The 57,671-nt window shown below is 34.7% G+C and carries 37 protein-coding genes and 1 other RNA gene; 31 read left to right on the forward strand and 7 right to left on the reverse strand.

What is annotated here, in order from left to right:
- Positions 1-331 (forward strand): T9SS type B sorting domain-containing protein (locus tag ACK4R1_RS12115; protein ID WP_409687309.1); only part of this gene is annotated, 331 nt, incomplete at its 5' end.
- A 195-nt stretch (positions 332-526) separates the two neighbouring features.
- Positions 527-733: a hypothetical protein gene (locus tag ACK4R1_RS12120; protein ID WP_409687312.1), complete on the forward strand. Its 207-nt coding sequence runs from the start codon at positions 527-529 to the stop codon at positions 731-733.
- Here ACK4R1_RS12120 and ACK4R1_RS12125 read toward each other — a convergent pair.
- Complete coding sequence (locus tag ACK4R1_RS12125; protein ID WP_409687315.1) at positions 730-1,458, reverse strand: hypothetical protein; 729 nt, start codon at positions 1,456-1,458, stop codon at positions 730-732. The two genes, ACK4R1_RS12120 and ACK4R1_RS12125, sit on opposite strands and share 4 nt — an antisense overlap.
- 311 nt (positions 1,459-1,769) lie before the next feature.
- Here ACK4R1_RS12125 and ACK4R1_RS12130 point away from each other — a divergent pair, with 311 nt between their 5' ends.
- The gene (locus ACK4R1_RS12130) at positions 1,770-3,977 is read left to right on the forward strand and encodes a T9SS type A sorting domain-containing protein (protein WP_409687317.1); all 2,208 of its coding nucleotides are present in this window, start codon (positions 1,770-1,772) and stop codon (positions 3,975-3,977) included.
- A gap of 406 nt (positions 3,978-4,383) precedes the next feature.
- On the opposite strand, the gene ssrA is transcribed toward ACK4R1_RS12130, so the two are convergent.
- Together ssrA and ACK4R1_RS12140 are read right to left on the reverse strand one after the other, a co-directional pair.
- Positions 4,384-4,781: a transfer-messenger RNA gene (gene ssrA / locus ACK4R1_RS12135) on the reverse strand.
- Between the two features lie 74 nt (positions 4,782-4,855).
- The gene (locus tag ACK4R1_RS12140; RefSeq protein WP_409687319.1) at positions 4,856-6,058 is read right to left on the reverse strand and encodes a serine hydrolase domain-containing protein; all 1,203 of its coding nucleotides are present in this window, start codon (positions 6,056-6,058) and stop codon (positions 4,856-4,858) included.
- A gap of 157 nt (positions 6,059-6,215) precedes the next feature.
- Here ACK4R1_RS12140 and ACK4R1_RS12145 point away from each other — a divergent pair, with 157 nt between their 5' ends.
- From ACK4R1_RS12145 to ACK4R1_RS12195, 11 genes are all read left to right on the forward strand, one after another.
- A complete protein-coding gene (locus tag ACK4R1_RS12145; RefSeq protein ID WP_409687321.1) occupies positions 6,216-7,418 on the forward strand; it encodes an NAD(P)-dependent oxidoreductase in 1,203 nt (400 codons plus the stop codon).
- A gap of 59 nt (positions 7,419-7,477) precedes the next feature.
- Positions 7,478-10,225 (forward strand): histidine kinase, encoded by a 2,748-nt coding sequence (locus ACK4R1_RS12150; protein WP_409687324.1) that lies wholly within the window; start codon positions 7,478-7,480, stop codon positions 10,223-10,225.
- A 249-nt stretch (positions 10,226-10,474) separates the two neighbouring features.
- Entirely contained in the window at positions 10,475-13,456 is a 2,982-nt protein-coding gene (locus ACK4R1_RS12155) for a SusC/RagA family TonB-linked outer membrane protein (protein ID WP_409687327.1), read from the forward strand.
- A 12-nt stretch (positions 13,457-13,468) separates the two neighbouring features.
- Positions 13,469-14,926 carry a RagB/SusD family nutrient uptake outer membrane protein gene (locus ACK4R1_RS12160; protein WP_409687330.1) on the forward strand — a complete coding sequence of 486 codons (1,458 nt, stop codon included), beginning with the start codon at positions 13,469-13,471 and terminating at the stop codon, positions 14,924-14,926.
- 28 nt (positions 14,927-14,954) lie between these two features.
- Positions 14,955-15,872: a LamG-like jellyroll fold domain-containing protein gene (locus tag ACK4R1_RS12165; RefSeq protein WP_409687333.1), complete on the forward strand. Its 918-nt coding sequence runs from the start codon at positions 14,955-14,957 to the stop codon at positions 15,870-15,872.
- A 77-nt stretch (positions 15,873-15,949) separates the two neighbouring features.
- Positions 15,950-17,314, forward strand: coding sequence for a glucoamylase family protein (locus ACK4R1_RS12170; RefSeq protein ID WP_409687336.1), 1,365 nt, complete (start codon positions 15,950-15,952; stop codon positions 17,312-17,314).
- A 1-nt stretch (position 17,315) separates the two neighbouring features.
- Positions 17,316-18,026, forward strand: coding sequence for a prolyl oligopeptidase family serine peptidase (locus ACK4R1_RS12175; protein ID WP_409687339.1), 711 nt, complete (start codon positions 17,316-17,318; stop codon positions 18,024-18,026).
- Positions 18,027-18,034: 8 nt separating this feature from the next.
- Entirely contained in the window at positions 18,035-20,338 is a 2,304-nt protein-coding gene (gene bglX / locus ACK4R1_RS12180; protein WP_409687342.1) for a beta-glucosidase BglX, read from the forward strand.
- A gap of 95 nt (positions 20,339-20,433) precedes the next feature.
- Positions 20,434-22,533, forward strand: coding sequence for a glycoside hydrolase family 97 protein (locus ACK4R1_RS12185; protein WP_409687345.1), 2,100 nt, complete (start codon positions 20,434-20,436; stop codon positions 22,531-22,533).
- 11 nt (positions 22,534-22,544) lie between these two features.
- Positions 22,545-24,302, forward strand: a complete 1,758-nt coding sequence (locus ACK4R1_RS12190) for a family 43 glycosylhydrolase (protein ID WP_409687348.1) — start codon at positions 22,545-22,547, stop codon at positions 24,300-24,302.
- A gap of 127 nt (positions 24,303-24,429) precedes the next feature.
- Positions 24,430-26,094 (forward strand): MFS transporter, encoded by a 1,665-nt coding sequence (locus ACK4R1_RS12195; protein WP_409687351.1) that lies wholly within the window; start codon positions 24,430-24,432, stop codon positions 26,092-26,094.
- A gap of 91 nt (positions 26,095-26,185) precedes the next feature.
- Here ACK4R1_RS12195 and ACK4R1_RS12200 read toward each other — a convergent pair whose 3' ends face one another.
- Complete coding sequence (locus ACK4R1_RS12200) at positions 26,186-26,797, reverse strand: hypothetical protein (protein WP_409687354.1); 612 nt, start codon at positions 26,795-26,797, stop codon at positions 26,186-26,188.
- 274 nt (positions 26,798-27,071) lie between these two features.
- Between ACK4R1_RS12200 and ACK4R1_RS12205 the strand changes: the two genes are divergently transcribed.
- Together ACK4R1_RS12205 and ACK4R1_RS12210 are read left to right on the forward strand one after the other, a co-directional pair.
- On the forward strand, positions 27,072-28,250 hold the full coding sequence (locus ACK4R1_RS12205) for a M28 family peptidase (protein WP_409687357.1): 1,179 nt from the start codon (positions 27,072-27,074) through the stop codon (positions 28,248-28,250).
- A gap of 24 nt (positions 28,251-28,274) precedes the next feature.
- Positions 28,275-29,456, forward strand: a complete 1,182-nt coding sequence (locus ACK4R1_RS12210; RefSeq protein ID WP_409687360.1) for a M28 family peptidase — start codon at positions 28,275-28,277, stop codon at positions 29,454-29,456.
- Positions 29,457-29,484: 28 nt separating this feature from the next.
- Here ACK4R1_RS12210 and uvrA read toward each other — a convergent pair whose 3' ends face one another.
- Positions 29,485-32,274 carry an excinuclease ABC subunit UvrA gene (uvrA, locus tag ACK4R1_RS12215; RefSeq protein WP_409687363.1) on the reverse strand — a complete coding sequence of 930 codons (2,790 nt, stop codon included), beginning with the start codon at positions 32,272-32,274 and terminating at the stop codon, positions 29,485-29,487.
- Between the two features lie 401 nt (positions 32,275-32,675).
- Between uvrA and ACK4R1_RS12220 the strand changes: the two genes are divergently transcribed.
- The 14 genes from ACK4R1_RS12220 (at position 32,676) to ACK4R1_RS12285 (ending at position 56,022) form a co-directional block, all read left to right on the forward strand.
- Positions 32,676-34,022, forward strand: coding sequence for a T9SS type A sorting domain-containing protein (locus ACK4R1_RS12220; protein ID WP_409687365.1), 1,347 nt, complete (start codon positions 32,676-32,678; stop codon positions 34,020-34,022).
- 126 nt (positions 34,023-34,148) lie between these two features.
- Positions 34,149-36,980 carry a triple tyrosine motif-containing protein gene (locus ACK4R1_RS12225; protein ID WP_409687368.1) on the forward strand — a complete coding sequence of 944 codons (2,832 nt, stop codon included), beginning with the start codon at positions 34,149-34,151 and terminating at the stop codon, positions 36,978-36,980.
- 344 nt (positions 36,981-37,324) lie between these two features.
- The gene (locus ACK4R1_RS12230; RefSeq protein WP_409687371.1) at positions 37,325-40,450 is read left to right on the forward strand and encodes a glycosidase; all 3,126 of its coding nucleotides are present in this window, start codon (positions 37,325-37,327) and stop codon (positions 40,448-40,450) included.
- Between the two features lie 15 nt (positions 40,451-40,465).
- A complete protein-coding gene (locus tag ACK4R1_RS12235; protein ID WP_409687374.1) occupies positions 40,466-41,950 on the forward strand; it encodes a glycosyl hydrolase family 16 in 1,485 nt (494 codons plus the stop codon).
- A 24-nt stretch (positions 41,951-41,974) separates the two neighbouring features.
- Positions 41,975-42,808: a family 16 glycosylhydrolase gene (locus ACK4R1_RS12240; RefSeq protein ID WP_409687377.1), complete on the forward strand. Its 834-nt coding sequence runs from the start codon at positions 41,975-41,977 to the stop codon at positions 42,806-42,808.
- A 17-nt stretch (positions 42,809-42,825) separates the two neighbouring features.
- Positions 42,826-43,593 (forward strand): PKD domain-containing protein, encoded by a 768-nt coding sequence (locus ACK4R1_RS12245; RefSeq protein ID WP_409687380.1) that lies wholly within the window; start codon positions 42,826-42,828, stop codon positions 43,591-43,593.
- A gap of 177 nt (positions 43,594-43,770) precedes the next feature.
- Entirely contained in the window at positions 43,771-47,124 is a 3,354-nt protein-coding gene (locus tag ACK4R1_RS12250) for a hypothetical protein (RefSeq protein WP_409687383.1), read from the forward strand.
- On the forward strand, positions 47,124-48,374 hold the full coding sequence (locus ACK4R1_RS12255) for a glycosyl hydrolase family 17 (RefSeq protein ID WP_409687386.1): 1,251 nt from the start codon (positions 47,124-47,126) through the stop codon (positions 48,372-48,374). The genes ACK4R1_RS12250 and ACK4R1_RS12255 overlap by 1 nt, the downstream gene beginning before the upstream one ends.
- A gap of 62 nt (positions 48,375-48,436) precedes the next feature.
- Positions 48,437-49,888, forward strand: a complete 1,452-nt coding sequence (locus tag ACK4R1_RS12260; RefSeq protein WP_409687609.1) for a glycoside hydrolase family 30 protein — start codon at positions 48,437-48,439, stop codon at positions 49,886-49,888.
- A 20-nt stretch (positions 49,889-49,908) separates the two neighbouring features.
- The gene (locus ACK4R1_RS12265) at positions 49,909-52,272 is read left to right on the forward strand and encodes an MFS transporter (protein WP_409687389.1); all 2,364 of its coding nucleotides are present in this window, start codon (positions 49,909-49,911) and stop codon (positions 52,270-52,272) included.
- A gap of 2 nt (positions 52,273-52,274) precedes the next feature.
- The gene (locus ACK4R1_RS12270; RefSeq protein WP_409687392.1) at positions 52,275-53,186 is read left to right on the forward strand and encodes a glycosyl hydrolase family 17 protein; all 912 of its coding nucleotides are present in this window, start codon (positions 52,275-52,277) and stop codon (positions 53,184-53,186) included.
- 79 nt (positions 53,187-53,265) lie between these two features.
- On the forward strand, positions 53,266-54,966 hold the full coding sequence (locus tag ACK4R1_RS12275) for a family 16 glycosylhydrolase (protein ID WP_409687394.1): 1,701 nt from the start codon (positions 53,266-53,268) through the stop codon (positions 54,964-54,966).
- 264 nt (positions 54,967-55,230) lie between these two features.
- Complete coding sequence (locus ACK4R1_RS12280; protein ID WP_409687397.1) at positions 55,231-55,818, forward strand: RNA polymerase sigma factor; 588 nt, start codon at positions 55,231-55,233, stop codon at positions 55,816-55,818.
- Between the two features lie 60 nt (positions 55,819-55,878).
- Positions 55,879-56,022 (forward strand): hypothetical protein, encoded by a 144-nt coding sequence (locus tag ACK4R1_RS12285; protein WP_187660297.1) that lies wholly within the window; start codon positions 55,879-55,881, stop codon positions 56,020-56,022.
- Between the two features lie 17 nt (positions 56,023-56,039).
- Here ACK4R1_RS12285 and nth read toward each other — a convergent pair whose 3' ends face one another.
- Complete coding sequence (gene nth, locus ACK4R1_RS12290) at positions 56,040-56,699, reverse strand: endonuclease III domain-containing protein (RefSeq protein WP_409687400.1); 660 nt, start codon at positions 56,697-56,699, stop codon at positions 56,040-56,042.
- 80 nt (positions 56,700-56,779) lie between these two features.
- Here nth and bcp point away from each other — a divergent pair, with 80 nt between their 5' ends.
- Positions 56,780-57,232 (forward strand): thioredoxin-dependent thiol peroxidase, encoded by a 453-nt coding sequence (gene bcp / locus ACK4R1_RS12295; protein ID WP_409687403.1) that lies wholly within the window; start codon positions 56,780-56,782, stop codon positions 57,230-57,232.
- A 4-nt stretch (positions 57,233-57,236) separates the two neighbouring features.
- Here the strand turns inward: bcp and ACK4R1_RS12300 are convergent, their stop codons facing one another.
- Complete coding sequence (locus ACK4R1_RS12300) at positions 57,237-57,623, reverse strand: hypothetical protein (protein WP_409687406.1); 387 nt, start codon at positions 57,621-57,623, stop codon at positions 57,237-57,239.
- Positions 57,624-57,671: the final 48 nt, after the last annotated feature.

Genomic DNA, 57,671 nt, shown 5'->3' on the forward strand with positions numbered 1-57,671 from the left:
GGATACTGAGGGCGGATTGGCCTTTAGCTGTGAGGAGTTTATCATTAATAATGTACAAGTAATAGATTACCCACATTACTTTACTCCGAATGGTGATGGTATTCATGATACATGGAATGTGAGAGGATTGGAGAGCTTCTCCGGGATGACTAAGATTTACATCTTTGACCGTTACGGAAAATTACTGAAACAAATTAGTTCAGCAGGCGATGGATGGGATGGAACCTACAACGGACAACTGTTACCTTCAACCGATTACTGGTTTACGGTGGATTATCCGGAGCAAGGCGGCATGAAGCAATTTAAAGCGCACTTTACGTTGAAGCGATAAGTCGAATAAAAGAATAGAAATTAAAAACACCCGTGCTATAATTGTGCGGGTGTTTTTTTATGTAGTATGGTGGTGGGTTTCTCTAGTTGATTGTATCGAGGTAGTGATGATGAGGATTGTTGAAAAGTGGTTTAGGGTGGGAGAAGTATCGAAGCGGATGGGAGAAGTATCAGAGTGGATGGCAAAAGTATCAAAGTGGACGCGAGAAGTATCAAAGCGGATGGGAGAAGTATCAGAGTGGATGGGAGAAGTATTAAAGTGGACGGGAGAAGTATCGAAGCGAATGGGAGAAGTATCAAAGCGGACGGGAGAAGTATTAAAGCGGAGGGGAGAAGTATTAAAGAGGAAGCCAAAACTATCGTTTTGGCTTCTCGTAAAGGTATTATGTTAACGGATTATTAGAGTGCTTTGAATTCGATACTATTTATTTGTTTATAACTAGGACTGGCGGCTCCGAAAATACTTTTGGCGTATTTTTTTATGTCTTTTGAGAGTTGTACTAGCCCTGATGTAGGGTTATAGAATTCGTCGTTACGGGCATTTAAGGATTGGTTGTAATCAAAAGTGGCTACATCAACTCTTTGGTTTTTTAGTATCATCTCTGCCAATTTTGATTGCAACGTTGCTACTGAGAGTGTGGTTTCGTTTGGACTATAGATTGGTTTTGTTTCTACGAATTGGATAAAGTTGGTAAAGAAATTGATTTTGCTGTCATAAGACTGTTGCGAATTTGACACTTGTAATGGTGTGGGATTTTCGGGTGTTGGTGTTGCTTTTTTTTGTTTAGCCCCTTGGATTTTTTTGTTGATGGTTTGCAAGTCGCTTACATCAAGATCGGTAGCTCCCGAGACTGCGAAGGCATTTGTTACTTGTGTGCATAATACTTCAAGACCTTTGAAAGCTTCTATGCGTTCATTTATTGCCGTGTTTAGAATTGATTTTTGTAATGCGGTGGTGTTGAGTTTTTGTTGGGCCAAGAGTAGTTTGGCTTGGAGTTGTGGTACTTGGATGGCGGTGTTTACAGGGTTGTAGATTGCACCGTGACCAAGGCATGCAGTGATTAATGTTTCGAAATTGGCGACATTGATAGCATGTCCGGTTTCTGAGGTACTTTGTGTAGTTTCCATAATTTCCTATTTTTAAATTGGTTGTGAATTATTTCACACAAAAGCACTTACAAACCCCTTGCCATTATATGCATGCATAGTATTAAATGTTTGTTAAAGGATTTTTGAGATATGTGCTGAGAGGTTGTGAGGCGTTGATTTTGTTGAGCAACGTGTTGAAGTCTGTTGTTGCCAATATATCATCCCTACAGGATTTTGAGTAAGGGTATAGCCCATTTTTGTTAAAGTTTTGAGTTTTTGAAAATCGTTAATTTAAATATGGTATAGTCTTACAAATGATTTTTTATATATTTGAGGCTCAAACTATTTTTATGAAAAAACTTTACACTCTATTGGTTTTATTGTTTGCTATTTCTACCGCAAATTCGCAAATTGTAAATATTCCTGATGCTAATTTTAAGGCGAAGTTATTGCAGTCAAGTGCAATAGCGGATATTGCATATAATTCAATAGGAACCAAAATAAAAATAGATCAGAATGATAATGGAGATATTGAAATAAGTGAAGCTTTAGAGGTATACCGATTGAATTTAAATTTTGGTACAATATCAAATTTGGAAGGTATAGCAAGTTTTGCAAATTTGAGGTATCTATATTGTAATAATAATCAAATCTTGGAATTGAATTTAAGTAGTTTGATTAATCTCAGGGAATTGGAATGTTATTCAAATCAACTTGTTTCGATTAATGTTAGTGGACTGACAAACCTTCAAATAATAAATTGTCTTAACAATTCTATTACTTCCCTAGATCTCAGTGGATTGACAAGCCTTTATTCAGTTAGATGTAGTCAAAACCAACTTACTTCTCTAAACCTTTCCGGATTGATTAATCTACAGCAATTGTTTTGTGAACAAAACCTACTTACGTCACTTGACGTTAATGATTCTATTTATTTAACCATACTTTATTGTATGGATAACCAACTTACTACCATAGATGTTAGTGAGTTGCGAATTTTGTATACTCTATATTGTCAAGGAAATCAACTAACATCCTTATTTATAAAGAATGGTGCTATCGAATCGTCTTTAGTTTTTGGTTTAAACCCTAATATTCAGTACATCTGTGCAGATGAAGATCAGGTAACTGCTATCCAAAATTTAATTGGATTGTATGGGTATAGTAATTGTCATGTAACTACTTATTGTAGCTTTACACCAGGTGGTATATTTTACAATGTAAATGGGAGTCATAAGTTTGACATTGACAATAATGGCTGTGATAATAATGATATTATTATCCCCAACCAGAGATTTTCAGTTACTAATGGTACAACTTCGGGGACAGTAATTAGTAATCTGTCCGGAGACTTCACTATACCTGTTTCTTCTGGTACATTTACGATTACCCCAATTCTTGAAAATTCGGATTATTTTACTATTTCTCCGAGTTCAATTACAGTAACATTTCCGGATACTGCAAGTCCTTTTACTCAAAATTTTTGCTTAAGTTCAAGTAGCAATCTTAACGATTTGGAAGTTGTTTTGTTTCCGATATCACCTGCAAGACCCGGATTTGACGCTGTTTATAAAGTAGTTTGTAAAAACAAAGGCAATCAGGTACAATCTGGTTCAGTTACTTTAGAATTTGAAGATGATTATATTGATTTGGTTTCTGCTAACCCAATTTATACGAATCAAAATACAGGCATTTTATCTTGGGATATAATAAATCTGCAACCTTTTGAAACCAGACAAATTACGGTTACATTTAATATTAATTCGCCAACTGAAACGCCTTCGGTAAATAATGGAGATCAACTCGATTTTTCTTCCACAATTAATCCCATTATTGGAGATGAGAATCCTCAAGACAATGTAAGTGCTTTGAAGCAAATAGTGGTTGGTTCATACGATCCTAATGACAAAACTTGTTTGGAAGGAACAACAATAACGCCAGGCATGGTTGGGCAATATGTTCATTATATCATTCGTTTTGAGAACACCGGAACTTTTGCAGCAGAGAACATTGTGGTAGCTGATGTTATTGATGTTACTAAGTTTGACCTCCCAACCTTAATCCCGCAAAGTAGCAGTCACAATTTTGTGACGAGAATTAATAATACCACAAATAAAGTAGAATTTATCTTTGAAAACATAAATCTTCCTTTCGATGATGCCAATAATGATGGTTATGTAGCGTTTAAAATTAAAACGAAGCCTACGTTGGTGGTTGGTAATACATTTAGTAATAGTGCCAGCATTTATTTTGATTATAACTTCCCGATTATTACAGATACTTATACTACTACTGTTCAGGCATTGGGTAATCAGGATTTTGAGTTTAACAGTGTATTTAGTTTGTCGCCTGTGCCTACAAAAGATATATTAACCATTACTGCGAAAGAAAGTTTGGTAATGAGTTCGGTAAGTATTTATAACACACTTGGGCAATTGGTTCAAGTGGCTACTAGTCCTGATGAAACGATTGATGTTTCGGGGTTGCCAAGTGGCAGTTATTTTATTAAGATTGTTAGTGATAGAGGTAGTGCTACCGGGAAATTTATAAAAGAATAAAGTTTTTTGAAATTTATATATAAAACACCTGTACTGAAATCGTACAGGTTTTTTTTGATAGAAAATCGGTTCGTGTTTATAGCCCCGATAATAGTGGAAATCCTTTTTATTGCTTTGAAGGAAAGCCCTTCGACTGCACTCAGGGTGACAAAGCAATAAAAAGATTGTAGCGGAAAGCGGGAGCAGTAGTGAAAGAAAACAAAATGGTCTGCTTCTAAAAAAAAAACGCCGCAATTTCTTGAAGCTTTTTTGTGGAGTCGCCGAGTGTGGCTTCGCCCAACTCTGTTATTCCAAAATTGCAAATGCAATTTTCAGCCTTTACAAGGCTGACGGCTTAAAATAAAAAAATCCAATCAAGTGAACTTGTTGGATTTTTTTATTTTAAGCCGCAATAAAACTGCGCTTGGTGTGGAGTCGGGGAGAGTCGAACTCCCGTCCAAACAAGCAACTAAAGAGCTTTCTACACGTTTAGTCTTTGATTGGGTTTTCGACAGTAGGCTATGCCAAAGACAGCGGCCTAATGCTTAGCTCTATCAGTGTCAGAAAGGATTCAGAACATTACCTTTCCTAGGTTTACTTTTACGGTTCCCCTGAGCCAGACGCCATAAACCAGGGCTTCTGAGGAGAATCCAGCTTCCCGATCTTATCGGGACTTGGCAAATCTTACTTTAATTCAGATTATGCAGCTAAAGCGTAGTTATTTTCGCCGTTTATAAGTTCGTACCCTTGGATTTACGAGCAAAAGGTACCATGCTCGACGTGCTTACTGTTCAATTCGACTTGCTGTCAAAACCAGTCGACCCCATTTTGAATTATGAATTATCAAAGTGCAAAGATAGGCTATTTTGTTGCTTTAGCAAAAGGTGTTTTAGTGAAAATTATTCGTCATTATCATCATTCAATTTGAATGGATAATCGCCAAAAAGAGCGGCTAATCTTTTAGATTGATACGTTTTCTTGGTAAATTTATTAGAAAGCGCAATAATGGTTACTTTTTCTTTTCTCAGATTGATGAAAGTAGATGTGTTACCATGCCACCAGCCATTATGGAAGTAGAAAGGCTCGCCTTTTTCATACTCGACCATTCGGATGCCTAGACCATAGTTTTTTAGTCCTTTGCTCTCGTAGCTGTAACCTTGGTAGGTTTTTTTTATCAATTCTTTGTTGAGGAAGAAAGGCGCGTAGCGTGCGGTGTCAAACTTTAACAAATCTCTTGGCGTGGAATAAATGTTTTTGTCGCCGTAAATTCCGTCTAAATAATCGGTTCCTATTTCTACATTGTTGCCTTTATAGGAGGGAACTATGTTTTCTCTGTCTTTTTCGAAATCGCACACATAAGTATTGGTCATGCCTAGCGGTGTAAAAATCATTTCTTTCATGGCTTCGGGATATTTTAATCCGGTCGCTTTTTCGATGATGAGTGCCAACATGGCATAATTGGTATTGCAATAGCTAAAACGGGTATCAGTTTTGGTTTCCAAAGGGATCTTTTTTTCGATCATAACCTTAACAATATCCTCGTTGGTTAAGATTTTTTTCTTGTCCCAGTTGCTTTTTTCATAAGTGAAATAAGCATAATTTTTCATGCCGCTTCGATGGTTTAAAAGTGTTTGAACCGTTACTTCAGGATAAGGAAAGCTGTCTATTAGTGTAGCTACTTTTTGGTCGAGCTTTATTTTTTCAGCATCAACTAACATCAAAATAGCGGTAGCAGTCAAAACCTTACTTACCGAAGCTATATGTAATGGTGTTTCTTTGGTTATCTTTTCATCGGTTCGTTTATTAGCGTAACCCATATAGTTTTCATAGATGATTTGGCCGTTCTTGGCTACTAAAAAACTTACGTTGTCATTCTTTTCAGACCAAGTTTTTTCAAAAAAAAGAGCAGTGCCATATTTTTTGTCATCCATAAATGACTTGGAAAGTTTTGGTAATGCTTCTTGAAGTGGTTGCATTATTGGAATGCCATTCTCATTAATTTTAACAATACCTTCTTCAGTTTTCTCTTGTTTAGAACAGGAAGCTGTAATTAAAAGTAACGAATAACAGAGTAGTATATAATGGGATTTTTTGAATTTCATTTTTGAGACTTATAGAAACACAAATATAATTATTCAAGTTAGGTGTATGGTTAATATTTTGCAAAGCTTTCAACAGGTTTTTCACAATTTATATTTTTCAGAAAAAGTTTTGAAAACGTTTTCGTTACAACTACTTTTGGGCACAAAATAAAAGAGAATGAAATTCGGAATTATCAAAGAAAGAAAAAGTCCACCTGACAGAAGAGTTGTTTTTACACCGGAAGAATTGGTAAGATTGCAACAAGAACATCCTGATGCTATAGTGAAAGTAGAAAGCTCTGATATCAGGGTTTTTACCGATGAGGAATATAAAAAAAGGGGTATTGAAGTAACAGCTGATATTTCTGATTGTGATGTTTTCTTTGGGGTTAAAGAAATTCCGGTTGATTATTTGATTCCGAATAAGAAGTATTTTTTCTTTTCTCATACTATAAAAAAGCAAGTGCACAATCGTAAGTTGTTGCAAGCTATATTAGAAAAAAATATTGAGTTGTACGATCATGAAACAATCGTTGATGCCAACAATAGACGACTAATAGGTTTCGGACGTTATGCCGGAATTGTTGGTGCATACAATGGTTTTAGAGCTTTTGGAATTAAATATGAATTGTTTACTTTGCCCAAGGCTGAAACCTTAAATGGTAAAGAAGATTTAATCGTTCGTTTGAAAAGACAAACCTTGCCTAATATCAAAATTGTTTTAACCGGTCACGGGAAAGTCGGTATGGGTGCGAAAGAGATTCTCGACGGCATGAAAATCAAACAAGTTTCTGTTGATGATTTTTTGAATAAAGTCTATTCACAACCGGTTTACACTCAAATTGATGTTTTAGATTATAACAAACGCATTGACGGACAAGTGTTAGATAACAATGATTTTTATAAGAATCCACAAGAATACACTTCCAATTTTGAACGTTTTACCAAAGTAGCGGATATTTTTATGGCCGGTCATTTTCATGGGAATAACGCACCGGATATTTTAACACAAGACATGTTGAAAGCTGCGGATTGTAAAATCAAAGTCGTTGCAGATATATCTTGCGATGTTGACGGACCGATTGCTTGTACCATTAAAGCCTCGACTATTGCCGAGCCATTTTTTGGTTATTTACCCTTTGAAAATAAAGAAGTTTCGTTTACGCATCCTGGTTCGATTATGGTAATGTCTGTAGACAATTTACCTTGTGAATTGCCTAAAGATGCCAGCGAAGGTTTTGGTGAAATGTTTATGGAACATGTCATCCCGGCGTTTTTTAACGGTGATAAAGACGGTATTTTACAACGCGCTAAAATCACTGAAAATGGCAAACTAACATCACGATTTGCTTATTTGCAAGACTACGTAGATGGAAATTAATTTAGGATTAGTATCAAAAGGCGTAAGTTTTTTTATTTTTGGGTATTAATCTGCCCAAAGTGAAAAATAAAATTGCCTTTTTCTTTTTACTGCTCTGTTCATTTGTCAATGCTCAGGAGTTGCTTCCGTTTGTGGAAAACTTTACCAAAAGTAATTATAACGGAGATAATCAAGTTTGGAGCGTAACCCAAGGCAATGATAATGCTTTTTATTTTGCGAATAATCACTATTTACTTCGTTTCAACGGCGTTCGATGGGAAAAATACAGTTTACCCAACAAAACCATTATTAGGTCTGTCTTTTCTGATGGAGATAAAATTTATTCAGGTTCTTATAACGAGTTTGGCTTTTGGAAAAGACATAATGGTATTCTAAAATACACGTCACTCTCTAAAGGCAAAAATTACTTTACTGGCTCGTCAATTAATGAGGAAATTTGGAAAATTTTTAAGCATAACAACAAAATATACTTCCAGTCATTTAATGAGCTTTATGTTTTAGAAAACGGAAAGACAAAAAAAATCAGGATTCCTTTTCAGATTTCGTATTGTTTTTTAGTGGAGAATAAAATCTACGCAGCTTCGGTAAAAGACGGTGTATTTCTTTTTGAAAACAATGATTTCAAGAAGATTGAAAAGTGGAATTTACTGGAAGAAAACATCATCCATGCTATTGATAAGGCCAAAGGTAAAATGTTTTTTTTTACACAAAAGAACGGTGTTTATGTTGAAGAAAATAACACTTTAAAGCCATGGATGCATCCGTTAAACGAATTGCTGAAAAGGGAAATTATCATTACAGCCAAAGCCATTTCTAATGATAGATTGGTCATTGGGACTGCTTTTCAAGGGGTTTACGTAATTGATCTAAACAATAATAGCTACAATAATATTTGTCGAAAAAATGCTTTGAAGAACAACTCGATTTTAAGCATTGGCTTAGACAAAGAAAACGATTTGTGGCTCGGACTCGACAATGGAATTTCCCATATCGAAATCAATTCGCCGTATAAGATATTTTCAGACAATACCGGAATATTGGGCTCGGTTTATACTTTGGCACCATTAAATGACGGATTGCTTTTGGGTTCTAATCACGGAGTTTTTAAGTACCAAAATAAGACTTTAACTTTATTATCCAATTCGCAAGGACAAGTTTGGGATATTTTGAAAGTAGGCGATAAATATCTTATTGGTCATAACGATGGAACATATATCTATCAAAATGATGTATTGTTTAAGGCCAATGAAATTAGTGGCGGATGGAAGTTTTTGAAGAGTAATTTCCACGATAATTTTTTTCTGGCTAATTATTCAGGCATCGTGATTTATGAAAATCCGGTTGATTTTAAAACTTATAAATACTTTTCAAACCTTACTAAACCAATCAAAAACATAGTTCAGAATAAGCCAAATGAACTCTGGGCAGTGGATAATTACAGAAGTTTATACCGAATACTTTTTGACGATGATTTTGTGGTCAAAAAAATTGAAAATATTACTCAGAAAAATAAAATTCTCAATGATTATGGGGTTAAAATGGTCAATTTTAATAACGAAGTATTGTTTTATATTAATGCCAAATGGTATGCATATAACGCTATTTCGGATAAATTGGAACTTAATGCGTATTTCAATAAATCGTTTTCTAATATTTCCGAATTAATTCCAATCGATAATGAGAATTTTGTTATTCTGAAGGACAAATCGCTTTATGTGATCAATAGGGTTAATGATAAATTTGTTTGGCGACTGATTCCGGAGAAATATTATGAAGGAAAAATTATCAATCAAGACACTAAAGTCTTTAAAACCAACGGCCAGTATTTATTGAACCTCGATGATGGTTTTTTTGCGTTTAAACTCCAAAAGACGAAGCCCAAACCAAACAACAAAAGTGTAAAATTAGAGGCTTTTGTAGATGGCATTTTTACTGAAAAAGCGGCCACTATAGGTTATAATAAGTCGATTAACTTAGATGTCATTTCAGAATATTATGGGTATAACAAGCAGGAACTTTTTTATTCCCTTGACGATGCAAAAAATCACAGTTCTTTAAAGAATTCCAATATTGAACTAAGTAATTTATCCAGCGGAAGTCATGAATTAATTGTCTATTATAATGACGGTGAGCATTATATTCAATTGGCTTCATTTAATTTTAATGTTGAAAGACCTTGGTATATTTCTCTTTGGATGATATTAATTTATTTGTCTATTATAAGCGGTGCTTTTTATCTTTATTATAAATGGAATAAAATCCGCTACATCGAGAAATTGAAGTTGAAGGAAGAAGAATTAAAACATCAAAAAGAAATTCTTCACTTAGAGATGGAAGCACAGAATAAGTTAAAATTACAGGAGTATGAAAAACACATATTAGAGGTTCAAATTCAAGCCAAAGCGTCAGAAGTTGCCGGAAAATCATTGTCAATTGCTAAGCAATCAGAAATGATTGAGAGTATTCAAAAGGCATTAGAATCTGAAAATGACATCAGTAATTTAAAAAACAGCATTAAAAAATCAATTAAGATTAATGCCATTAATAAAAATGAATGGGAAAGCTTTGAAAAAAACTTACTCCAAAGCAACGAAGAATTTGTGCAAAGATTGTCTAAAAAGTATCCAATCCTGACTCCTAAAGACATTAAGCTTTGCATTTACCTTAAAATGAATCTTTCTTCTAAAGAAATTGCTCCGTTAATGAATATTTCTTTCAGAGGTGTTGAGCTTCATCGTTACCGATTGAGAAAAAAATTAAGACTTTCTTCGGATGACAGTTTATCTAAGTTTATGATAAATACATAATTTTATCAATTTTATTGCCAATAATTTAATTTTATTTCAAGTATATTATCAATTATTAACTCATCAATGCTACATCATTACTGATTAGTATCGATGAGTTTTTTATTGCTAAAACTTATTTTAAATCATTGAAAATAAGTTATTTATATTTTTTATTTTTTATAAAGATGTAGCAATGTAGTAAATTTACGCCACAACTATAACGATTTAGTTCACTATATTTACTAAAACAAAATCAAATATCACAAAATGAAAATTTTCTTAGCTTATTTTCTGGTGTTAACTTTTGCCAGTGTGTCACATGCTCAAGAAGTAAAAGGTAAAGTAATAGATGAAAATGGTTTACCGCTTCCCGGAGTTAATGTTACTGTAAAGGGCAAAAGTGCTAGTACTTCAACCGATTTTGATGGTTATTTTTCTTTAAAAACCGAATTAAATGATTTACTAGAATTTTCAATGATAGGTTTTGAAACTATCACCATTAAAGCCCAATCAAACATGACGGTTACTCTTAAAGAAAGTAATCAGTTACTAAAAGAGGTTGTAGTAGTAGGTTACGGAACCAAAAAAGCGGGTTCTATTACAGGATCTGTGTCACAAATAAAGGCAACTGATATTGTAAAAACACCTTCGCAATCTGCTATTCAAGCCATTCAAGGTAGAGCAGCAGGTGTAAATATTGTTACCAATGATGAGCCGGGAGCCAATCCTTCGATAAGAATCAGAGGTTTAGGAACCGTTTTAGGAGGAAGAGATCCTTTATATTTAATTGATGGTGTGGAAGCTACCGGATTAAACGGATTGAACCCAAATGAGATAGCCACTATTGATATTTTAAAAGATGCTTCTTCTTTAGCTATATACGGTCAAAAAGCGGCCAATGGAGCCGTTATTGTTACTACTAAAAAAGGAAAACAAGGGAAAATAAAGGTTCAATTTGATTCTTATTACGGTCAAAAGTTTATCCAAAAGAAAGTTGAAATGGCCGACTCATATCGTTTTGCTTATTACAATAATGTCGCTGCAGGCTCTTCCACTTATTATAGTTTTGAGCAACCCTATAACACCGATTGGTTAAATGAAGTTACAAATACCGGTGAAGTGATGAGTAATTATGTTTCTTTTTCAGGAGGTAACGAAAACGCTAGTTATTATTTTGGAGCTACAAATTATAAAGAAAAAGGGATTTTAATTGGGACAGAATACGAACGTAACAATGTCAACTCAAGAAACGAATTCAAAATATTTGATGATAGAGTAAAAATTTCTCAAAATTTTAATTTAGCTATTGCAAACAATACACCAAAACCTGTAAGTGCTTTTACAAATGCATACAAACAATCTCCAATTGTTCCAGTTTTTTTTCCAAATGGACGATGGGGTGTGCCATTGCGAAACCCTACAACCGGTTTAATAGACATTAATGGTAGCGACCGCTTTAACAATGTAGCTAACCCGGTTGCACAGCTTCATTATTTCAATGAAAGAAGTAAAAATATTGTAATGTCAGGTTCGGTAGCTGCCGAAATTGCTTTGTTGAAAGAATTAAAATACACTTCCAATTTTGGTGCGACATACGCTTTAAATAAAGGCTATAATTTTTCTTCAAACGCTGATATCTATTTATCCCAAAATGCTACTCAAACCCTCCAAGATTATGAGAATAGTTTTGGTAATAACCCAATAAAATACAATACACTTCAACAGTATAAAAGCGATGATTATATGTGGAATTGGGATAATTATTTAACATATAAAAAAGCTTTTAACAAACATGATATTAGTATTGTTGTCGGTATGTCAAGGACTACAAGAAATAATGTCGAGTTTTTATCAGGTACTCGTTTTAATGTTCCTGAAAGTTCCAATTATTGGTATTTAGACCTGTCTTCTTTTAATGCTGAAACATCACCAGGTTCTGTAGTTTCTAATAACCATTCAACTCCAATTGTTTCCATAGCCTATTTTGGAAGAGCAGAATATGAATATGATAATAAATATTTATTATCTGCTTCTATCAGAAGAGAAGGTATCAGTTCATTTCAAGATGTGAAAAAATGGGGTTACTTTCCGGCGGTTTCTGCCGGTTGGGTGATTTCTAATGAGTCTTTTTTAGAAAAAGTGAAGTTTGTTAATTATCTTAAATTAAGAGCCGGTTATGGTGAGGTTGGTAATGCTAACTCTTTAAATGCCTTGAATATTCCTGTTTTTGCCGCTGGTTATAATTATGCTTTTGGAGATAACCAAACTATTTTCCCCGGAAGTAATCAGCCTTATCAAGTTGATCCAAATCTCACATGGGAAACTATGAGAGAATTTGATTTCGGACTTGATTTTAAGGTGTTGAACAACAAACTTTCTGGTTCTATTGATGTTTACGACAGAACATCTTCAGATGTGATTCTTCCGGTATCATTGCCTTCGGTTTTATCTCCTGGGGAAGTGACTGTAAACACCGGAGAAGTTAACAATAAAGGAATTGAGATTTCTTTGAGGTGGGATAGTGAAATTAACGATAATCTGAAATATTGGGTTTCAGGAAATTTTTCGCATAACAAAAACGAGTTGACAAAAGTCAATAACGCCTACTTTTCAAGATTAATTGGAGGTGGTTTAGGTAATGGAGAATATACTAAACAAGTATTAGTTGGACAACCTTTAGGTAGTTTCTATGTGTATGATGTGCTCGGTATTAATGGTGACGGAGCTTTTATATATAGTGATGAAAGGGTTGTTGCCGGTTCTTATTTACCAACTTACACCTACGGATTAAGTTTAGGTGGAAGTTATAGAAATTTTGATTTCTCTGTTGATACTTATGGTGTTGGGGGCAATAAAGTTTATAACGGGAAAAAAGCACAACGTTTTGGAGGAGAGAATATCGAATACAGTTACTTAGACAGTTTTTGGACGCCATCAACGCCCAATGCAACTAATCCAAAACCTTATAATGAAATACCAAGACCTTCTACATATTTTCTTGAAGACGGTTCTTTTTTGAGAATAAATAATATTACCATTGGTTATACAATACCAAAATTTTATAGCAAAATTGAAAAAGTGAGAGTCTATATCACTGCAGTTAATCCTTTTGTTTTTACCAAGTATACCGGTTACTCACCTGAAGTTGTTGGCGGTGATAATGCTAATCCTCTTGGTGGAGCTGGAATTGAATTGGATGCATATCCAACTAATAAAACATTTTTGTTTGGTCTTAATGTAAGTCTTTAAAATACTATGAAAATGATTTGTAACATAAAATTTAAAACAGCCATATTGCTATTGTTCACTTTGATTTTCTTTTCGTGTGAAGACGATTTGAATGTTGAACCCAGTAATGCTTTGACAGAGATTGATTTTCTTAATGATCCTAACAATGCCGTTCAACTAGTTAACGGGGTTTACAATAAGCAATTAGATTACAACATGTATGCATTTTCATGGATTGGAATTACCAGTATTGTTTCTGATGATGCTGATAAAGGTTCAACCCTTACTGATACAGGAGTTGATAAAGGAAGACTTGATAATTTGACTTTTGGTCCGACAGACATTTCATTTAATGATGTTTGGATAGGTCGCTATGACGGAATATATCGTGCCAATAATGCTTTGTTTTATTTAGAACAATTGTCTATTGAAGAAAGCCTCAAAAACAGATTAATAGGTGAAGTAAAATTCCTCAGAGCACTATGTTATTTTGATCTGGTTCGTTGTTTTGGTGGCGTACCTTTGGTAATTACAAAAATCGATATTAATGATACTGCGCAAATCAATGAAGTGGTCTTTGTCAGAAAATCAAAAACAGAAACCTATGCACAAATCGAAACAGATTTGTTAGATGCTATTGACAAGTTACCTTTAAAAGGAGCTTATGCACCCAATGATAAAGGAAGAGCATCAAAAGGAGCGGCACAAGCTTTATTGGCAAAAGCCTACTTATACCAAGAAAAGTGGCAACAATCATTTGACATGAGCGGTAACGTAATGAGTTCAGCCCAATACAGTTTGATGACCAATTACGCAGATGTTTGGAAGGAAATTGGCGAAAATGGGTCCGAATCAATCTATGAAGTGCAAGCTACACTAACAAAAGGTTTACAAGATTATACCAATGTTCAAGGACCGAGAGGAACTCCTGATTTAGGTTGGGGTTTTAATACGCCTTCATTATCGTTAGCCAACTCTTTTGAACCCGGAGATGTTAGAAGAAGTAGTTCAATCATCTTTGTTCCTTCAGTACTTTGGGATGGATTTGTTGCACCAACAACTTGGACCAATCCAAGATACAATTACAAATCCTATCAAAGCAGTATTGCAGAATCTTGGAATGGCGACCGTACACAAACTGCTAAAAACCTCAGGATTTTAAAATATAGTGACATTTTGTTAATTCGAGCAGAAGCAGCCTATCATCTTGGGTTGAATTCAGAAGCTACAGATAGGATTAATGATTTAAGAACCAGAGCCGGTTTAGCTATAGTAAATTCAGTTACGCTTTCTGATATTTTAAAAGAAAGAAGAGCCGAAATGGCAATGGAACACGATCGTTGGTTCGATTTAATCAGAACCGGTCAAGCACCAACCGCTATGGCTGCCGATGGAAAAACATTTATTGTTGGAACGCATGAATTATTTCCAATTCCACAAAATCAAATAATTACAAGCGGAGGCTTACTAACTCAAAATCCAGGATATTAAAATTAATTTAACTTAAACCATTTTTTTTATGAAAACGAACAAAATTTTTATTTCAGCATTTGCTCTAACCATTGCATTTGGATCATTAACAAGTTGTAGTAGTGATAGTGATAGTTCACTACCACCTATTGGAGGTTATGACAATGCAGGGGAAGTCGGAGCAACAGATTTGATTGCCTATTGGCCTTTGAATGGCAATGGCAAAGAAAGTATTTCAAATACTTCTCCTTCAACTACAGTAGGAGCATCTTATGAAGATGGAATTAAAGGACAGGGCGCAAAACTGACAAATGGTTATATGAAATATCCTTCTATAACAGCTTTGACAGGAACACTGAATGCATATACCATTAGTGCATGGGCAAAACTTAAAAACAATCAGACGCCTACAACAGGTTCTGTCTCAGTGATTTTATCATTAAGTCGTCCTAACGAATGGGAAGGGAATTTAAACATGTATGCTGAAACTGGACAAAGACCAGCTGTAGAAGAAAATGGAGCGGTGAACGATTCTATCGTTTTTAAAAGCGGTTTTAGAACAACAGCTTCTGATGGTCAAGCCTATGAAAATCTATTGCACTTAGAGCCTTGGATGATAGCTGACAATTTAGTAACACCTGGTAAGCATGTTGCTCGTCCTATTGCTGTTGGCGGTACATGGGCTCATGTTGTTGCTACATGGGATGGAGCAACTAATAAATTTATTATTTATATTAATGGAGTTAAATCTTCAAATCCAGCGTTTGAAATTAGAGGCTCAAATACTTCAATTATTTTTGATTCTCCTACTTCACCAATAATTGGTGCATTTGGAAACGTTGATACTACAGCAGATACTTGGAATAAACCAATGACAGGTAGCTTAGACGAAATCAGAGTGTGGAAAAAAGCTTTATCAGCTTCAGATGTCAACTCATTGTATGAGTTAGAATTGGCTGGTAGATAATTTATGTAAATTTTAAAAAGTCTGGCGGTTCACTGCCAGACTTTTTAATTCAAAATTTAATCCTCTCATCATCAATCATGAAATACATTTCCAAAATGCTTATCCTTTTACCTCTTTTGCTACTTTTTGGCTCTTGCTCTAAAGATTCCTCTACGCAAACAGAAGAACCTATTGTATTGTCCGATGAAGAGATTCTTAACTTAGCCCAAAAAGATGCTTTTAAATACTTCTGGGATTATGCTGAAACCAATTCAAAATTAGCCCGAGAAAGATACCATACTGATGAACCGTTCGTTGATGAACATCTTGTGACCACAGGTGGTTCAGGATTTGGATTAATGACAATTCTGGTAGGTATTGAACGCGGTTTTGTCACAAGAAGTGAAGCAGTATCCCGATTAAATACCGCACTTGCATTTCTTGAAAGTGCCGATAGATTTCACGGGGCTTGGCCACATTGGATAAATGGAAATAACGGAGACGTTGTCCCTTTTGGTACAGTGGATAATGGCGGTGATATAGTTGAAACTTCTTTTCTTTGCCAAGGATTAATTTGTATCAGAGAGTATTTCAAAAATGGTAATGCAGAGGAACAAGCCTTAGCCTTAAAAGCGGATAATTTATGGAAAGGTGTTGATTGGAATTGGTACACAAAAGGAGAAAATGTCATGTATTGGCATTGGTCACCTAACTACGAATGGCAATTGAATTTTAAATTGGAAGGCTATAATGAGTGTTTAATCACTTATATCATGGGTGCAGCATCTCCAACACATCCGATTCCATCCGCCGCTTATCATGAGGGTTGGGCCAGAAGTGGAAATATTGTCAGCCCGGGAACTAGTTTCAATATCCCGAAAGTATTCAATTATAATGGAACTTCTACCGTTGGACCTATGTTTTGGTCGCATTATTCCTATTTGGGTCTAGATCCAAGAGGTTTGACCGATCAGTATGCTAATTATTGGACACTGACTCAAAATCATACCAAAATTATGAACGCATATTGTATAGCAAATCCGTTATCATGGAATGGTTACAGTGAAGATTGTTGGGGCTTAACAGCCAGCTATTCTCGTAATGCTAATGGTACAACAGGCTATTCAGCACACCAACCTAACAATGACAGAGGTGTGATTTCGCCAACAGCAGCCTTATCATCTTTTCCTTATACACCTGAAGAATCAATGAAAGCATTGCGTTTTTTTTATGAAAACGAAGATTGGAAAGATAGATTAATAGGAGTTGCAGGACCTTATGATGCTTTTTCGCCTCATCACGATTGGGTAACCAAACGATACTTAGCCATTGACCAAGGAACTATTGCGCCAATGATTGAAAATTACAGAACCGGATTCCTTTGGAACTTATTCATGCAAGCACCGGAAATTCAGACCGGATTACAGAATTTAGGATTTGCATCAGCACAACACGGATTTTAAGATGAAAAAAAAATCGAAAATAATAGTACTACTCTTTTTTTTAGGGTTGAGTTTAATTGGCTTTGCACAAGAAACATCAGGAAGTTACTTCTCCACTCAAATATGTGAAAACTACTCTTACGGTTATTTATTACACAAACCCAAAGTAGTCAAAACTAAAAAACCACTAATTGTTTTCCTTCACGGTTCGGGTGAAAAAGGTACCGATTTAGAAAAGTTAAAAATACACGGCCCTTTAAAATACATTAAAAACAACAAATTAGACGCTTTTATTTTGGCACCACAATGTGCTTTAAACGCTAATTGGGAAGCGGAATCGCTCTATCAGTTGATACAAAAAATTTGTAAAGAAAACAATATCGATACTAGGCGAATTTATTTAACCGGATTGAGTTTAGGCGGTTGGGGAACCTGGGATTTGGCACTGGCACATCCTGAACTTTTTGCAGCTTTAGTCCCAATAGCTGGCTTTGTAAATGTAGTTCAAGAGGATAGTTTATGCAAACTTAAAGACATTCCAACTAAAATTTTTCATGGATTGTTGGATGACTCTGTTGACTTTAATTACGCAGCCACAGCCTATGAAAAATTAAAAGCTTGCAATACCAATGTCAAATTAACTATTTTTGATGATGCCAACCATGATAGTTGGAGTAGAGTATATGATACTAAAGAAATCTACGATTGGATGTTGCAACAAGTTAAAAAATAATGCCACGAATGAAATTTAAAACCACCATTATTCTATTGCTATTGACTGGCTTTGCCTTTGCCCAAAAAGCAAAAAAAAATAAAACGACAGTTACTATTGCGCCCAAAGAAGTATTCGTTTCCGACTTATTGTCAAGAATGACTTTGGAAGAAAAATTAGGACAGCTCAACCTACCTACCTCAGGTGATATTACTACCGGTCAAGCCAATAGCTCAAATATTGCCAAAAAAATTGAAGAAGGTAAAGTCGGAGGTTTGTTTAACATCAAATCAGTTAAAAAAATCAAAGAAGTTCAAAAAATTGCCGTAGAAAAAACCCGTTTAAAAATCCCATTGCTTTTTGGGATGGATGTTATCCACGGATACGAAACCACGTTCCCAATTCCGTTAGGGTTGTCCTGTACTTGGGATATGAATTTAATCAAAAGAAGTGCTCAAATTGCTGCCCAAGAAGCCAGCGCCGATGGTATCAATTGGACGTTTTCGCCTATGGTAGATATTTCTCGTGATCCACGTTGGGGTAGAGTCTCTGAAGGTTCAGGTGAAGATCCTTATCTGGGAAGCCAAATTGCCAAAGCCATGGTTCAAGGCTATCAAGGTGACGATTTGACTAAAAACAACACTATTTTATCGTGTGTAAAACACTTTGCGCTTTACGGAGCGCCAGAAGGCGGCAGAGATTACAACACGGTAGACATGAGTAAACTCAGAATGTTTAACGAATATTTACCGCCTTACAAAGCTGCTATTGATGCCGGAACAGCTTCAGTTATGGCTTCGTTTAATGAAATTGATGGTATTCCGGCCACCGGAAACAAATGGTTGCTAACCGACTTGCTAAGAAAACAATGGGGTTTTAAAGGCTTTGTTGTAACCGATTATACCGGAATTATGGAAATGACTGAACACGGAATGGGTGATTCACAAACAGTTTCTGCTTTGGCTCTAAATGCCGGAGTTGAAATGGATATGGTTAGCGAAGGGTTTTTGCTCACCCTAACAAAGTCAGTGGAGGAAGGCAAAGTGTCTATGTCTCAAATTGACAATGCTGTTAGATTAATTCTAAACGCCAAATACGATCTGGGACTATTTCATGATCCATACAAATACTGTGATACCAATCGTGCTGAATCAGAAATTTTCACTTCTGCTAACAGAAACGAAGCCAAAAAGATTGCTGTCGAATCATTGGTTTTATTAAAAAATGAAAATCAGACCTTACCTCTAAAAAAAACCGGAACCATTGCAGTGATCGGTCCGTTAGCAGATGCCAAAGAAAATATGGCGGGAACTTGGAGTGTGGCGACCAAGCAAGAAAATTCCATTGCTTTGTTGGCCGGAATTAAATCGGTAGTCGGATCTTCAGCCAAAGTATTATATGCCAAAGGCAGTAATCTCGATTATGATGCTGCTTTGGAAGAAAGAGCCACCATGTTTGGCAAAACCTTACATAGAGATAATAGAACAAAAGAAGAATTGCTTTCAGAAGCTTTGCAAATAGCCAATCAATCGGATGTAATTATAGCGGCTTTAGGTGAGTCAGCAGAAATGAGCGGAGAATCAAGTAGTCGAACTAATCTTGAAATTCCTCAAGCACAAAAAGATTTACTTCAAGTTTTATTAAAAACGGGTAAGCCTGTGGTTTTAGTTTTATTTGATGGTCGTCCACTAGTTATAACAGAAGAAAATAAATCTGTTCCGGCTATTTTAAATGTATGGTTCGCCGGAAGTGAAGCCGGTTATGCCATAGCCGATGTACTATTCGGAAACGAAAATCCATCCGGAAAATTAACTACTACATTCCCTAGAAGTGTTGGTCAAATCCCCATTTATTACGCGGCTAAAAATACCGGAAGGCCTTTGGGTAACAAAGAAGGAATATTTGAAAAGTTTAAAACAAATTATATAGATGAAAGAAATGAACCTTTATTTCCATTCGGATTCGGATTGAGTTACACGACTTTCGAATATAATAATTTGAGATTGTCATCTTCTACAATGAAGCCTAATGAAACCATTAAAGCTTCTGTAGATATAACTAATACCGGAAATTTTGAGGGAAAGGAAGTAGTTCAGTTGTACATCAGAGATTTGGTAGGTACCATCACAAGACCAATTAAGGAATTAAAAGGGTTTCAGAAAATAAACCTAAAAAAAGGGGAAAGACAAACGGTAACCTTTGAAATTTCTGTGGAAGATTTAAAATTCTATAACTCAGATTTACAGTTTACAGCCGAACCGGGAAAGTTTCAAGTTTTCATCGGAACCAATTCTGATACTACTAACAAAATAGAATTTGATTTAGTTAATTAATTTTATGTTTAATGTGAAGAAAACCCTTTGGCTAAATACTGAAGGGTTTTTTTAAAAGTAAGTAGTAATTTCTATCTTTAGCAAAAATATATTTTATGAAAAATACGATTACTACAGTCTTTTTGTTGTTTGCATTTTGTCTTAAAGCACAAACGATACAATCGCCGTCAAAAGAAATTACGCTAGATTTTAAATTGACAGAAAACGGAAGACCATCTTATACTTTAACTTATAAAACCAAATCTGTTATTTCGAAAAGTCATTTGGGGATTTATCTCAAAGACAATGCTGATTTGGCAACCAATTTTAAAATTGACAGTATTGCAAACTTTACTTTCAATGAAAAATGGAAACCTGTTCTGGGTGAGCAATCTAGCATAGAAAATCATTACAATCAAATGACAATCGCTTTGTCTCAAACTACTACCAAGAGAAGGATAAACATCGTCTTCAAGGTTTATGATGAAGGAATGGCATTTAGATATGAATTCCCAAAACAACCTAATTTAAATTATTTTATTATTTCCGATGAAAAGTCGGAGTTCAACTTAACCGGTAACCACAAAGCTTTCTGGATTCCCGGAGATTTTGACAGTCAGGAATATGCTTATAATGAGACTTTATTGTCAGAAGTTGATACTGAAAAGTTAGATCTTAACAATGGTATTGGCTTAAAAAGAATTTTTGGTAAATACGGAGTCCAATCGCCATTGATGATGAAAACTTCTGAGGGTTTGTATGTAAATATTTTTGAAGCTGCAGTGGTAAATTATCCGGTTATGCATCTAGATTTAGATACCAAAACATTTGCTTTGACTTCGCATTTGGTGCCCAATGCTATTGGCGATAAAGCCTACTTACAAGCGCCATCTGTTACACCATGGAGAACGATTATGGTAAGCGATGATGCCCGCGAAATTGTAAGTTCCAAAATGATTTTAAACCTAAACGAACCTTCAAAAATTACCGACACTTCATGGATCAAACCTATGAAATATGTTGGTGTTTGGTGGGAAATGCACGTGGGTAAATCAACTTGGGATTATGCCGGCAGTCAAAATGCACAAAATACCGAGTCCAAGGAATTAATCGCCAGCGGCAAACACGGAGCGACAACTGAAAATACAAAACGTTACATTGATTTTGCAGCCAAACACGGTTTTGATGGTGTTTTAGTAGAAGGTTGGAACGTAGGCTGGGAAGATTGGTTCGGCAATTGGAAAGAAGACGTGTTCGATTTTACCACACCTTATCCTGATTATAATTTAGCCGAAATTAACGCTTACGCCAAATCCAAAGGCGTTAAGATGATTATGCATCACGAAACTTCGGGTTCAGTGGCGAATTATGAAAGACATTTGGATAGGGCTTTGAACTTAATGAAAGAGTATGGTTATCCTGCAGCCAAATCAGGTTATGTGGGCCGAATTATTCCGCGTGGTGAATTCCATGACGGTCAAACCATGGTTAACCATTTCAACTTTGTAGCCCGAAGATTTGCCGATTATAAAATGATGGTCAACTCACACGAAAGTTCTCGTCCGACAGGTTACCACAGAACTTATCCAAATTATATCGCAGCCGAAGCAGCACGCGGAAATGAATTTAACGCTTGGAGTAACGGAAATCCGCCAATGCATGAAACCATTTTACCATTCACAAGATTGTTAGGCGGACCAATGGATTATACACCGGGCATTTTTGAAATTAAAATGAGCCATTATGACAAAACCAAAAAAGAGCAGGTTCATACTACTTTGGCTAAACAATTGGCTTTGTATGTAACGATGTATTCTCCGTTGCAAATGGCCGCCGATTTACCGGAAAACTACGAAAAATATCTCGATGCTTTTCAATTTATCAAAGACGTGGCAGCCGATTGGCAAGAATCAAAATACCTTGAAGCTGAACCGGGAGATTATCTAACAGTAGCCCGTAAAGACAAGAAATCTGAAAACTGGTTTTTAGGCGCTGTTACTGATGAAAATGCAAGAAATACCGAAATCAAATTGGATTTCCTTTCTCCAAACAAAAAATATAAAGCCATCATTTACCAAGACAGTAAAACGGCTCATTGGGAGAAAAACCCAATCAGTTACGAAATCAAAACCATGACCGTAACTTCTAAAACCAAGCTGAAATTAGCTTTAGCTGCCGGTGGCGGAACGGCTGTTAGTTTTGTACCTATCAATTAAAACCATTTTATATGAAACATCGGATTGCCTTACTGCTATTGTTATTTATTTCAAATTATGGAATTGCCCAACAAAAAACGTATTGCAATCCGATTAATATTGATTATGGGTATTGCCCGATTCCCAATTTTGTAACCCAAGGAAAACACCGTGCAACAGCCGATCCTGTAATTACTTTTTTCAAAGGAGAATACTATCTTTTTTCTACTAACCAATGGGGTTACTGGCATAGCAAAGACATGTCGGATTGGAAGTTTATTTCGCGTAAATTCCTTCGTCCTGAGCACAAGGTTTATGACGAATTGTGCGCGCCGTCGTTATCTTTTGTCAATGATACTTTGTTGGTGGTAGGTTCAACACACGGTAAAGATTTTCCACTTTGGATGAGTACCAATCCTGCGAAAGGCGTGTGGAAGGAACTCATTCATAAATCGGAGGCTGCGGCTTGGGATCCGCAAATTTTTTGGGACAAAGAAAAAGATGAAGTCTATGAATATTACGGTTCGAGTAATTTGTATCCTTTATATGGTATGAAACTCAACCGCAAGACGTTCCAACCTGAAGGGGAAAGAATTCCGGTCTTGGCTTTAAACGATGACGAACACGGTTGGGAAAGATTTGGCGAATACAACGACAATACTTTTTTGCAACCTTTTACCGAAGGTGTATTTATGACCAAACACAACGGTAAATATTATCTCCAATACGGTGCGCCGGGTACCGAATTCAGCGGTTATGCCGATGGTGTTTATGTTGGAAACCATCCGCTTGGTCCTTTTGAATACCAATCGCATAATCCGTTTTCTTATAAACCGGGTGGTTTTGCTCGTGGTGCCGGGCATGGAGCGACTTTCACCGATGCCAACAATCAATATTGGCATATTTCTACTATTGGAGTTTGTGTAAAAAACAATTTCGAACGCCGTTTAGGAATTTGGCCTGCGGGTTTTGACAAAGATGATATTTTGTATTCGAATACGGCTTATGGTGACTATCCAACGTTTTTACCATCGGAAAACAAAGGACATTTAAGCGAAAGTTTTGCCGGTTGGATGTTGTTAAATTATAATAAACCGGTTCAAGTATCTTCAACGCTTGGCGGATTTCAGGCTAATCTTTCGGTAGATGAAGATATCAAAACCTATTGGTCAGCCAAAACGGGTCAAAAAGGCGAATATTTGATTTCTGATTTGGGCGAAAAAAGTACCATACATGCCATCCAAATCAATTATGCCGATCAAGATGCTGATATTATGGGCAAACCCGAAACGACTTTGGGACACAAATACATCATTTACATTTCCAATGACGGTAAGAATTGGAAAGTCTTAATCGATAAAAGTAAAAACACTAAAGACGTACCGCACGAGTATATCGAACTGTCAACACCAATTTCGGCACGCTATTTAAAACTGGAAAATATCGGAATGCCTACGGGTAAATTTGCCATCAGCGGATTCAGGATTTTTGGAAAAGGAAGTGGTGAAAAACCTAATGAAGTTAAAGGATTTTTGCCTTTGCGCTCAGGGCCAAAAGTGAAAGGAGAAAGAAGAAACGTATGGTTCAAATGGCAACAAGAGCAAAATGCCGATGGTTATGTAATTTACTTTGGCAAATCGCCTGATAAATTATACGGTTCGATTATGGTTTATGGCAAAACCGAATATTACTTCAACGGTTTGGATAAATCCGATGCTTATTATTTTCAAATAGAAGCTTTTAACAACAACGGAATCGGATCAAAGAGTGAAATCAAACGAGCGGATTGAGTTTATGAAGATGACATCGTTAATAACTAATTTTAAAGCCAATCTTTTTTTTTATTTATAAATGTATATTTAACCAATCGAATTTATTCAAGCATTAACTATTAACAACCAAACCAAAACTATAAATATGAATTCAGAACAAACCAAAGCCAATAATTCGGCACTTTATACTTTAATTACGGTATTTTTCTTTTGGGGATTTATCGGCGCTTCCAATGGTGTTTTTATTCCTTTTTGTAAAATCAAATTCGGTTTAGATCAATTTCAAAGTCAGTTAATCGATTTTGCTTTTTATGGAGCCTATTATATTGGGGCATTATTGCTTTTTATTTTTAGTAGTATGGCGAACAAAGACATTCTCAACGCTTGGGGTTTCAAAAAAGGAATCATTAATGGGTTATTGATTAGTACGTTTGGCGCGGCATTCATGATTTTTGCAGTGACACAAGGAAGTTATGCCTTAATTTTAGGTGCTTTATTTGTTGTTGCCTTAGGTTTTTCTTTGCAACAGACTTCTGCCCAGCCTTTTGCTACTTCGTTAGGAGATATCAAAACGGCTTCTAATCGTTTGAATTTGGCCGGAGGAATTAATTCTTTTGGAACAACCATTGGACCAATAGTAGTTTCTATAGCTCTATTTGGTGTTATTGCCGGAGCTAATTTAGAAGAGTTCGCCCAAAAAGCAGATTCTTTGGATAAAATGGAAATCCTTTACGTATTTGTTGGTGGTTTGTTTTTATTGGCTGCAGCCTTATTCTTTTTTTCTAAAAAATTACCTTCAGGGAAAAGTGATTCCACTTTTGAACCGGCAAATAAAGCTATGAAAACTCTAATTGCTATTACAGTGATATTGGTTGCGATTTTCGGATACATTTTTTCCAGATATGAAGATGCAGACTTTATCAATCGATTTATTGAGAACAAAGAGAAAGACTACTTAGGACTTTATTTAACCATTGCTACATTATTAGTTACTGTTTTTGGTTTGTTATTTGCCAATGTGAAAGCTCAAAAAAATCCAGAAGGTTGGGGCGCGATGAAATATCCACAATTGGTTTTAGGGATGTTAGGAATATTTACTTATGTTGGAGTAGAAGTAACCATTCAAAGTAATTTAGGAGAACTTTTAGACACAGCAGCATTTGGAAACATTACCGGTTCAGCAATGGCGCCTTACATTTCAATGTATTGGGGAAGTTTGATGATTGGTCGTTGGGCTGGAGCGATTTCGGTGTTTAATCCAACCAATTCTATGCGTAAAATTCTTTTGATAGTTATTCCTTATATAGCTTTTGGAGTGGTTTTGTATGTAAATCATTTGTCTGGGCAAGACGTTTCTCCTTTATATGCCTATGCTGCGGTAGTTGCTTTCCAAATTGCCGGTTTCTTTTTAGGACAAGATAAACCATCAAAAACGTTAATGATATTTGGTTTAATGGGAATGATAGCTATGATAATTGGCTTATTCACTTCGGGAACTGTAGCGATTTATGCTTTTATGAGCGGTGGTTTATTTTGTAGTATTATGTGGCCTGCTATTTTTTCATTGGCTATTACTGGTTTGGGGAAATACACTTCACAAGGTTCTGCTTTTTTAGTAATGATGATCTTAGGTGGCGGAATTATTCCTCCGTTACAAGGTAAAATTTCAGATATCATTGGTATTCACCAATCTTATTTTATTCCTGTAATTTGTTTTGCTTATTTAGCCTATTATGGTTTTGTAGTAAAAGGTATTTTGAAAAAACAGAATATTGATGTTGATGACATTCAAGCTGAAGGCGGACATTAATCAAACGGCATAGTTATAAAATCAAAAATCCCGCATCGTGTAAACTTTGCGGGATTTTCTTCATCAAAACCTAACCAAAACAACTAACTATTTATTTTTTATCTTCAATCTTTGCTTTAGTACCATCTGCTTTGTAGTAGTAATAATCGTCATCATTTCTTGGATTGTTTGTAGCGTAATCATTACCGTAATCATAGTTGCTGTGGTAAACAAAACCTTGATTTCTTCCGCCTTTAATGTTTCCAAACATTTTTACAATATCACCTCTACGATTATAGACAATTTGCATTCCTCCAATTTGAATTAGTGCATTTCTATTGTATTTCATGTAAACTGTTCCAATTCGGTTTACTCTGTCTCGACTGTCGTAATTGATAAAAGTATTACCAACTCGTCTTACTCTACCAAAACTATCATGTTCAATTAAAGTACCATAATTGATAGGTCTTCTTGCTGATACAGCAGCTCCTCTTTTTCCGGCAGTTCGGTAAAAATAATCCCCTTGACTGTCTTGTGGACGGGTGTTGAAATCAAAGTCTCCATTCGGAAAAACAAAAAACTCAATGCCTCTTTCCATAAATGAGATTGGCTCATCAAAGCTATATCTCGTTCTTTCTTCAGCAGAAATTCTATTCACTTCTGTTGCATTCACTACGTTTCCAACCAGTAAAACAGTAGCTACTAAAAGGGTAATTTTTTTCATAATCAATACATTTTGAGTTTTGCTTACTCTTGCGATTTTCAGCTTCTTCGAACAGTTGTTTTTGCTGTTGTTTTGTCTATTTCAATCCATGTGCCAAAGTTCGTAACTAAATTCTTAAGGTTTGATTAAGATGGCTTAATATTAAGATTTACAGGTGTTTAGAGTTGCTCTTATTCGACACTTATTTATTTCGCTATCATTGAATATTTCTAAAGTTTTAGTACATTTGCTAACGAATTTGCAAACTAAACAACTTTATTTTATTAAAACTTCAATGAAAAACCTACTATTTTCATTTTCCTTTTTGTTATTCTTGTCTAAAGGCTTTAGCCAAACTTATGTACCTTACTATGGAACTATTGTTGATCAAGTATCTGAATCCAACATCTTAACTAATTTAACTGAGTTTGAAAACCTGGGTGTAAAAAGAAGAGGAACTGCAGCTTTGCAAAACACACTCGATTGGTTAAAAGCTGAATATTTAAGCTATGGTTATACAGCTTCACAATTGCAGGAATATAGTTTTACCAATGGTTCTACTACTTGTAAAAATTTGGTTGTAACCAAAGTTGGAACCCTTTATCCAAATACTTTTGTGATTATCTGCGGTCATTATGATACCATTACCGGAAAAGGAACTAATGACAATGGAAGTGGTGTTGTTACCATTTTTGAGGTGGCTCGTTTACTGCAAAATATTCCAACAGAATATTCCATAAAATTCATTAATTTCAGTGGTGAAGAAGATGGTTTGGTTGGAAGTCAACATTTCGTTTCTACGGTAGTTAATGCTACTAATCCCAAAATGGACATCAAATTGGTTTTCAATATTGATGAAGTAGGAGGAAGAGCTGACATGACCAATGATACGATTACTTGTGAAAGAGATACCGGAAGTCCAACTACAAATAATGCTGCTTCAAATGTTATTACAAATGAATTAATAACTTGTACCCAACTTTATTCTCCTTTGAATACTCATTTGTCATATGCTTACGCTTCGGATTATATGCCATTTGAAGATAATAATGAGGTAATCACCGGTTTTTTTGAAAAGAATCAAACACCACATCGCCATACGGCTAGTGACTTACTGATCAATATGGATCCTCAATATGTTTATAATATAGCCAAAGCGGCAACCGGAGCCATGTTGCATTTTGCAGTTGCATCAACTTCATCACTTAATTCGAGTGATTTTGTAGATGACTTTCAAGTGAGTTTTTATCCAAGTCCGGTGAGGGAAGTTTTAAATATTAATTTGGGAACTTTAACCGATAATTATTACTCGTTTTCGATGGTTGATTTACAAGGAAAAGTTGTGTTGAATCAGCAAGTGGAGAATGCCAATTTAATTGAGCCAATATCAGTTATAGGCTTGCCAAGAGGAATGTATTTGGCTGTATTAAAAACTACAAACAAAACAATTACAAAGAAAATTGTGGTCGAGTAAGACTCAAATTAAAAATAAAATGCAATGAAATACAGATTGAGCATCATAATATTGACCTTATTAACTTCCACAATAATTTATTCACAGGAATATATTCCTGGTTATGACGCAGTTGTTAATCAAACCACTCAAGTTAATATAACAGCAAGATTAACCGAGTTTCAAAATTTAGGTATAAAGCGAAGAGGAACAGCAGCATTGCAAAATACTTTAGATTGGTTAAAGAGCCAGTATTTAAGCTATGGTTATACTGCTGCGCAATTGGTAGAAGACACCTATTCTTATTCGGGATTTACTTGTAAAAATCTTGTCGTTACCAAAGTTGGAACATTATATCCAAACACCTACGTGATAGTTTGTGGACATTATGATACAATTTCAGGCACCGGAACAAACGATAATGGAAGCGGAACTGCAATTATATTAGAAATAGCCCGTTTGTTGCAGAATATTCCAACCGAATACTCAATAAAATTCATCAATTTTAGTGGAGAAGAAGACGGCTTAAGAGGAAGCCAACACTATGTAAGCAATGTTGTTAATGCCACATCTCCTAAAATGGATATCCGTGTTGTGTTTAACATAGACGAAGTTGGTGGTGTAGCAGGAGAAATAAACGATACCATAACTTGCGACGTTGATGAGTCGTTGCCAATGGCAAATAATGCTGCATCAGCAATAATTACAGAGGAATTGGCTACTTGTGTTGCTTTGTATTCACCATTAAATACTTGGATTAATTTTGCAGAGGCCACTGATTATATTCCGTTTGAAAATAACGGTGAAATCATTACCGGCTTTTACGAAACTAATATTTCTTCTCATCCGCATACACCATCAGATAATTTGGCCAATATGGATACGGTTTATTGTTTTAATGTTGCCAAAGCCGCTATTGGAGCAACCATGCATTTTGCTACCGCTAACACTCAGGTTCTTGATAATCAATTTTTTAATGAAGATGCTCAGGTAAGTTTTTTTCCAAATCCTTCCAAAAGCATACTCAATATTAATAAAGGCAATTTAAATGATGCTAATTATACTTTTTTGATGATAGACATTCATGGCAAAATAGTTTTGAACCAAACTTTTATAAATACTGGTTTAATAGAAACTATTAATGTAAGTGATTTGGCCAATGGTATTTATCTTGGCGTTATAGAAACGGGAACCAATCGTATTACTAAGAAAGTGATTATCCAATAAAAAAAGCCTTCCAAACGGAAGGCTTTTTTTATAGTTTATCTTTTAAATATTGCGCTGTAATTGATTTTTTATTTTTTATAATCTCTTCCGGGGTTCCAGCTGCTAATAACTGTCCACCGTTTTCTCCACCTTCCGGACCTAAATCAATAATCCAATCGGCACACTTGATTAAATCTAAATTGTGCTCAATGACTATGATAGAATGTCCTTTTTCAATCAAAGCATCAAACGAAGCCAATAGTTTTTTAATATCGTGGAAATGTAAACCGGTTGTTGGTTCGTCAAAAACGAATAGTGCTTTTTCTTTGGTTACCCCTTTTACTAAAAATGAAGCTAATTTGATACGTTGGGCTTCACCGCCTGAAAGAGTAGAAGAGGATTGTCCTAATTGAACATAGCCTAGGCCAACATCTTGTAAAGGTTGTAACTTTTGAGTGATTTTTGTCTGTTTGTTTTCGGCAAAAAATGCAATCGCATCATCAATAGTCATTGTCAATATATCATCAATGTTTTTGCCTTCAAAAGCTACTTCTAAAACTTCCTTCTTGAAACGCTTTCCACCACAAGTATCGCAAGGCAAAGAAACATCGGCCATGAAAACCATTTCAACATTTATTGAGCCTTCGCCTTTGCAGGTTTCGCATCTTCCACCGTCAACGTTGAAAGAAAAGTGTTTGGCTTGATAACCGCGAACTTTTGACAATTTCTCTTTGGCATATAAATCCCGAATATCATCATAGGCTTTGATATAAGTCACCGGATTCGAACGCGAACTTCTTCCAATTGGATTTTGGTCAACGTATTCAATGTGCTTTATATGCGAAAAACTTCCGGTTAATTCACTGAATTGTCCGGCTTTGTCGCCAATGCCTTCGAGTTTCTTTTGCATGGCAGGAAACAGAATCTTTTTGACCAACGTACTTTTTCCACTTCCCGAAACGCCGGTGATTACAGTGAGACTTTCTAATGGGAAAGTGACATCTATGTTTTGCAAGTTGTTTTCTCGAGCACCTTTGATTTCGATGAAGTTATTGGATTTTCTGCGTTTTTTTGGCACCGAAATTTCTAATTGTCCATTTAAATATTTAGCTGTCAATGACTCTGCTTGCAGTATTTCTTCGAAAGTTCCTTCGGCAACCAATTCACCACCAAAAGTTCCGGCTTCCGGACCAATATCGATAATTCTGTCGGCTGCTTTCATGATATCTTCATCGTGTTCCACTACAATTACAGTATTGCCTAAATCGCGTAGGTTTTTCAAAACTTTGATTAATCTTTCGGTGTCTTTCGGATGTAAACCAATACTTGGTTCATCTAAAATGTACATCGAACCTACTAAACTACTTCCTAATGAAGTTGCTAAGTTGATACGTTGCGATTCACCACCGGAAAGCGAAGCTGAATTTCTGTTTAAAGTCAGATAATCTAAGCCTACATCACTTAAGAAAGCTAATCGGTTATTGATTTCTATTAAAAGACGTTTGGCTACTTTGGCATCATATTCGGAAAGATTCAATTCGTTAAAAAAAGGAATCAAACGTTTAATCGACATATCTACTAATTCTGAAATAGTTTTGCCGCTAACAGTGATGTAATTAGCCTCTTTGCGCAAGCGTTTTCCTTTGCAGGTATTGCACTTGGTTTTACCACGATAACGTGACAACATCACGCGGTTTTGAATTTTATAATTTTTCTCCTCGAGTTCTTTGAAGAAATCATCTAAACCGGTAAATAGTTTGTTGCCTTTCCAGATCAGGTCTTTTTGTTCGTCAGTTAGTTCGAAATAAGGTTTGTGTATCGGGAAATCAAATTTATAAGCATTGTTGACCAATTGGTCGCGATACCAACTCATACTTTCGCCGCGCCAAGGAAATATGGCGTTTTCATAAACCGAAAGGGAAGTATTTGGGATTACTAATTCTTCATCAATGCCAATGATATTTCCATAACCTTCACAAGTTGGACAAGCGCCATAAGGATTATTAAAGCTGAATAAATGAATATTAGGTTCTAAAAAAGTAATTCCGTCTAGTTCAAAATTGGCACTGAATTCCAAACGTTTTTTAGTATCTAATTCTTGCAAGTAGCAAATGCCTTTGCCTTCGAAAAAAGCCGTTTGCACAGCATCTGCCAGGCGATTGTAAAAATCTTCTTCGTCTTTAACGATGATTCTGTCGATGATCAGCAGAATGTCTTTATTGTCAAGCGAATGTTGATCGATTTCATCCAAACGTATCATTTCGTTATCAACTAAAATACGGGCGAAACCTTGTTGGAGTAACACTTTTAATTTGTCCTCTAATTGTCTTCCCTGTTCCAAATGAATGGGAGAAAGCAATAACCATTTGCTGTCTAAGTCAAATTTTTTAACAGCAATTACTACATCAGCAACAGTGTCTTTTTTAACTTCATTACCTGATATAGGCGAAAATGTTTTCCCAATTCGGGCAAAAAGTAATTTTAAATAGTCATAAATTTCGGTTGAAGTGCCAACAGTAGAACGAGCATTGGTAGTATTTACCTTTTGCTCAATAGCAATAGCAGGTGCAATACCTTTGATGTATTCAACTTTGGGTTTATCTAAACGACCCAAAAACTGGCGTGCATAGGAAGATAAACTTTCAACGTAACGACGTTGTCCTTCAGCATACAATGTATCAAAGGCCAAACTTGATTTTCCGGAACCTGAAAGTCCGGTAATAACGACCAATTCATTCCGCGGAATAACCACATCCAAATTCTTAAGGTTATGGATTTGCGCGCCTTTGATTAAAATGTTTTTCTTAGGTTCTAGTGTAGCAATTTCAGTACTCTTCATAGCAAAAAGGAATGTCGGCAAAGTTAATCAATTCCGGTAGGATTTAATGAGAAAGTTGATTGTCAAATTGGATTTATCTGTAAAATTTTCTCTTTGAATTTGATAAAAATAGGCGGCTATTTTTATGACTTGTTTTTTTTTAGCGTTAATTTTTTAATAAATAAGCATTTTGTTGTTGTGTGAAATCTTATAAAATCATATTTTACCACAACATTACCACAACATTTTATTTTTTTAACAGTCGTTCACTCTAATTATAAAATTGCTATAATTAACTTTGAGTGCAGGTATTTGAAGCGATTGATAAAGTTTTTAAGTTGTATAGTTTTTATATAGTTCAGTATAAAATATCGTCGCTCAGATTAAGCTAAATTTACACTCAAACTTTTAATCAACACATTATGAAAAAAATTACCTTATTATTAGTCTTAATGATTTCTTCATTGGGAATTGCGCAACAAGTAGTTGTTCAGAACTTTGAAACTCCTTCCTCTTACACTTTTGCCGGTTTTGAAGGTTTAGCCAGTGCAACTATTGTAGCAGATCCTCAAGTTGGAGGTACTAGAATTAACACACTACAATTAGTTAGCCAATCAACGGGTAATCCATGGCAAGGAGCTGAAGTTGTTCAGCAAACAACAAATCTGAAATTGACAACAGACAAAACCGTTTCCATTGATGTTTATGCAACCCAAGCTTTTACTTTACTGGCAAAAGTTGAAATGGGAACAGGTCCTAATTCTGCAGCATCACAATCTTATACTACGCCAAATACATGGCAAACGCTAACTTTCACATTTACACAAGCATTAGACAATACCGCTATTGCTAATGGTAATTATCAGAAAATTGTATTTTTTCCAAACTGGAAAGCCACAAATGACGGATTCAATCCACCAGGGAATTTTACTGTTTATGTAGATAATATTACAAGTGAGGCAGCTTCTATTGCTCCGCTACCGCAGCCAACAACTGCTGCGCCAACTCCTCCGGCTCGTCCAGCTGCTGATGTAGTTTCTATATATAGTGATGCTTATGCAAATATAACTATGAATAATTTTGATGCTGGTTGGTGCGGCGGAGCTGCTACAACTCAAGTTCAAATTGCCGGGAATAACACTTTAAAGAAAAACACTGGTGTAGCCTGTCATGGAATAGATTTTCAAACAAACAGACAAAACTTAACAAATTTCACGCATGTTCATTTTGATTTTTATATTACAGATACAGATTTGACGGGTGACGTTTTTAACTTTAAACTTGTAGAATTTGGTGGCGGTGCCGGAGAGGTTTCAGCATTAGAGGTGAATATTAACGGAGGAACTACTCCGCAATTAGTTGCAAATCAATGGGTATCTGTTGATGTTCCGATCACTGCATTGGGTGGTGTAGTTGCCGGAAACTTGACTAGAAGTGATATTGCGCAAATAGGAATAACAACTGCAATGGTTGATAATGTTTGGTATGACAATATTTATCTACACAAAAATACCGTTTTGAGTACTTCTGATTTTACAGCTTCTAGTGTGAAATTTTACCCAAACCCTGCTACAAATGTTTTGAATATTGAATCTGCTTTAAGTATAGAAAAAGTTTCTGTATACAATGTTTTAGGGCAAGAAATCATTACCAAAATGCCTAACAGTGAAAACGTAACAATTGATGTTGCTCACATTCAATCAGGTGTTTATGTATTTAAAACAACAATAGAAGGTAAAGTTTCTTCAAAAAGATTTATAAAAGAATAAATTTTAAACAGTAAATAATTAAAGCACGGAATTTATTTTCGTGCTTTTCTGTTTTATAAAACTATTGTTTAAATTGAAATTTGTAAATTGTAATTCTGAGATTAGAATTCGTAATATTGTGTAAATATGACTGCCAAAACATCATTTCATTGTAAATATATAAACATAGCGATTTTATTGTTGTTTACTAACTTTATTTTTGCTCAAGATTTACCGCCAATTGTTAAATACAACTCTTCTATATACAATGCCGGTAATCAAAATTGGATGATTTCTCAAGACAAAAGTCACTTTGTTTATTTTGCAAACAATGAAGGCTTACTCGAATTTAATGGCTCTAACTGGATTCTTTATCAATCTCCTAACGAAACTATTATTCGTTCTGTGAAAGTTATTGGAGATAAAATTTATACTGGTTGCTACATGGAATTTGGCTATTGGATAAGGGAAAACAATGGAAGACTTAAGTACACTTCTTTAAGTCATAAAATCAAATCTAAAATTAACGTTGACGAACAATTTTGGAATATTTTCAATTATGATCAATGGGTAATTTTCCAATCTTTGGATAAAATTTACATTTATGATACTAAAACCAATGGTTTCAAAATAGTTATACCTAAAAATAGTATTCTAAAATCATTTAAAACTTCAAGTTCAATTTACTACCAAACGGTTAATTTTGATTTGTTTGAAATTGAAAACGGCACTAGCAAGTTGGTTTCCAACAATGCTATTTTAAAAAACAATAAAATTGTAAACATTTTTGCTATTGATGAAGGGTTGTTAATTCATACCCAATTTGACGGATTTTACAAATTGACTAATGGTAATTTGGTCAAATTCAACACCGAAGCAGATTCTGAAATTGCAGCCAGTAGTATTTATAGTAGCCAAATGCTTTCTGACGGGAGTTTTGCTGTCGGAACAATTTCAAACGGTGTTTTTATTTTAACTAAGGAAGGAAAGGTTAAATACCATATTACCCAAAGTAAAGGATTGAGTAACAATACTGTATTGTCTATTTTTGAGGATATTGACAATAATTTATGGTTAGGATTAGACAATGGTATTAATTGTATCAATTTAAAATCTCCTATAAAAAGCTTTTCTGATGATTCCGGAAATCTAGGAACCGTTTATGCGTCTATTATTCACAACGGTCTTTTATACATAGGAACAAATCAAGGATTGTTTTATAAAGATTATCGAAATGACAATCAATTCAAGTTCGTTAAAGGAACAAAAGGTCAGGTTTGGTCTTTGTTTGCTCATGATGAAGTTTTGTTTTGCGGTCATGACTCGGGAACTTATATAGTTGAAAATGACAATTCAAAGCTAATATTTTCGCAATCAGGAACCTGGAAATTGCAAGTTGTTCCCAATAAAACAAATTTATTACTTCAAGGTAATTATTACGGCATGTCTGTTCTGGAAAAAGTCAATAATCAATGGGTTTTCAGAAACAAAATATCCGGTTTTAACTACTCTTCCAAATATTTTGAAACGACTAAATCTAATGAAGTTTATGTAAGTCATGAATACAAAGGTATTTTTCGTTTTCAATTGGACAATCAATTCACCAAAGGCCATAATATATATACTTACAAATACCCATACAAAGGGAAAAATGCTGGTTTATGTAAGTTTAACAATTCTATTTATTATGCATATAAAGACGGAATTTTTAAACTAAACCAAAAAACAAAACAGTTTGAAAAAGACAAACTACTGAGTACAGTTTTTGAAAATAATGAATATACTTCTGGAAAATTAATCATTGATAACACCAACAAATTGTGGCTTTTTTCGAAAAACTACATTAATTATTTCACCGTTAACAAACTCAATTCTGAGTTAAAAAAGAATGTGATTTCAATTCCCTCATCTATTACAAATACGATGTTAGGCTATGAAAACATTTCTCAATTATCAAATTCCTATTATATCATTGGTACTACTGATGGTTATTATACTTTCAATATCGATGATTTAAATTTTAAAAACAATCATGTGTTGATTTCTAACATAAGTATAAATAAACTCAATGAGCAACCAACCAATTCGCCGATAACGGAGTATGGAACGTTTTCCCATGATGAAAACAATTTTACTTTTAGCTATACAGTCCCAAAATATAACAAATATGTTATTGCTGAGTACCAATATTTATTGGAAGGATTTCAAGACAAATGGAGTGATTGGAGTTCTAAATCAACGGTTAATTTCAAAAATTTATCACCAGGCGATTATACTTTTAAAGTACGATCAAAGTTAGTCAACTCACAAACCGAAAATGTTGCTGTTTATAAATTTACCATTGAAAAACCATGGTACAGTACAAATCTTGCCATGATTATTTATTTTCTTTTGATTTGTTTGATGGCTTATTATATCAATAAAGCTTATGTGAATTATTATTCAAAGCAGAAGCAAAAATTGATTGACGAAAATAATCTGTTGTTAGAAATCAAAGAGTTAGAAAATGAGCAACAATTGATGAAATTAAGGAACGAACAATTGTCCTTAGATGTCAATGAAAAGAGCAGAGAATTGGCACTTTCAACAATGAGTTTAATTAAAAAAGATGAGCTGTTATCTCTTATAAGGGAAGACTTAAAAAAATCTTCTGATGATGCCAGTACAAGAAGTGTTAAATCAATTATTTCTTCTACAATCAACAAAAATGTCTCTGCAGATAAAGCATGGAATGTTTTTAAAGAAGCCTTTGATTCAGCTGACAATGATTTTTTAAAGAAAGTGAAACAGGCTTATCCTTCATTAACACCAAACGATTTAAGACTCTGTGCTTATTTAAGATTGAATTTGTCTTCTAAAGAAATTGCACCTTTATTAAACATATCTGTGCGAAGTGTTGAGATTAAAAGATACCGTTTGCGTAAAAAAATGGATTTGCCGCATGAAACCGGACTTGTAGAATACATCCTTTCAATATAGTCAATCTATTGAATCTTTCGTATGCCTATACATTAACTATACATAGTTTGTTTAGCCCTTCAATCTTTTGCTGTGATAAGTATCATAGATTGCATGTATACCTACAACAATTCAATTTTTTAATCAATTTAAGTCGATTTGTATAGTTTCTATAATCTATAAATTCGTTGCAGAATTATAAAATATGTAAATTTACTTTATTGCAATTTTTGTCATTTTTTTTTGTTAATACATGAAAAAAAGCTTCGAAAAGTTGGAATATGTTTAAATAATTTACATTTCAAAACAAAATATTAACAACCTAGAATTTCAATTTGTAAATACAAACCAAACAATTATATAATATGAAAAACTTAATTTTATTACTCTCTTTTTTAATTTTTACGCCATCCGTTTTTTCACAGGCCAACAAAGTGGTCGTAGTGAATAATAGTGATGGGATAAAATTTGTAGTTGATGGGAAAGATTTTATTGTAAACGGAATGAATTGGGATTATTTTCCAATAGGAACAAATTATTCCTATAGTCTTTGGAATCAATCTGACGATTTCATTAAGGAAGCTTTAGATGAAGAAATGGGGCTGCTTAAGAATATGGGAGTCAATACCATAAGAGTTTATTCAGGTATGCCTAAAAAATGGATTGAATATGTCTATGATAATTTCGGAATTTATACAATGTTAAATCATTCTTTCGGGCGCTATGGTTTAACCATTGATGGTGTTTGGACACCCAATACAGAGTATTCCAATCCAAAAACAAGAGATCTTTTACTAAGTGAAGTAAAGAAAATGGCCTCTGATTACAAAGACACCAAAGGTTTGTTGTTGTTTTTACTTGGAAACGAAAACAACTATGGTTTGTTTTGGGATGGAGCAGAGACAGAAAATATTCCGATTAAGGACAGAAAATCAACTATTCGTGCTCAATCAATGTATAAACTTTTCAATGAGGCTAGTATTGCAATGAAATCTATTGATGCATCTCATCCGGTTGCTATTTGTAATGGAGATTTACTTTTCCTTGATTTGGTTGCCCAAGAGTGTAAAGATGTTGACATCTTCGGAACCAATGTTTACAGAGGAGTTTCTTTTGGAGATTTATTTGAAAGAGTGAAAAAAGAATACGGCAAGCCGGTTTTACTTACTGAGTTTGGTGCTGATGCGTTCAATGTTTTGACAAACGATGAGGACCAAAAATCACAATCTTTCTATTTAAAAGGAAATTGGAAAGAAATTTATGAAAATGCTGCAGGCCAAGGAAAATCAGGAAACTCTTTAGGTGGTTTTACCTTTCAATTTAGTGATGGTTGGTGGAAATATGGACAAACTAAAAATTTAGACATACATGATACCAATGCTTCATGGTCAAATGGTGGTTATCAAAAAGATTTTACTGAAGGCGAAAATAATATGAATGAAGAATGGTTCGGGATTTGTGCCAAAGGACCAACCAATCAAAAAGGACATTATCAACTTTATCCGCGTGCTGCTTACTATGTTTTAAAAGAATTACATCAATTAAATCCATTTGCAGCCGGAACAACACTTACATCAATAAATGACCATTTTGATAAATCTCAAATCATGGATGCTGTTTTAAGAGCGAGAAGTGACAAAGCAGCTCTAGGAGGAAAAGACAATGAAATGTTGAAAATAAGCAATTTAAGAGCTGAATTCACTACTTTCAATACCGGTGGAAGTCTGATTACAACACCAGATAGTGATGATCCCGATACTAGTAACTATCCAAACAGATTAGGTTTTGACCACATGCAATCTTATTTTATAGGAGTAGAAGGAAAACCAAGTGCAAACATGAGAGCAAATGTTAATGTGAACATTTTAGGTCGTGTTGCTGAAAACCCAATTAATGAAATTTTCTATGAAAACAGAGGTAGAGCTCAAACTTTTGAAACTCCTGATGGTACTTTAGTTGTAAATGACCTTAACAGAGTTCAAGTTTACAATGCTTCATATTCATGGGATGCAAAAGATTTTGAACTAAGAGGATTTTACAGAACAGGTCATTACCATTGGGGTTATGAAGGTGATTTCTTTGCCTTGTATTCTGAAGCAAATTACGGTCCTAATTTAGACATCTATAACGGAGAAACATTAGGTTTTGAAGTGGATGGGAAAAGAAGTTTAAGCGGGTTAAAAGCTGCTTTTGGTCCGCAATTGTGGTGGGGCGCCAATCCAGCTTACTTATTAAAATACACAAAAAAATTAGGAAAAATTGATGCAACAGTTGTTTATCATGAGGATATTAATCAAGCTGAAGTTTCAGAATCTGTTTCTTCGATTGCATTTCCTATACCAAAAACAAGAAGAGCAACAATACATTTAAAAACCAAAGTTGGCTCTTTTGGATTAGAAGCCGGTGGTATTTGGGGTGGACAACCTTTGAACGGCAGAGAGTTTCAAATAATGGATGGTGATGTTGTAAAAGTAGATAAAATCAACAATAAAGATAATTGGGGAGGAAAAGCAAAAGTTACTTTTTCTCAAGGAAAGTTTAATATTTACACACAAGGTGCAATTATGGGATTAGTTGCCAATGGTGGTGCTGATAATGTCCAAACCTTTACCGGATGGAGATTAAAAGACAGCGGAAGTGGTAATCAAATGAACTTTTTAGCTGGTTTAACCTACAATGTAAGTACTAATTTTCAAATTGCACCCAATTTCCTATGGCAAAAACCCTTGGTTGATGCGATGCCTAATGGAGTAGATGCTCCAGGCAGATTAAGAAATATTTTAGATGATCCTTTCATTGTTAGAGCCAACAGAGAAACTGTGGGTGGAGAATTGTTACTTACCTACGATCCAACTCCTGCAACTTGGATGTATGAATGGAATAACGATATGTTAGAAGATGCAAAATTTGCAATTAGTACAGGCTTTGTATTCAGACATTTACCAACCAACCAAGATGCTGCTATCGGATTTTTAGCCAATCGCTCTTCCTTTGCTTTTGAAAGATCAGCACCGGCACAAGACTTATGGGAATCTAACACCAGAATAGTTTCAAAATTGAGTCCTGATTTAGGAGTTATAGCCAACATTTATTTTGGAAATGGACAAGCTAATGGTGATTCTGACAGAACAATTAATAGAGCAGGTGGAGACCTTAGATTGATTTATAGAAAAGTTAAAGTTACTGGTTCATTAAAATTCAACGATTGGGGACCTTTTGATTATCACAGAGATTTCAATTTAACTTATCCGTTACAATCATCCTTAGACATTTCAACATCAGTAGGAAAACCTAGTTGGTTTATTTTACCAGATACTAGAATTGGTATTATGGGTATTTGGCGTTCGTTAGATCAATATTCACCAAGATATTTGCCAACATTTATACCGGCAAATACTTTTCCTGCAGTTCCACCAATAAGTCCAGTAGGATTTCCAAATGGTTCTGAATGGGAAATTAGAACATACATACACATCAATATTGGAAAATAATAAAAAAATTGAAAAATGAAAAATCAAAAAATTAATTATTTAAAGCTTACTTCACTTCTAAGTTTGTTTTTAGTAACAAGTGTAAGTTGTGAAAGAGATCTGTCAGATGAGGCTACTGAAGCTACTTTTGCTAAAACAGCCGAAATTTTTATCGATGATTTCGTAGGAATGGGAAGTGATTTTTACAGACCTTATGGCGATTCTAAATTCACAGCATTTTCTGTTGATCTTCAACAAGGTTTTGAAAGTAATTCTTCTATTCGTATTGATGTGCCCAACGCAACCGATCCTGAAGGTACATATGCTGGAGGTATTTTTGTCATTGATGGTGCGGGACGCAATTTAACCGATTACGATGCACTAACATTTTATGTTAAGGCTTCTCAAGGTGTTACCATAGGCGAACTTGGTTTTGGGGAAGATTTTGGAGAAAACAAATTCATCACTACAATAACAAATGTTAACGTTGGAACAAACTGGACTAAAATTATCATTCCAATTCTGGATGCCTCAAAGTTACTACAGGAAAGAGGAATGTTCAGATATGCAGCCGGTACAAATAGCACAAATGGTTTTGGTTATACGTTGTGGATAGATGAAATTAAATTCGAAAAATTAGGTACTAATAATCTACTTTATCCTTTCATTTTAAATGGGGAAGATGTAAACGTAGATGGTTTTGCAGGAGCTAATCAAATAATTGGAGAATTGGGTGCGGTTTATAATTTAGCCAATGGTCAAAATGTAAGAGTAAATGCCGCTCCATCTTATTTTACTTTCAATGTTTCTGATACCACAATCATTACTCCTTTAGCATTAAATAATCTGGGACAAATGTCAACAAGAATTATCGGTACTTCTGGCTCATCAGTGGTTACGGCACAAATTGGAAATACATTAGCCCAAGGCTCTTTAACCATTAATGCTGTTGGTGAATTTCCTCATGCTCCAGTGCCAACAAGAGCAGCTTCATCAGTAGTTTCTTTGTTTAGCGATGCTTATACCAATTTACCGGTTAGACATTACAATGGATTCTTTTTGGGTTCTAATACTCAAGGAGGAGCAGGAAATAATCCTAATGATGTTGATATACAAGCACCTTTTGTTAATGGATCATTAGATAATATTATTCATTACACACAATTGGATTTTGTAAGCTTTGGGATGTATGAAACTGTTCCAAGAGTAAATATAAGTGGTATGACACACATGCATGTTGATATTAATGTGCGACAAGCTGTAAGTCCAACAAATTTCATCAGAATAGAACTTCACAGTAGTCTTGCCAATGGTCCAACAACATCTTCTGGTTCTTTTGTAGTTAATGCTGCAACTTTAACAAATGTTGATCCAAATGGATGGGCAAGCATAGATATTCCAATTGCAAGTTTCCCGGGCTTTAATGATGCCGCCAATCTTGGACAAGTGTTCTTTGTCTCCGGAAACCCCGGAGGTATCTTCAATATTTGGGTAGACAACGTCTATTTTTATGCTCAATAATTAGTTAAATTTTAACAAAGAAAAATGAAAAATATAAATTATAAAATAAGTGTTTTATCCCTTGTACTTATGGGATTAGTTATCAGTACCTATTCTTGTGACAATGATGAAAAGCAAACCGTAGTCACCAAATTCGACTTGGTTCTGGAAGACAATTTTGATGTTGATGGAGCTCCAAATCCATCAATATGGACTTATGATATTGGAAGAGGTTCAGAAAACAATGGTTGGGGAAACAATGAATTACAGTTTTATACCGATAGACCAGAAAACGTAATCGTGCAAAATGGATATTTGATTATCACAGCCAAGCAAGAAGCTTTAGGAGGTGCGAGTTATACTTCAGCAAGATTGAAAACTCAAAATTTATTTGATCAAAAATATGGTCGTTTTGAAGCTCGTATCAAGTTACCGCTAGGTCAAGGTTTATGGCCGGCCTTTTGGATGTTAGGAAGTAATATTAGTCAAGTTGGTTGGCCACAATGTGGAGAGATAGACATCATGGAATACTTAGGAAATAGTCCTACTCAAATTTTAGGAACGCTACACGGACCAGGTTTTTCCGGAGGAGAAAGTATTAGTAAAAGCTATACTTTACGAAATAGTCGATTTGATAATGAGTTTCACGTATTTGGCGTAGAATGGAGCGAAAACCATATCAATTGGTATGTTGATGATGTTCTCTACAATCAAATTACCAGAAAACAAGTTGAAGATGAGGGAGGAGAATGGGTTTTTGATAATTCATTTTTCATGATCTTAAATATGGCTGTTGGAGGAAATTTACCCGGTAGTCCAAATACCAATACAACCTTTCCACAAAGAATGCTTGTAGATTATGTGAGAGTTTATCAATAAAATATAAATATAAAACCATGAACAAATCAATAAAAATAGTTAGTTTATTAGTAGTATTTATGAGCTTTTTCGCTTGTGATAATGATGATGACTCAGCTCAAAATGACGCTTTAAGTGCCCGATATACATACATTAGAGAAGCTTCACAAGGTCAGATTACATTCATTAACACTTCTGAAAATGCAGATAGCTATGTATGGGATTTTGGCGACGGAACAACTTCTATTATAAAAAATCCTGAAAAAACTTTTACACAAACAGGTGAATATACTGTAAAACTTACTGCAAAAAACAGCCAAACCGGAACAGAAGATTCGTTTAGTAGCATAATTTCAATATTTGTTTTTCAAGGCGGATTAATAACGAACGGTAATTTTGAAAGTGGAACTTCTCCTTGGACTTTTGGGGTGACCAATGCAATAGCACCGTCTTTATTGGTAACTGAAGGTGGAAATACATTTTTTTCAATAAATGTTGCGGCCGCAGGAAATCCTTTTGATGTAAACTTATCGCACAAAGGAATTAATATGATTCAAGGTAAAACTTACCGTCTAACCTTTGATGCTTGGTCTAATGTTAATAGAACTATAGTAGTAGGAATAGGTTTGAGTAATGATCCTTGGACTAATCAAGTGGTGACACGAAACCTAACAAACTCTGTTCAAAATTTCAGCATCGATTTGCTAGCGAACTTTACTAACAATAACTCAAGGGTAATTTTTGATTTAGGTGCCGCAATCGGTAGAGTTAATATTGATAATGTAACCTTGAACGAACTTCCTTAATAAAAATAAATAATAAAAATAGGTATTCATTTTAGTTGATTTATTTCAACTAATTCAACTTTAAATTTTCTCTAGTTGATTTTTAAAAATGAATAAAATAATTACAATTGAACAGATTTTATGCAACTAATTGAAATAAACGGCGAAAAATTTTATAAAATAGAAAACTCCGATCTAATGAGGCCATTTTTTATGAGCATTGTTAGTGATTCCAATCATTGGCTATTTATTTCAAGTAATGGTGGTATTTCTGCCGGAAGAAAGAATGCTGAATTTGCACTTTTCCCTTATTACACAGATGATAAGATTACTGAATTTGCAGATATTACCGGAAGTAAGTCTATTTTCCAAATTCACTCTAAAAATGAAACCATCATTTGGGAACCGTTTTCAGAGCGCTTTAATGACAAATACAATCTCAGTAGAAATTTGTACAAGAACAGTTACGGCAATAAAATCATTTTTGAGGAAATTCATCACGATTTACATCTTACTTTCAGATACCAATGGAGTAGTAGCAACTTGTATGGTTTTGTCAAATCATCCAATTTAATCAACAACTCTAATGAAAATTATTCCATCACACTTTTAGATGGTATTCAAAATGTTTTACCACAAGGTGTTAGTAGTGATTTACAAGCCACAACGAGCAATTTAGTTGATGCTTATAAGCGCAACGAACTTCACGCTGAAAGTGGATTAGGAATTTATGCTTTAAGTGCAATTATTGTTGATAAAGCAGAACCAAGTGAGGCTTTAAAAGCGAATGTTGTTTGGTCGTTAGGATTTGAAAAACCAACTTATTTATTGTCATCGTTGCAACTTCCTGCTTTCAGAAAGACACAAAAAGTTAAACAAGAAACCGATATTAAAGGTGAAAAAGGGGCTTATTTTATTTCCGCTGATTTAACTCTTGAAGCCAATCAATCAAAGAGCTGGAAGATTATTGGTAATGTAAATCAAAATCAATCTCAAGTTATAGAACTTACAGAAGCCATCTCTAATGATAAAAACCTTGAAAATAAGGTAGTTGACGATATTGCTTTAGGAACGCAAAATTTAATTGCTTTAAACGCCGCTGCAGATGGATTGCAGTTTACAGCCGACAAAAGAAAAGATACACGTCATTTTTCCAATGTTTTGTTCAACATCATGCGCGGTGGTATTTTTGATCATAATTATCAAATTGATAAAAGCGATTTTGTTCAATATATTTCAAAAGCAAACAAAGGTGTTTTTCAAAAACAATCAACTTTTTTAAGCAATTTACCGGAAAACTTCGATTATGCTTATTTGCAACAACTTATTGTAGACAATGATGATGCCGATTTATTCCGTCTGTGCACAGAATACTTACCATTGAAATTTAGCCGCCGTCACGGTGATCCTAGTCGACCATGGAATAAATTTTCCATCAACACTCGAAGCGAAATAGACGGTTCTAAAATCCTAGATTACCAAGGCAATTGGCGTGATATTTTCCAGAATTGGGAAGCTTTGGCTTATGCTTATCCAGAGTTTATTGACGGAATGATTCATAAATTCTTAAACGCTTCCACTTTTGATGGATACAATCCGTATCGCGTGACCAAAGACGGTTTTGATTGGGAAACTATCGAACCTGATAATCCATGGTCATACATTGGCTATTGGGGTGACCATCAAATTATTTATTTATTAAAATTTTTAGAGTTTATCGAAAAATACCAACCCGGTAAATTAAATCAATACTTTGATAAAGAATGTTTTGTTTATGCCGCCGTTCCTTATACCATTAAGTCGTATCAGGATATTTTGCAAAATCCAAAAGACACTATACTATTCAATCACGAATGGGATGCGAAAATCAATGTCCGTAGAAACCAAAATGGAGCCGACGGAGCATTGTTAAGAGATAACAATGACGAAATCTATCATGTCAATTTAATCGAAAAGATATTGGCAACAGTTTTGGCTAAAATGTCCAATTTTATTCCCGAAGCCGGTATTTGGATGAATACCCAACGCCCGGAATGGAACGATGCAAATAATGCGCTAGTAGGTAATGGTGTTTCGATGGTGACTTTGTATTACTTGAGAAGATTTTTGAAATTCTTCCAACAATTACTTGACAATTCAAATCAAGAAACGATAAAAATTTCGAACGAAATGGTCGAGTTTTATCACGCTATTCGAGAAAATTTATTGGCCTTTCAACCTTTACTCTCTAAGCCAATAAACGATAAAGACAGAAAAAAAATATTGGATGCATTAGGTCAAGCGGCTTCTGAATACCGCCACCAAGTTTACAATAGCGGATTTTGGGGAAAGAAAAGAACCCATTCTATGGAAGGTTTAAAAAAGTTTACCCAAGTTAGCATTGATTTTATTGAACATTCTATAAAAGCCAATCAGAGAGAAGACCAATTATTTCATGCTTACAATTTGATGTCTGTTGAAAATGAGGGCGTTTCAATTTCTTATTTACCTGAAATGCTCGAAGGTCAAGTGGCCGTTTTGAGTTCAGGATTTCTAAATGGTGAAGAATCACTAGCGGTCTTGGATGCTTTGAGAAACAGTGCTTTGTACAGACCTGACCAAAGCAGTTATATTTTATATCCGAATAAAGAACTTCCTAAGTTTTTAGAGAAAAATACCATTCCAAAAGATAAAGTAGAAAATTCAAAATTGCTAAAAAAGCTACTCGAAAACCATAACTTCCAATTAATCAATCAAGACATTAAAGGTGGTTTTCATTTCAATGGCAATTTTCACAATGCCAATGATGTAAAAGAAGCTTTAAACCAATTGAAAAATCATCAAGAATTCAAGCTATTGGTTGAAAATGAATCGGACGCAGTTTTGCAAATTTTTGAAGATGTTTTCAATCATAAAGCATTTACAGGACGATCCGGTACTTTTTATGGATACGAAGGTTTGGGTTCAATCTATTGGCACATGGTTTCCAAATTACATGTAGCCGTTTTAGAAGTTATTAGTACAGCAACGGAATCCAATGAAAGTCAGTCTACAATTGATTCGTTGGTTGCTCATTTTGATGCCATAGGAGCCGGAATCGGTGTTCATAAGTCGCCTAAAGTGTACGGTGCCTTTCCAACCGATCCTTATTCCCATACGCCATTTAATAAAGGTGCTCAACAACCGGGAATGACTGGTCAGGTGAAGGAAGATATTCTAACTCGTATAGGTGAATTGGGTGTGAAATTGAACGATGGTAAATTGCATTTTCAACCAACATTTATTCTTAAAAATGAGTTCTTACAAGATGATACCGAAGCTACTTTTGTTTTGGTAGATGGTAAAGAAAAAACATTGATTTTAGAAAAAAGCAGTATGGCATTTACGGTTTGTCAAGTGCCTGTTATTTATAAAATGGCAAATTCAAACAGTCTAAAATTACAGTATGCGAATGGAACTGAGGAAATTTATGAAACACTGGTATTAGACAGAGAAAATAGCACAAAAATATTCCACAGAACAGGTGAGATTTCTCAAGTGGTGGTTTATTTAAATGAAAACAACTGGAGATAATGAATAAGTTATTTTACATCATATTACTACTGTTTATATCATGTAATCAAAAAAATACCAGCAATTTAGTTTCTAAAGAAATGACTGCAGCAAAAATATTAGGAAATGTTGATTACCAGGCGATTTGTTATGGTGGTTACAGAACTCAAACAAGAGAAAAGCAACCAACAATTGCCGAGATAAAGGAAGATTTGAAACTTCTTTCTGCTATGAATATAAAAGTGCTCAGAACCTACAATGTTCATTACGAAGAAGCTTCTAGTCTGTTAAAAGCCATAACTGAATTAAAAAAAGAGAATGCCAATTTTGAAATGTACGTCATGTTAGGTGCTTGGATTGATTGTAAAAATGCTTGGACAGATTTGCCACCAATTCACCACGAAGAAAGTGACCGCAATGCCATCGAAATTAAAGAAGCAGTGCGATTGACCAATCAATATCCTGATGTAGTTAAAGTTATTGCGGTAGGGAATGAGGCTATGGTTCAATGGGCAACGAGTTATTATGTAACGCCTAATATCGTTTTGAAATGGGTCAATTATTTGCAAAATTTAAAAAAGACAAATCAATTACCAAAAGAAACTTGGATAACGAGTTCTGACAATTTTGCCTCATGGGGCGGCGGTGGAAAGGAATACCATGTAGAAGATTTAAATCAGTTGATTAAAGCAGTAGATTATATTTCAATGCATACTTATCCGATGCATGACACACATTATAATCCTGTTTTTTGGGGAATAAAAGAAAGTGAATCGGCTTTGTCCGAAAAAGAAAAAATTGATTTAGCTATGGTAAGAGCCAGAGATTATGCGATTCAACAATACAATAATGTTGTCAATTATATGAAATCAATTGGTGTAAATAAACCGGTTCACATTGGCGAAACCGGCTGGGCAACAGTTTCCAATGAACACTATGGGAATGATGGTTCTAAAGCTACTGACGAATATAAATCGGCTCAATTTTACCATTTGATGAGAGATTGGTCAAACAGTAATAAAATTTCGTGTTTCTATTTTGAAGCTTTCGACGAAAATTGGAAAGACAGTAGCAATCCGATGGGCTCAGAAAATCATTTCGGATTGATCAATTTAGAATCACAAGCCAAGTTTGCGCTTTGGAAAGAGGTAGATAACGGAACGTTTAATGGTTTAACCCGAAACGGCAAACCCATTACAAAAACTTATAAAGGTGAAGAAAACGCCTTGTGGTTAGACGTAAAAACACCCACTGCGATTTTAAAAAATTAGAAAGAATGCCAAAGAGAAAGGATAAAATAATTGATGTTAAATTTTTGATACTAGCTTGTAGTATGGCATTTTCATTGCACAGTTGTAAAGTGACCGATAAACTCAATGTTGAAGTCTATGAAACTTCAGCACAAGGCAATTCGTTAAAAAAGATTACAGATTTTTCAGACAATGGAAAACCGCTAATTATCACCTTAAATCCGGAAGAAAAGTTTCAAACAATTACAGGTTTTGGTGGTTCATTTACTGAATCTTCAGCTTATTTGTTGAACAAACTAAGCAAAGCTAACCGAAAAAAAATACTCGAGGCTTATTTTAGTGAAGCCGGTGCCAATTATTCTTTGACACGAACACACATTGCCTCTTGTGATTTTTCCTTGAGTAATTATACTTACGCCAAAGTCGAAAACGACTTAAAAATGGAACATTTCACTATCGAAGACGATAAAGACGACCTCATTCCTATGATTTTAGAAGCACAGGCTATTTCTAAGGAAGGCTTTAATATCATCGCTTCACCTTGGACATGTCCGCCGTGGATGAAAGACAATAAAAAATATGTTGGTGGAAAATTATTACCTGAATTCAACGATGCATTTTCCTTATACTTTTCTAAATATCTAGCCGCTTACAAAAAAGAAGGAATCAACATTTGGGGTATTACGGTTATCAATGAACCACACGGTAATGGAAACAATTGGGAAAGCACCCATTTTTCTCCTGAAGAAATGACTTTGTTTGTTCAAAATCATTTAGGTCCTAAGCTAGAAAAAGATGGCTGGCCTGAGGTCAAAATTTTCGGTTATGATCAAAACAGAGCAGGTTTGCCTGAATGGGTTGATGCAATGTTCAAAGATGAAAAAACTTCAAAATACTTTGCCGGAACAGCTATACATTGGTATGAAAGCACGTATGATTATTTTGCCAAAGAACTTCAATATGCCCATAAAAAAGCACCCAATAAGTATTTGATTGAAACCGAAGGATGTGTTGATTCTGAAATTCCGCATTGGAATGATGACGCTTGGTATTGGAAAAAGGAAGCCACCGATTGGGGTTGGGATTGGGCCAGCGAAAAAGACAAACATTTACATCCTAAATATGCTCCGGTTAACCGTTATGCCAACGATATCATTGGATGTATGAACAATTGGGTTGATGGTTGGGTTGATTGGAATATGGTTTTAGACCGACAAGGCGGCCCGAATTGGTTTAAAAATTGGTGTGTCGCTCCGGTAATTGTTGATCCTGATAAAGATGAAGTCTATTTTACGCCATTGTATTATACCATGGCTCATTTTAGTAAGTTCATGCGCCCGGGTGCTGTAAAAATTGGATGTACAATCAACAGTAATGAAGTCGTAACTACAGCGGTAAAAAATCCTGACGGATCAATAGCTGTTGCTATTTTCAATCCGTCCGAATCGAAACAAACAATCGAAATACAAATCAACAATCAAAGCACAATCATTTCAATAGATGCAAAAGCATTGCAAACTGTAGTAATCAAATAATAACTTAAAATACCTTCGATATGTCAAATAACACTTTAAAAGCTAAAGTACCGATGGGTCAAAAAATAGCGTTTGGTCTAGGAATGTTAGCCAATCAAATGTTTCCTGCGGCATTGGGTATTTTTATCGTTGTACTGGTAGAAAATTTAGGTTTTCCCGGTTGGATGTTGGGTGTTATTTATTTTGTACCAAAACTTTTTGATGCCATAACCGACCCAATTATGGGCTTTATTACAGATAATACTAAGTCAAAATGGGGAAGAAGAAGACAATATGTTTTTATTGGAGCCATAGTGATGGGTTTATCCTTTGCCTTTATGTGGCAGCTTTTTTCGGGTGATAGTGTAAATTACAATTTTACCTATTTTTTAATTTGGTCATTAGTCTTCTATCTTGGGTTAACCATTTTTAGCGTTCCCTATGTTGCAATGGGATACGAAATGAGTGATGATTTTCACGAACGTACTGATATTATGGCTATTGCCCAGTTTATTGGTCAACTAGCCTGGGTAATCGCACCATGGTTTTGGGTAATTATGGCCGACAAGTCAATGTTTGAATCAGGAGAAATTGCAACAAGAACTTTGGCGATTTATGTGGCTATAGGTTGTTCGATGCTGGCAGCAATTCCTGCTATTTTTATCAGTAGTAAGTCAACTTTAAATGAAAATTACGAACCATTAACTTTAAAGAGTATAGGCAGTAGTTTTGATTTAATTATAACTGGATTCAAGGATGCTTTAAAAATAGTACCTTTTAAAAAGTTGTGTATAGCTACTTTTTTGATATTCAATGCATTCAATACTATTGCTGGTTTTTCATACTTCATCATAAAATATTATCTATTTAGCAGTAATCCGGATCAAATTGGAATTTGGCCAACTTTATTCGGTAGTGTTGGTGCCATAATTACAACATTACTAGTCATTCCGATTGTTTCTAAAATGTCAAAATTAGTAGGTAAAAAGAAAGCTTTTATTTGGTCTCAAGGGATTTCAATCATCGGATATATATTATTATGGTTCTTATTTGTTCCGGGAAAACCTTACCTGTTCTTATTTGCTTTACCCTTTTTCTCTTTTGGTATAGGAAGTCTATTTACATTGATGATGTCTATGACTTCTGACGTTATTGATATAGATGAACTTAATACAGGCAAAAGACGAGAAGGTATTTTTGGAGCTATTTATTGGTGGATGGTAAAATTTGGTTTGGCCATAGCCGGATTATTAAGTGGATTGATACTAACACTAGTAGATTTCAAATCGGGTGCCGCTACACAAACTTATGAGTCTATGTTCGGATTGAGACTGTTTTTCTCAGGATTACCAATTTTAGGGACATTAATTGCTATCTGGGTAATGAGAGATTATGATGTTACAGAAGAACGTGCCATGGAAATAAGTGCAGAATTAGCCAAAAGAAAAGAGCAAAAGAAAACAGTATCGTCTTCCTCTTCGTCTTACTTACCGGGTAAGTTAAATTCTTTCTTGAAAAATGGTAGTATAAATACCATTTTAGGTACTGATTTTAGTCTTAAAAGTAACTTTGAAATTAAAAAAGAATACGAAGATATTTTAAGCAACGGATTGCATGGTGTTTGTTTTAGCCCTTATGGTGAAGGTCAACAAGCCGGAGATATACTATCGGCAGACCAAATTAAAAGGCGATTGGAAATCATTGCACCACATACCCAATGGATTCGTTCGTTCTCTTGTACGGAAGGCAATGAATTAATCCCTGAAATTGCTCACCAAAAAGGGTTAAAAACCATAGTAGGAGCTTGGATAAGTGATGACAAAGTTAGAAATGAAAGAGAAATTCAATCGCTAATCAAATTGGCAAAAGCAGGTTTGGTAGATATTGCTGCAATAGGAAACGAAGTGTTACACCGTAATGAAATTTCTGAGCAAGAACTTATCGCCTATATTAAAAGAGTCAAAGAAGCATTACCCAATACAACAGTAAGCTATGTGGACGCTTATTATCAGTTTTTAGATAAACCAAATTTGGTTTCAAATTGTGATGTTCTTTTGGTTAATTTTTATCCGTTTTGGGAAGGGGCAAAAATTGATTATGCAATCTCTTATTTGCAAAACATGCTCGCAGTAACACAAAAAGTTGCTAATGGAAAAAAGATTATCATTTCAGAAACCGGTTGGCCTAGCAATGGTGAAACTGTTGACGAAGCCATTCCATCAGAAATCAATGCCATAAAATATTTTGTTGCTTCTCATGAATGGGCAAAAGGAAATGATATTGATTTGTTCTATTTTTCATCCTTTGATGAATCATGGAAAGCCAATCAAGAAGGAACAGTTGGAACTGCTTGGGGAATTTGGGACAAAAACGAAAAATTGAAATTTGAACTTAAAGTAAATTAATCATGTCATACAGAGAAGGTCATTATTTTTCTTTAGAAGAGTCTTCTTTTGAAAATTTTCAGGAAAGTATCAATTATTCGGAAATTCCGGTTAAAAAGTTAAAGGAAATTTGGAAAGAAACACTTGAAAATGGAATGCATGGCATTTGTTTTAGTCTTTACGAAGAAGGTCAAAAACCGGGTGACATTATTACCGCCGAACAAGTAAACAGACGAATTCAGGTATTAAAGCCCTACACCCAATGGATTCGTTCATTTTCATGTATTGAAGGAAACGAAAACATTCCTCGAATTGCTCATCAAAATGGAATTAAAACGCTTGTTGGAGCTTGGTTAGGAAATGATTTAGCACTTAATGAAAAAGAAATAGAGGGTTTGATAACCCTGGCAAAAGAAGGTTGCGTAGATATTGCTGCCGTTGGTAATGAAGTAATGTACCGAGGTGATTTAACAGAAGAACAATTACTAAACTACATTCATCGAGTGAAAGAAGCTTTACCAAATATTCCGGTAGGTTATGTAGATGCTTATTATGAATTTTCACATCGACCTAATATTACTGAAGCTTGTGATGTCATTTTAACCAATTGCTATCCTTATTGGGAAGGATGTCCAATAGAATATTCATTGCAACACATGCAAAGTATGTTTGGCTCTGCAAGAGATGCCGGTCAAGGAAAACGAGTTATCATTACAGAAACCGGTTGGCCTAGCGAAGGCGGTTCTCTCAAAGGTGCTTTTGCTTCCGAAGAAAATGCGATGCAGTATTTTATAGAAACGCAATCTTGGTCCAAACAAAATAATATTGAAATTTTCTACTTTTCCTCTTTTGATGAAGCATGGAAAGTTGGCGCAGAAGGAGATGTTGGCGCTTATTGGGGATTATGGGATAAAAATGAACAATTAAAATTTTAGCATATACTATTTATAATAGAGTTAGATGGGTAAGTTTTAAATCTAATTATACTAATTGAATAAACAATAAACGCTCATCATGAAAAATAATTTTCTATTTCTAATTTTTTTAACTTTTATCCTTGCTATGCAAAATGGCTATTCTCAAGTAGATGTTGTGTATACTGATTTAGTATGGTCTGATGAATTTGAGACCAATGGAGCCATAAATTCTAGTAAATGGCATCATCAAACACAGTTACCTGACGGAGGAAGTTGGTTTAACGGAGAAGTACAGCATTATACCAATTCATTGACTAATTCGTTTGTTAATGCGGGTTTCTTAAACATCGTCGCCAAAAAACAGCCTTTTACCGATCAAGGTGTTACTAAACAATATACTTCGGCGCGGTTAAATTCGAAGTTTTCTTTTTTATATGGTCGTGTAGATGTAAGAGCTAAAATTCCAACGAATCAAGGTACTTGGCCTGCCATCTGGATGTTAGGAAAGAATGTAAACGAAGACGGAGGCTTTTTTGACGCCCAATTCGGAACAACAAGTTGGCCGGCTTGTGGAGAAATTGATATTATGGAACATGGAATAACACCTTCGCAACCCTCAAATTATGTTCAAAGTGCTTTACATACACCATCATCATTCGGAAACACAATAAATATTGGAGGAACAATAGCTAATAATTTAGGAAATGATTTTCATGTTTATTCTATGAATTGGTCTCCTTTTCAAATTTCTTTTCTTTTGGATGGTGTCGTTTTTTATACCTACAATCCGGCAGTCAAAACACCAAATAATTGGCCTTTTAATGCAGAACAATATTTATTACTGAATATTGCCATGGGAGGTGTTGCCGGTTCAATTCCATCTAATTTCAATCAGGCTACTATGGAAATTGATTATGTGAGGGTTTATCAAAATGCGCAAACCGATACACAGTCACCAACAAATTTTACAGCTTCAATTGGTGCTGTTACAAGTTCTACAATTGAGTTATTATTAAATGCAAACGACAATTCTGGAAATGTTAATTATACCATTACCTATAATGGAGGAACAATTACTTTAGCCAATCCTTCAGGAATTCAAAAATCGGTCGTAGTTCCTAATTTGCTACCTACTACTACTTATGTTTTTTCCGTCTCAGCCAGTGATTTGGCGGGGAATAATTATGTTCAAAACCCAATAGTACTTAATGCAACTACCACCGGAACCGTGGGCTGTTCGGGTACTGATACTGAAACACAACAGGGTTCTTTTACTATCGGATATAATTATGCTTTTGAAACTTTGGGAACAGATGTAAAAATCACTTTTCAAATGTTAGATACTGATAAAGTGGGTGTGGTGGCCTTTCTGTGGAGACAAAATCCATTTACAGAATACCCGATGACTAATGTGTCCGGTAATATATTTACAAGAACGATTACCGGTCAAACCATTGGATCTACTATTAGCTACGCTGTCAAATTTGCCTTTGCTGGTGGATTGTCAGTTACAAAATATTTTTCTTACGTAGTTGGTGATAATTGCTCATTAGATGTGCCAATCACTAATGAATTCAAACAACTTTGTTACCCAAATCCGGTGGAAAGTATATTGCACTTGCAGTTATATAATGATCAAAGTAAAATAAGGCTAACCGATATATCAGGAAAGACACTTATTGACGCAATAGTTAATTCCTTACACGATATTGATATGCGTAACTTTAATTCAGGAGTATACTTTTTAAAGGTTGAAAACTTAAATGGAATTCAAAATTTTAAAATACTAAAAGAGTAAAGAGGTAAGTTTCATAAACTTAGAATTTGGCTCTGCTTTTATTATGGAAATTCGATAACAAAAAACACCATTATTAAATATTCTTAAAGAAAATAATAGCTTAATTGGTAGAAAATAATATTTTTTTCTCTTTTTATTTGTTTTTTAAATAAATTTTATGTTAAATTTGGCTATTAATTAACTCTCAAACTCGATTTGCCTATACACGAATATTACTTTTTAGATTAAAAATTCTTTTTTTAACCCTTACTAAAAGGTAATATTATGGCACAATCTCAACTACCGGATGCTGTATTAGTGGATAAGTATGTTTCAGGCGATGAAAACGCTTTGGGTATCCTTATCAATAGGCACCAATCAAAAATTTATGGGTATATCTATTCTAAAGTTTCGGATAGAGATGTGACCGAAGATATCTTTCAGGAAACATTTTTCAAAGTAATCCATACCCTTAAGTCCAAAAAATACTATAACGAAGAAGGTAAGTTTTTATCGTGGGTTTTGCGCATAGCGAGTAATTTGATCATAGACAAATTTCGTAACGATAAAAAAATGCCATTAAATCGCGATACCGATGAGCTGTTGATTTTTTCCAGAATCACTGATGACTCATTGAATATCGAAAGAAGATTGATTAAAAATCAAGTGGAAATCGATATCAAAACGATTATTGAAAAATTACCTCATGATCAAAAAGAAGTGATTATGATGCGTTATTTTTTAGACATGAGTTTTAAAGAAATAGCTGATTTTACAGGTGTTAGCGTAAACACTACTTTGGGTAGAATGCGATATGCCATTACAAATCTTAGAAAGGTAATTGAGAAAAATAAAATTTATTTACCTTCCTAGGCAATAAAAAGTAAACTTTTGCGTTATTATATAAACGTCTCAAAACCAACAGATTTATATATGGCAAAACTTTACTCAAAAAGAAAATTAGCACCCAAAAAAATGTTACCTAAAAAAGAAACCATACGTCTGATACTTCAATATTCTTGTGCATTGAATATTATTAAAGTAGGCAACATGAACTTCGAAAATATTGCTAATTAAGAAACATCCCGATAAATCTATCGGGATGTTTTTTTATAATATTCATCAAGGATATCTTTTCTGCCAATGGTTTTGGTAATAATGTCTTTGTTTAAATCCCAACCACGAGCAGGCGAATATTCTCTTCCGTACCAAATGATTTGCAAATGCAGTTCATTCCACAATTCCTTTGGAAAAATGGCTTTAGCATCTTTTTCAGTTTGCTGAACGTTTTTACCATCGCTTAAATTCCAACGATACATCAAACGATGAATATGTGTATCCACAGGAAATGCAGGAACACCAAAAGCTTGCGACATAACTACACTGGCAGTTTTATGTCCGACAGAAGGCAATTTTTCTAAAGCTTCAAAACTCTTTGGTACTTCACCGTTGTACTCTTCAATAAGAATTTTAGACAAACCAAAGATGCCCTTTGATTTCATTGGAGATAAACCACACGGACGGATAATTTCTTTAATTTCTTCGACTGAAAGTTTGACCATGTCATAGGGATTATCGGCTTTAGAAAATAGAATAGGAGTAATTTGGTTTACGCGAACATCAGTGCATTGCGCTGAGAGTAAAACTGCAATCAGTAAAGTGTAAGCGTCTTTATGGTCTAGTGGAATAGGAATTTCAGGATAGTATTCTTTTAACGTATTTATAACAAATGTTGCACGCTCTTTTTTGGTCATTTTAAACTAAATTTGATTTGTAAAAATAATAAATTAAAACCTCAATACCTTAATCCCTTTTAACCTTAGTACCACAAAATATGACAACACTTCAAAAAGGTGACAAAGCACCAAATTTTTCAGGAAAAGACCAAGATGGAAACAATCATTCATTAGCAGATTACAAAGGTAAAAAGTTGGTTGTTTTCTTTTATCCAAAAGCTGACACACCAGGTTGTACTGCAGAAGCTTGTGATTTGAGAGATAATTTTGAACGATTTCAAGCTAATAACTATGCTTTGTTGGGCGTTAGTGCCGATAGTGCCAAAGCTCAAAGTAAATTCAAAAACAAATATGAGTTTCCTTTTCCATTATTGGCAGATGAAGACAAATCTGTTATTGAAGCCTTCGGTGTTTGGGGACCAAAAAAATTTATGGGAAGAGAATTCGACGGCATTCACAGAACCACTTTTGTAATCAATGAAGAAGGTGTGATTGACGAAGTGATTTCAGCCGTTAAGACTAAAGAACATGCGTCACAGATATTGAAATAGTATTTTAAATCACACTGTAAATTATAACCATTCCAATTATGACTGCAAATGGCGAGATTAACTGAAAATATTTAGGTTTTAAAATATCAGCAGCTTTAACTGAAAAGCTATGATGAAGTTGCCTCGGGACAAAGTACAGTACGAAGGAAGTTAAAAGCATAAACCAACCGAAAATCTTAAAAATATCAGGATATTTAGAGTAATTTGAATAGATAATTAATGCAATAGCAGGAATCATTCGTATACTTATTTCAGCATAATTTATAAAATTAGTGCTTCCGGCTTTTCTTAAAATAGCATTGGCTTTTTTGGGAGCAAAAAGCATCAGTAATCCAGCTAATACAAAGAATAATCCAAAACAAATTATGATGTATTTAGAGATGATTACCATTTTATTTAGTTGTAATTAAATTCTGAACACTCAAATATAAAGAAAATC

Origin of the sequence: Flavobacterium sp. (genome assembly GCF_046293665.1) — a bacterium.
GTDB lineage: Bacteria > Bacteroidota > Bacteroidia > Flavobacteriales > Flavobacteriaceae > Flavobacterium.

Coding starts and splice junctions, on each gene's coding strand:
- ACK4R1_RS12125 (WP_409687315.1), bottom strand. CDS start 1,458: ATGGAAACTACACAAAGTACCTCAGAAACCGGACATGCTATCAATGTC.
- ACK4R1_RS12130 (WP_409687317.1), top strand. CDS start 1,770: ATGAAAAAACTTTACACTCTATTGGTTTTATTGTTTGCTATTTCTACC.
- ACK4R1_RS12140 (WP_409687319.1), bottom strand. CDS start 6,058: ATGAAATTCAAAAAATCCCATTATATACTACTCTGTTATTCGTTACTT.
- ACK4R1_RS12145 (WP_409687321.1), top strand. CDS start 6,216: ATGAAATTCGGAATTATCAAAGAAAGAAAAAGTCCACCTGACAGAAGA.
- ACK4R1_RS12155 (WP_409687327.1), top strand. CDS start 10,475: ATGAAAATTTTCTTAGCTTATTTTCTGGTGTTAACTTTTGCCAGTGTG.
- ACK4R1_RS12160 (WP_409687330.1), top strand. CDS start 13,469: ATGATTTGTAACATAAAATTTAAAACAGCCATATTGCTATTGTTCACT.
- ACK4R1_RS12165 (WP_409687333.1), top strand. CDS start 14,955: ATGAAAACGAACAAAATTTTTATTTCAGCATTTGCTCTAACCATTGCA.
- ACK4R1_RS12170 (WP_409687336.1), top strand. CDS start 15,950: ATGAAATACATTTCCAAAATGCTTATCCTTTTACCTCTTTTGCTACTT.
- ACK4R1_RS12175 (WP_409687339.1), top strand. CDS start 17,316: ATGAAAAAAAAATCGAAAATAATAGTACTACTCTTTTTTTTAGGGTTG.
- bglX (WP_409687342.1), top strand. CDS start 18,035: ATGAAATTTAAAACCACCATTATTCTATTGCTATTGACTGGCTTTGCC.
- ACK4R1_RS12185 (WP_409687345.1), top strand. CDS start 20,434: ATGAAAAATACGATTACTACAGTCTTTTTGTTGTTTGCATTTTGTCTT.
- ACK4R1_RS12190 (WP_409687348.1), top strand. CDS start 22,545: ATGAAACATCGGATTGCCTTACTGCTATTGTTATTTATTTCAAATTAT.
- ACK4R1_RS12195 (WP_409687351.1), top strand. CDS start 24,430: ATGAATTCAGAACAAACCAAAGCCAATAATTCGGCACTTTATACTTTA.
- ACK4R1_RS12200 (WP_409687354.1), bottom strand. CDS start 26,797: ATGAAAAAAATTACCCTTTTAGTAGCTACTGTTTTACTGGTTGGAAAC.
- ACK4R1_RS12205 (WP_409687357.1), top strand. CDS start 27,072: ATGAAAAACCTACTATTTTCATTTTCCTTTTTGTTATTCTTGTCTAAA.
- ACK4R1_RS12210 (WP_409687360.1), top strand. CDS start 28,275: ATGAAATACAGATTGAGCATCATAATATTGACCTTATTAACTTCCACA.
- uvrA (WP_409687363.1), bottom strand. CDS start 32,274: ATGAAGAGTACTGAAATTGCTACACTAGAACCTAAGAAAAACATTTTA.
- ACK4R1_RS12220 (WP_409687365.1), top strand. CDS start 32,676: ATGAAAAAAATTACCTTATTATTAGTCTTAATGATTTCTTCATTGGGA.
- ACK4R1_RS12225 (WP_409687368.1), top strand. CDS start 34,149: ATGACTGCCAAAACATCATTTCATTGTAAATATATAAACATAGCGATT.
- ACK4R1_RS12230 (WP_409687371.1), top strand. CDS start 37,325: ATGAAAAACTTAATTTTATTACTCTCTTTTTTAATTTTTACGCCATCC.
- ACK4R1_RS12235 (WP_409687374.1), top strand. CDS start 40,466: ATGAAAAATCAAAAAATTAATTATTTAAAGCTTACTTCACTTCTAAGT.
- ACK4R1_RS12240 (WP_409687377.1), top strand. CDS start 41,975: ATGAAAAATATAAATTATAAAATAAGTGTTTTATCCCTTGTACTTATG.
- ACK4R1_RS12245 (WP_409687380.1), top strand. CDS start 42,826: ATGAACAAATCAATAAAAATAGTTAGTTTATTAGTAGTATTTATGAGC.
- ACK4R1_RS12250 (WP_409687383.1), top strand. CDS start 43,771: ATGAGGCCATTTTTTATGAGCATTGTTAGTGATTCCAATCATTGGCTA.
- ACK4R1_RS12255 (WP_409687386.1), top strand. CDS start 47,124: ATGAATAAGTTATTTTACATCATATTACTACTGTTTATATCATGTAAT.
- ACK4R1_RS12260 (WP_409687609.1), top strand. CDS start 48,437: ATGGCATTTTCATTGCACAGTTGTAAAGTGACCGATAAACTCAATGTT.
- ACK4R1_RS12265 (WP_409687389.1), top strand. CDS start 49,909: ATGTCAAATAACACTTTAAAAGCTAAAGTACCGATGGGTCAAAAAATA.
- ACK4R1_RS12270 (WP_409687392.1), top strand. CDS start 52,275: ATGTCATACAGAGAAGGTCATTATTTTTCTTTAGAAGAGTCTTCTTTT.
- ACK4R1_RS12275 (WP_409687394.1), top strand. CDS start 53,266: ATGAAAAATAATTTTCTATTTCTAATTTTTTTAACTTTTATCCTTGCT.
- ACK4R1_RS12280 (WP_409687397.1), top strand. CDS start 55,231: ATGGCACAATCTCAACTACCGGATGCTGTATTAGTGGATAAGTATGTT.
- ACK4R1_RS12285 (WP_187660297.1), top strand. CDS start 55,879: ATGGCAAAACTTTACTCAAAAAGAAAATTAGCACCCAAAAAAATGTTA.
- nth (WP_409687400.1), bottom strand. CDS start 56,699: ATGACCAAAAAAGAGCGTGCAACATTTGTTATAAATACGTTAAAAGAA.
- bcp (WP_409687403.1), top strand. CDS start 56,780: ATGACAACACTTCAAAAAGGTGACAAAGCACCAAATTTTTCAGGAAAA.
- ACK4R1_RS12300 (WP_409687406.1), bottom strand. CDS start 57,623: ATGGTAATCATCTCTAAATACATCATAATTTGTTTTGGATTATTCTTT.